This is a genomic window from Sphingomonas sp. BL-S-30, from assembly GCF_055521475.1.
The window spans coordinates 1,755,398-1,811,475 of the sequence record NZ_CM145481.1 but is presented as its reverse complement, the minus strand read 5'-3'; the positions used below and the strand labels follow the sequence as shown (position 1 = coordinate 1,811,475).

Here is a 56,078-nt window from a genome sequence, read left to right as displayed (position 1 = left end):
GGCAAGTCGATGATTGCGGAGTTCGAGGGCTCCAATCCGCCACCCGCCGCGCGGCCCTATGCGCTCGGCCTCGCCCACAAGCATGTGCCGGAGATGCAGAAGCATGCGCGCATGGAGCACCCGCCGATCTTCATGCCCTCAGTGGCCAACACCTATCGTGGCATGATCGTCGAGGTGCCCCTGCCCCTCCACATGTTCGTAAGGCGCCCCACGCTCGTCGCCCTCGAGACGACCTTGCGCGAGGCCTATAAGGATTCGCCGATCGTGCGGGTCGTCGATGCTGACGTGGATACCGTCGCGATCGAGGACGATGCCGGTACCGACCGGCTGACCCTGCGCGTCTGCGGCAATGCCGAGACCGGTCAGACCCGCCTGATCGCGACACTCGACAATCTCGGCAAGGGCGCCGCCGGCGCGGCGGTCCAGAACCTCAATATCATGGCGGGATTCGATCCCGTGGCCGGATTGACGCTTTAATCGTCAAGGGCGACTGCGTATTGGCCTTGGCCCGGCGCACCCACGTCTGTTAGTCGCACGGGCGACATCGCCATCCAGGAGACATTATGCGCGATCCGGTAGGCAAGCTGCTGCTGTTCGGCGCGACGGGAGACCTCGCGCAACGCATGTTGCTGCCGTCGCTGTACGGGCTGCATGCCGACGGGCTGCTGCCCGAAGGCCTGACGATCACCGGCACGGCCCGGTCGGAGCATGACGATGCGAGCTATCGCAAATTCGCCAAGCACGCGCTCGACGAATTCCTGCCCGAGGACCGCAAGGACGAGAAGGCCATCAAGACCTTCCTCGAACGCCTCGGCTATCAGGCACTCGATGCGACCGACCTCGCGCATTATAATCTGCTGGCGAAGAAGGTCGGCGATGTCGCGGGCGGCCTCGCCATCTTCCTGTCGACGGCGCCTTCGCTGTTCGAACCGGTGATCCGCGGGCTCGAAGCGGCCGGACTCGCCGGCGACACCGTCCGCATCGGCCTGGAAAAGCCGCTGGGGTATGATCTGGCGTCGAGCCGAGAGATCAACGACACGGTCGCGAGCGCCTTTCCGGAGAACCGCACCTTCCGTATCGACCATTATCTCGGCAAGGAGACGGTCCAGAACATCCTGGCGCTGCGTTTCGGCAACAGCTTCTTCGAGCCGGTATGGAATGCCCAGGGGATCGACAACGTCCAGATCACGATCTCGGAAACGGTCGGGCTGGAGGATCGCGCCGGCTATTACGACACCGCCGGCGCGCTGCGCGACATGGTCGCCAACCATATGCTTCAGCTGCTCGCGCTGATCGCGATGGAGCCCCCTGCCCGCTTCGACGGCACCGCGATCCGCGACGAGAAGGCGAAGGTGTTCCGGTCGCTGCGCAAGATGAAGCCGGAGGATGTGCCCCATGTCACCGTCACCGGCCAGTACACCAAGGGCGCGGTCAACGGCGAGATCGTGAAGGGCTATATCGAGGAACTGGGCAAGCCCTCGACCACCGAGACCTTCGTCGCGATCAAGGCGCATGTCGACAATTGGCGCTGGCAGGGCGTGCCCTTCTATCTCCGCACCGGCAAGCGCATGCCGAACCGCCATTCGGAGATCGCGATCCAGTTCAAGGCAGTGCCGCATTCGATGTTCGCCAGCCGCGGCGGCCTGCTCCAGCCCAACATGCTGATCATCCGGCTTCAGCCCGAGGAATATGTCCAGCTGCTGGTGATGGCGAAGGAGCCGGGCCTCGACCGCGAGGGCATCCGCCTGCGCGAGGTGCCGCTGAACCTCAGCCTCGACGCCGAATTCGCCGGCACCCGCCGCCGCATCGCCTATGAAAGGCTGCTGCTCGATTTGATCGAGGGCGACCCGACCCTGTTCGTCCGCCGCGACGAGGTGGAGGCGCAATGGGAGTGGATCGACGCGATCCGCGCCGGCTGGGTGGCGAACGACGTGAAGCCGAAAGGCTATGGCGCCGGCACCTGGGGCCCTTCGGCGGCGATCGCGCTGACCGAACGCGACGGGGTGACCTGGCAGGACGATTGAGCGACCGGATATGGACCGAATAATCACCTGTCCGTTCGTGCTGAGTAGGAGCTGAGCTTGTCGAAGACCCGTATCGAAGCATAAGCGCTTGGGGCGCTGTCCTTCGATACGCTATTTCGACAAGCTCAATGGCTACTCGGGACGAACGGGATATTGAATCAAGGACGAGACATGAGCGAAGAAATCGAATGGTGGGATTATGACGACGCGGCCGAGATGGCCGCTGCCGTCGCGGGCGATATCGGCTTCGTGATCGAAAGCGCGATCGACGCGCGCGGCGGGTGCGTCATCGCGCTCGCCGGCGGCAAGACCCCGCTGCCGATCTACGAGAAGCTCGCCGCGACCAAGCTCGACTGGAAGCGCGTGACGATCATCCCGACCGACGAACGTATCGTGCCGCTGGGCGATCCGTTGTCCAACATCACCGCGATCGGCAAGACCTTCCTGCCCAAGGGCGCCCGGGTCATCCCGATCGTCAGCGAAGCCGCGAAGGATTATCGCGCCGCCGGCAAGGCCGCCGATGCCAGGCTCGCCGACCATCACTGGCCGCTCGATCTCTGCCTGCTCGGCGTGGGCGAGGACGGCCATACCGCCTCGATCTTCCCCGGCCCCGATTTCGAGGAAGCGATCAACGGCCCGCGCGAGCGCCGCGCGCTCGGCGTGATGCCCGATCCGATGCCCGCCGACGCCCCCGTCGCGCGCATCACGCTCAGCCGCGCCGCGATCGTCTCGGCCAAGGCGCTGATGATCGCCGTCACCGGCGACAAGAAGCGCAAGGTGATCGAGCAGGCGATCAAGCAGGGCCCCTCGTCCAGCTACCCGATCGGCCGCGTGCTCGCTGACGCCGAGCTGCCGGTCGACATCCATTGGAGCCCTGCATGACCCTTCATGCCGATGTGAGCGCGGTTACCGACCGGATCATCGCCCGGTCGAAGCCGACCCGCGACGCCTATCTGGCGCTGATCCGGCGCGAACGCGACAACCATATCCACCGCCCCGCGCTCGGCTGCGCCAACCTCGCGCACGGCTATGCCGGCACCGAGGAGGACCGCGACACGATGAAGGCCGGCGGCGGCATGAACATCGGCATCGTCACCGCTTACAATGACATGCTCTCGGCGCACGCGACCTATTATCGCTATCCGGAGCAGATGAAGGTCTGGGCACGCGAGGCCGGCGCCACGGCGCAGGTCGCAGGCGGCGTGCCCGCGATGTGCGACGGCGTGACCCAGGGCTATCCGGGCATGGAGCTGTCGCTGTTCAGCCGCGACACCATCGCATTGTCGACCGCGGTGGCGCTCAGCCACGGCATGTTCGAGGGCGCGGCGCTGCTCGGCATCTGCGACAAGATCGTGCCCGGCCTGTTGATGGGCGCGCTGCGCTTCGGGCATCTGCCGATGATCCTGATCCCCGGCGGCCCGATGCGCTCCGGCCTCGCCAACAAGGCGAAGGCCGCGGTGCGCGAGCAGTTCGCCGAGGGCAAGGCGACGCGCGAGGATCTGCTCGAGGCGGAGATATCCGCCTATCACTCGAAGGGCACCTGCACCTTCTACGGCACGGCCAATTCGAACCAGATGATGATGGAGGTAATGGGCCTCCACATGCCCGGCGCCGCCTTCGCCAACCCGGGCACCAAGCTGCGCCAGGAACTGACCCGCGCCGCCGTCCATCGGCTCGCCGGGATCGGCTGGGACGGTGCCGATTATCGCCCGCTCGGCGAATGCGTCGATGAAAAGGCCATCGTCAATGCAGCCGTCGGGCTGCTCGCGACCGGCGGATCGACCAATCACCTGATCCACCTCCCCGCCATCGCGGCGGCGGCGGGCATCGTGATCGACTGGGAGGATTTCGACCGCCTCTCCCGCGCGGTGCCGCTGATCGCCCGCGTCTATCCCAATGGCTCGGCCGATGTGAACGGCTTCGAGGATGCGGGCGGCATGCCCTATGTCATCCGCGAGCTGCTTGACGGGGGAATGCTTCACCGGGACTTGATGACCGTCGCCGGGGATGACATGACAACGTACGCCAAACGCCCGGCCATCGAGGATGAGGCGCTGGTTTGGGGGGACGCCGGTGCCAGTGGTGACGAAACGATTCTCCGCCCGGTCACTGCGCCGTTCGCGCCCGAGGGCGGCTTTCGTATCCTCACCGGCAATCTCGGCCGGGCCTGTATCAAGGTGAGCGCCGTCGACCGCGATCGCTGGACGATAGAGGCGCCGTGCCGCGTCTTTGCCGACCAGTCCGAGGTCCAGACTGCGTTCAAGGCGGGCGAGCTCGACCGCGATGTCGTCGTGGTGGTGCGCTTCCAGGGCCCGCGCGCGAACGGCATGCCCGAGCTGCACAAGCTTACCCCGCCGCTCGGCGTGCTTCAGAATCGCGGCTTCCGCGTCGCGCTCGTTACCGACGGGCGCATGTCCGGGGCGAGCGGCAAGGTGCCGTGCGCGATCCATTGCTCGCCCGAGGCGCTCGGCCAGGGCCCGCTCGCGAAGCTGCGCGACGGCGACGTCATCCGCATGTCGGCCGACACCGGCGAACTCGCCGCACTGGTCGATCCGGCGGAATGGACCGCACGGGCCTTTATCGAGGCGCCACCGGCAGCCGAAGGCATGGGCCGCGAATTGTTCGGCCTGTTCCGCGGCCGGGCGAACGAAGCCGAAAAGGGCGCATCGGCCATATTGGCCGCAATGGGGTGGTAAGCATGGAAGTTGTGGCGGTGGATATCGGCGGAACGCATGTGCGCTTCGCCATCGCCGAGGTTGCGGACGGCCGAGTCGTCACCTTGGGCGAGCCCGAGACGTTGAAGACCGCCGAATATGCCAGCCTGCAGACCGCGTGGCAGGCATTCGGCGCTTCGCTCGACCGGCCCCTGCCCCGGTCCGCCGCGATCGCGGTCGCATCGCCGATCGGCGGCGAGATCATCAAGCTGACCAACAATCCCTGGATCATCCGGCCAGCGCTGGTGCAGGAGCGGCTTGAGGTCGACACCTTCTCCCTGATCAATGATTTCGGTGCGATCGGCCATGCGGTGGCGCAGGTCGGCCCGGACTATTTCCAGCATCTCTGCGGGCCCGATACCGCGCTGCCCGATCACGGCTCGATCACCGTCTGCGGGCCGGGGACCGGCCTGGGCGTCGCGCAGGTCCTGCGGGTGCGAAACGGCTATCATGTGATCGAGACCGAGGGCGGGCATATGGACTTCGCGCCGCTCGACAATCTGGAAGACGCCCTGCTGAAGCGCCTGCGCAAGGCCTATAATCGCGTGTCGGTCGAACGGATCGTCGCCGGCCCCGGCATCGTCGCGATCTACGAAACGCTGGGCGAGATCGAAGGCCGCGCGCTGCAGCGGCTCGACGACAAGCAGATCTGGAGCCTCGCGCTCGACGATGGCGACAGCCTGGCCCTCGCCGCGCTCGACCGCTTCTGCCTCAGCCTGGGCGCGGTCGCCGGCGATCTGGCACTGGCGCACGGCCCGAAGGGCGTGGTGATCGCGGGCGGACTCGGGCTCAGGCTCAAGGATCGGCTGCTTCAATCGGGCTTCGAGCAACGATTCACCGCAAAGGGCCGTTTCCAGTCGCTGATGAAGTCGATACCGGTAAAGCTCATCACCCATCCCCAGCCCGGCCTGTTCGGCGCCGCGGCCGCCTTTGCCCAGGAGCATGCCCGATGAGCGGTATCGAGACGATCATGCGGACGAGCCCCGTCATCCCGGTGCTCGTGATCGAGGACGCCGCCACGGCGCGCCCGCTCGCCGAGGCGCTGGTCGCCGGCGGCCTCAAGGTGCTTGAGGTGACGATGCGCACCGCCGCCGCGATCGACGCGATTCGCGAGATGAAGCAGGTGCCGGGCGCGATCGTCGGCGCCGGCACGGTGGTCACGACCGAGCAGTTCGAGCAGGTGATGGACGCGGGCGCCGAGTTCATCGTCTCGCCCGGCCTGACCGAGCGGCTCGCCCAGCCGATCATCGCCAGCGGCGTGCCCTATCTGCCGGGCATCGCGACCGCGGGCGACATCATGCGCGGGCTCGATCTGGGGCTGGAGCATTTCAAATTCTTTCCGGCCGAAACCTCGGGCGGGATCAAGGCGCTCAAGGCCCTCGCCGCGCCCTTCTACCAGTGCACATTCTGCCCCACCGGCGGCATTACCGAGGCGAGCGCACCCGACTGGCTCGCGTTCGGCCCCGTGCTGTGCGTCGGCGGCAGCTGGGTGACCGGCGGCACCATGGCCGAGGTCGAAGCCAAGGCACGCGCCGCAGCGGCGCTGGCGCGATAGGAGCGCCTATCTCCCTGTTCCGGTTGTCGCGTTCCCTGTTCTTCCCTGTTCCGCGTATTATTTTTGTTTTTCGTCGTTTTTGCCCGCGATTCAGCTCGAAAATAGGGATTTTATCTTTATATAACAATATCTTATTGGTATTTTCCCTGTTATCGCGGAACAGGGAGAGAGCGCGCCGGGAACAGGGGTGACGAGGTCGTTGCCGAAACTGAGAAAGAGCCGATCCGGATCGTACGCGCACGCACTGGACCGCTCAGCACGGTAGCAGGGCTTTTCTATGATTGAATCGACGACAGCGCAGCGCGCCGGCGCCGGCATCACATCTCGCCGCGCGCGCGCCTGATCGCATACCATTTCTGGACGTTCGCATTGTGCTGCTGGAGCGTATCGGCGAACACATGGCCGCCCGTCCCGTCGGCCACGAAATAGAGCGCGTTGGACTGTTCCGGATCAAGCACCGCGTCGATCGACGCGCGGCCGGGATTGCAGATCGGGCCCGCGGGAAGGCCCGCCATCGCATAGGTGTTGTAGCCGTTATTGGCCTGAAGCTCCGAGCGGAGGATTCGCCGGCCGAGCGGCCGCCCCTTCGTGACCGGATAGATCACGGTCGGGTCCGCCTGGAGCGGCATGCCGCGCTTCAGCCGGTTGGAATAGACCGCAGCGACCAGGCGCCGCTCGCTGGGTTTGCCGGTTTCCTTCTCGACGATCGAGGCGAGGATCAGCGCCTGCCGCGGCGTGCTCACCGCGATACCCGGCTTGCGTTTCTCCCAGGCGCCAGCGAGGTAGCGAGTCATCGCCGTCTGCATGCGGCCGAGCATGAAGGCCTTGGTGTAGCCGCGCTCGAAGCTGTAGCTGTCCGGCAGCACGCTGCCTTCCTCCGGCACGGCGACCACACCCTGCAGCCCGGACGTCTTGTCCAGCGCGTCCTTGACCATCACTGACGGCCATCCCTCCGGCACCGTCACGAAGCGCTGCAGCGTCTTCCCGCCCTGGAGCACCTTCAGGATGTCCGACTGGCTGAGACGCGGCGGAAGGCGATATTCGCCTGCCTTGATCGGATCGTCCGAGCCGAGGAAGCGCGCGAACAGGCGGAATTGCCGGGCGGACCGAATCGCCCCCGCCTTTTCCAGCTGAGTCGAAGCGGTCGCCAGGCTGGTGCCGGATGCGATCTGCACCGTGGTGGTCCGCGCCAGCGGCCCCGGCCCGGCCCATCGCTGCAGCCCGATGAACCCCGCGATGACCGCCGCGAGGACGATCAGCAGGCCGAGACAGCCGAGCCTGCGCACGACTCCCTAGACGGCCCGCATGACGAGGCTGGCATTGGTGCCGCCAAAGCCGAAGCTGTTGTTGAGCACTGCCTTGATCGACCGTTTCTTGGCGACATGCGGCACCAGGTCGACGCCGGCGCAATTCTCGCTGGGATTGTCGAGATTGAGCGTCGGCGGCGCGATCTGATCGCGCAGCGCGAGGATGCAGAAGATGCTCTCCACCGCGCCGGCACCGCCGAGCAGATGCCCGATCGCCGACTTGGTCGAGCTCATCGACAAGGTGCCGATATTGTTGCCGAACAAGCGGCGCACCGCGTTCAGCTCCAGCTCGTCGCCGAGCGGCGTCGAGGTGCCGTGCGCGTTGATGTAATCGATGTCCGACAGCGCGAGACCCGATTTGCGCATCGCCATTTCCATCGAGCGGAACGCGCCCGACCCTTCCGGATGCGGCGCGGTGACGTGATAGGCGTCGCCCGACAGGCCATAGCCGATCACCTCGGCATAGATTTTCGCGCCGCGCGCCTTGGCCCGCTCATATTCCTCGAGCACGACCACGCCGGCGCCTTCGCCCATCACGAACCCGTCGCGATCCACGTCATAGGGGCGGCTACCCTTTTCGGGCGAGTCGTTGAAGTTGGTCGACAGCGCGCGCGCCTGGGCGAAGCCCGCGATGCCGAGCGGGCAGATCGCGCCCTCGGCGCCGCCCGCGAGCATTACGTCCGCATCGTCCATCGCGATCATCCGTGCGGCGTCGCCGATCGAATGCGCACCGGTCGAGCAGGCGGTGACGACGGCGTGATTGGGGCCCATCAGGCCATATTTGATCTGCACCTGACCCGTGATCAGGTTGATCAGGCGGCCGTGCACGAAATGCGGCGACACGCGGCGCGGGCCCTTTTCATGGAGCACGATCGATTCGCTGGCGATGCCCGGCAGGCCGCCGATTCCAGCACCGATCGAGCAGCCCGCGCGGAAGCGCTCTTCCTCGGTCATGTCGGTCAGGCCGGCGTCCTCGAGCGCCTGGCCGGCCGCATCGATGCCGTAGATGATGAAGGGATCGACCTGGCGCTGCACCTTGTGATCGACACGCTTGCCGGGGTCGAAGCCATATTCATGCTCCGGCGGCTTCACTTCGCAGGCGATGCGGCAGGCATAGTCGGTCGCGTCGAAACGCGTGATCGTGCCCGCGCCCGATTTGGAGGCGATGATGTTCGCCCATGCGGTTTCCACATCGGCACCCAGCGGTGTCACGAGCCCGAGCCCGGTTACGACAACACGGCGCATGGCCATCTCCGTTCTTCATTCGTCAAATTGGGTTCGTCAAATAGGAACGGCCCCCCGCCCCTGTTGGTTGCCCTGGGACGGGGAGCCGTTCATGCATTCCTGCCCGAAAAGGGCCAGGCGGGGCGCCGGAGCGCCTTCCGCCAGATCAGTCCCATCAGATCAATCTTTGTGCTCGTCGATGAAGGTGATCGCGTCCTTGACGGTCGTGATCTTCTCCGCGGCGTCATCGGGAATTTCGACTTCGAATTCTTCCTCGAAAGCCATCACCAGCTCAACGATATCGAGGCTGTCCGCGCCCAGATCGTCGATGAAGCTGGCGTCTTCGGTGACCTTGTCGGCTTCGACGCCGAGATGCTCGACGACGATCTTCTTAACCCGGTCTGCGGTCTCGCTCATTGTTATCGTCCCTCTATCGCTGGGGGTTTCATTTCCTGAACGCACGTAGAACGCGCTTGGTGCCCTTGCAAGGGGGAGCAGCCCCGGGAAAGAGCACCGACCGCGATCAGATCATCGCCATGCCGCCATTTACGTGCAGTGTCTGACCGGTAACATAGCCGGCCTCGCGGCTGGCGAGATAGACCACCGCCGCGCCGATATCCGCGCCTTCGCCCATATGGCCGGCCGGGATTCGGCCGTTCAACGCATCCTTCTGCGCATCCGGGAGGATGTCGGTCATGGCCGTGCGGATAAAACCCGGCGCCACGCAATTGACCGTGATGCCGCGGCTGGCGAGTTCCTGCGCCAGGGCCTTGGACATGCCGACCAGCCCCGCCTTCGACGCGGCATAATTGGCCTGGCCGGGGTTGCCGGTCGTGCCGACCACCGAGGTGACCGAGATGATCCGGCCGAACCGCGCCTTCATCATCGGCCGCGCGGCGGCGCGCGCGATGCGGAACGCGGCCTCCAGGTTGACGCGGATCACCTGATCCCATTCGTCGTCCTTCATGCGCATGACGAGATTGTCGCGGGTGACGCCGGCATTGTTGACGACGATATCGAGCTTGCCCAGCGCCTCGACCGCGCTGGGCACCAGCGCATCGACCGCGGCGCCGTCGGAAAGGTCGCATGGCAGCGCGACATGGTCGCCGCCGAGGCTGTCTCTGAACGATTCGAGCTTCGCCGCATTGGACCCGGAGACCGCGAGCCGCGCCCCCTGCCCCGCCAGCGCCTGCGCGATCGCCGAGCCGATCCCTCCGGAAGCGCCAGTCACCAGCGCGGTCATGCCTGTCAGGTCGAACATTCTAATTCTCCATGTTCTCCCTCTCCCTTGAGGGGAGAGGGTTGCGCAGACTTAGGTCGGCTTCTTCAGCCGGCCTTAGTCGAAGCTGGGAGAGGGTGATGCGCTCGCCCTTCCGCGAGCGCGCTTGTGGCCCCACCCTCTCCAACTACGACTAGGCAGCAAGCTGCCAAGTCTTCGTATCCTCTCCCCTCAAGGGAGAGGGGTTATTACAGCGTCTTCGCCAGCGCTTCGATATCGTCCATCGAGATCACGCTCGAGGCATCCACATCGGCCGCGATGCGCTTGACCATCGGCGCCAGGACTTTGCCGCCGAATTCGATGAAACGCTCCACGCCCGTATCGGCCATCGCCAGCACCGATTCCCGCCAGCGCACCATGCCCGTGACCTGCTCGACCAGCAGCCGGCGGATCGAGTCGACATCGCCGACCGCCGTCGCGGTGACGTTGGCGAAGACCGGCACCAGCGGCGAATCGATCCGCGCCTCGGCCAACGCCTTTTCCATCGCATCGGCGGCGGGCTGCATCAACGGGCAGTGGAACGGCGCCGACACCGGCAGCACTATCGCGCGCTTGGCGCCATATTCCTTCGCGATCGCGACGGCCCGCTCGATCGCGCCGCGATGGCCCGAAATCACCACCTGCGACGGATCATTGTCGTTCGCGACCGTGCATACCTCGCCCTCGGCCGCCGCATTGGCGATGATCCGCGCCTTTTCGAGATCGGCACCGAGCAATGCCGCCATCGCACCCACACCGACCGGCACCGCCGCCTGCATCGCCAGCCCACGATGCTTGAGCAACAGCGCGGTGGTCGGCAGGTCGAGCGCGCCCGCCGCGCACAAGGCGCTATATTCGCCGAGGGAATGGCCCGCGACATAATCGGCCTTGTCGGCCAGACGGATGCCGCCTTCCTTCTCCAGCACGCGCAAGGTGGCGATGGCATTGGCCATGATCGCCGGCTGGGCATTCTCGGTAAGCTGCAGCTCGTCCTCGGGACCTTCGCTCATCAGCTTGAAGAGATGCTGGCCCAGCGCCTCGTCGACTTCCTCGAAAACCGCGCGGGCGACGGCGCTGGCTTCGCCAAGGGCGCGGCCCATGCCGACCGCCTGGCTGCCCTGCCCGGGAAAGATGAATGCACGCATGGCCGGCTCCTGTGAGATCAGGCGGGTGGGACTAGAAAGCTGAACGGACTTAGGCAAGCCGCGACACTTCGCGACCATTTCGGCCGCTTTCCGGCACGGGCCTGCGACAACCGACTCCTAGATAGGTGTTCGACGCCAAGCGAGGCGCCTGACAACACCGAGGAGTGAGTATCATGAAGAAGTTCATCCTGAGCGCGATCGCCGTCTCGATGGTCGCAAGCCCGCTGGCCGCCACCGCGGCGTCGGCCGGCCAGTATCAGCCCCAGCGCCAGACCGAGCAGCGCCACGAGACGATAGTCCGTCATCAACCGGGCAGGACCGTGGTCGTCCAGCGCGACGTCCGCGACAACCGGTCCGACTATCGCAACGGCCACCAGAACAGCTATCGCAGCAACTGGCGCAAGGGTGAGCGCTTCGACTATCGCCAGGCACGCAATTACCGCGTGATCAACGATTATCGCGGCCGTCACCTGAAGGCCCCGCCCCGCGGCTACCGCTATGTCCAGTCGGGCAATGACGCGCTGCTGGTCGGCATCTCGAGCGGCGTGATCGCGGCCATCCTGGCCGGCGCGCTTCGCTAACACCCAAAGACCGGGCGGAAGGCTTGCCTTTCGCCCGGTTTCCGCTATGGAGCCGCCATCGGGGTGGGAAGCGCACGCTTTCCGCCCCGGTTGCTTTGAGACGACAGCCGGAGGGGCGCTACGCATGGGGCGTACGTCAGCGATCGGCCAAGAGAAGGTAAGAACCATGGCTCTATACGAGCATGTGTTCCTTGCGCGCCAGGATCTGGCACAGGCGCAGGTGGACACGCTGGCGGAGAACGCCACCAAGATCATCGAGGACAACAAGGGCAAGGTCGTGAAGACCGAGTCCTGGGGCCTGCGCAGCCTCGCGTACAAGATCGCGAAGAACCGCAAGGCGCATTACGTGATGCTCGAAATCGACGCGCCGGCCGGCGTGGTCGCCGAGCTGGAGCGCCAGACCCAGATCAACGAAGACATCATCCGCTACATGACCGTCAAGGTCGACGCTCTCGAAGAGGGTCCGACCGTGATGATGCGCAAGAGCGATCGTGACCGTGAGCGTCGTGGTGACCGCGAGGGCCGCGGCGACCGTCCGGACCGTGGTGACCGGCCCGAGCGCCCGCGTCGCGACTTCGACGGCGAATAAGGAGCATATAGACAATGGCACGCCCATTTTTCCGCCGCCGCAAGAGCTGCCCGTTCTCCGCCAAGGATGCCCCCCGGATCGACTATAAGGACGTCCGGTTGCTGCAGGGCTTCGTGTCCGAGCGTGGCAAGATCGTCCCGAGCCGCATCACCTCGGTGAGCGGCAAGAAGCAGCGCGAGCTCGCCCAGGCGATCAAGCGCGCCCGTCATCTGGGCCTGCTGCCCTACATCGTTAAGTAAGGAGCCGGACTCATGGATGTGATCCTGCTGGAACGAGTTGAGAAGCTCGGCAACATCGGCGACGTGGTGAAGGTGAAGGACGGTTTCGCCCGTAACTTCCTGCTGCCGAACAAGAAGGCGCTTCGCTCGAACGAAGCCAACCGCAAGGTCTTCGAGAAGAACCGCGAGAAGATCGTGGCCGACAACGCCGCACGTCGCGGCGAAGCCGAGACCGAAGCGAAGACGATCGACGGCATCACGCTGACGCTGATCCGCCAGTCGTCCAACACCGGCCAGCTTTATGGCTCGGTCGCGGTGCGCGATCTGCTCGAACTGCTCGAGAGCGAAGGCCATAAGGTGCCGAAGTCGGCGATCGTGCTGAACAAGCCGATCAAGGCCATCGGCGTCTATGACGTCAAGGTCTCGCTGCACGCCGAAGTCGCCGTGACCATCAAGGTCAATGTCGCACGCTCGCCTGAAGAGGCCGAGATGCAGGCGAAGGGTGTCGACGTGATGACCGCGATGTTCGAAAAGGACGAAGCCGGCTTTGTCGAGGATTACGATCCGAACGCAGAGCCGGGCGCGACCGCCGAGGTCCAGTCCGAGCCGGCAGCCGAAGCGGAAGAGTCGGCCCAGGGCTGAACACCTGCCAAGGTTAGCATAGAAAAAGGGCCGTCCGGAGAAATCCGGGCGGCCCTTTTGCGTTGTCCCGCCCTGAAGCGGGGTATCGGGTTATTTGGGCGTTACGGCGCTGCGACGCACGCACCCACCACCGCGACCAGCGGGATCAGGGCGAGAAAGATCGGAACGACGGATTTCATGGCCTGTTTCGTTTCGTGTTCGTGGAACTTGAAAGGAAAAATGCGCACGGGCGCCAAAGGTTTCAACAGGATGAACGGGAATATTTTTACGACGAAGCGGAACTTTCCAGCGGCGAACTGAATCGTCGAATGCTTCATTCGCCGGGCGAGATTCCGTAACGCATTGAGATCCGTCACGATGATGCGATGGATGCGGGGCGCGTGCGGAATGGGAATTGGTCGGACCGTCGCGTCGCTTGGCCTGGGGTGGCTCGCCCTTGTCGCGGCTGACCGGCCCCCGTCGCTCGAGGCGGCGGTGCTCGACGAAATAAACTATGTCCGCGCCAATCCGCAGCGATATGCCGACGAACTGCGCGACTATCGCGCGCTGTTCGACGGCCGCGTGGTGCGCTTGCCGGGCGATCCGGTCGGCGAGGTGACGCGCGAGGGGATATATGCAGTGGACGAGGCCATCGCCTTTCTCGACCGGCAGAAGCCATTGCCGCCGCTCGAACGTGGCGAGCTGCTCGAGCGCGCCGCGCGCGACTTCGCCGAGGAACAGGGCGAGACCGGCCGCAACGGGCATCGCTCAGCCAATGGCGCCATGCCGGGCGACCGGGTGAAGCGCCGTGGCGGCGACATCTTCGTCAGCGAGACCATTTCCTACGGCTATGACGAGGACCACGCCGTGGTCCGCCAGCTCGTCATCGACGACGGCGTGCCCGGCCGCGGCCACCGCGCCCTGATCTTCGCGACGGGCAACCGCTTCGCGGGCGTCGGCTGCGGGACGCATCCGACGGCGCGCTACCTGTGCGTGATCGATTATAGTGCCACCGCCAATGGCGGGCCACAGCTGCCGACCTTCGTCGCCTCCGGCCACTGATTCCCGCGCTGCGACGCGCCCGTCCTACAGTAGTCCAGCCTTCGCCAGCCCCGCATCGACCGCCCGCTGGCTCGCCTCGCCCGGCCATGTCATCGGCAGGCGCAGCGCCTGCGGGAAGCCCGGGCGCACGCGGCTCAGCGCATATTTGACTGGTCCCGGCGACGCGTCGGTGAACAGCGATACGTGCAGCTGGAACAGGCGATCCTGGTAATCGAGCGCCTTGGCATACTCGCCGGCCTGGCACGCCGCCTGGAATTCGGCGCACAGCTTCGGCGCGACATTCGCCGTCACCGAGATGCAGCCCCTGCCCCCGGTCGCGTTGAACGCCAGCGCCATGTCGTCGTTGCCCGAGATCTGGCAGAAATCGGGGCCGCAGGCATCGCGCTGCGCGGAGACGCGCTGGATGATGCCCGTCGCGTCCTTGACGCCGACCACGCTGGGAAAGGCCTTTGCGATACGCCCCATCGTCTCGACCGCGATGTCGGTAACGGTGCGGCCCGGCACATTGTACAATATGATCGGCAGGTTGCAGCTGTTGGCCACGGCCTCGAAATGCCGGAAGATGCCCTCCTGGTTGGGGCGGTTGTAATAAGGCGGGACCATCAGCGCGGCATCGGCGCCGGCGTCCTTCGCGGCCTTGATGTTCTGGATCGCGACGCGCGTGTCGTTGGAGCCCGCGCCGGCGATCACCGGCACCCGCCCCGCCGCCTGCTCGACGCAGACCCGCACGGCGTGGAAATGCTCCTCGGCCGACAGAGTCGCGGCCTCGCCGGTGGTGCCGCAGGGCACGAGCGCGGCCGACCCTTGCTCGATCTGCCAGTCGATGAAATCGCGATACGCACTCTCGGCGAAGGCGCCGTCTTCCTCGAACGGCGTGACGAGCGCCGGGATCGATCCCGAAAACATGGTTGATCTGCTCCTGGGCGGCGGTGATTCCGTCGCATTTTCGTAATTTGTTCAGCGACAAATAAGGTCCGCTGCCATATCCTGTCCACATGATACCGTCATTGATCAAGTCGGGATTGCTGTTCGCCGGTGTTTCGGGCCTGGCGATGACCTCCGGGGCAGCGCAGGATCAACTCGGCTGGGGCCGCGCCCAGCAGGTGCTGGAGGGATCGGCCGCCGCCAATAGCGCGCTCTCCGCCACGATCACTGAATGGAAATCGCTGCAGGACAGTTCGAGCTATCCGTTCGACACCTATGCGCGCTTCCTGCTCGCCCATCCCGGCTGGCCCGGCGAGATGGCGATGCGGCGCAGCGCGGAGAATGCGCTGTCCGCCGGCACATGGTCGCCGGGCACCGCCGTTACCTATTTCCGCCGCTATGCGCCGCTCACCGGCGCGGGCCGGACTCGCTTCGCCGAGGCGCTGGCTGCGACCGGGGCGCGCCAAGAAGCGACCCTTGCCGCCAAAAAGGCCTGGGTATCCGGATCGCTCTCCGCGCTGGACGAGGCCAAGCTGATCGGCGGCTTTTCCGGCGCCCTGACCCCGGCCGATCATGACGCCCGCATGGACATGCTGCTCTGGCAGGGTTCGATCCCGTCGGCGCAGCGCCAGCTGGCGCTGGTCAGCCCGTCGAAGCGCCCGCTGTTCGAAGCCCGGCTCGCCCTTCGCACCAACGCGGCCAATGCCGCGGATCTCGCCGCCGATGTCAGCGGCATGGGCGCGGGCGACCCCGGCTATCTGGCCGACCGCGCCGCCTGGTTCCGCAACAACAACGCCTCGCCCAGCGCGCGCAGCCTGCTCGCCCGACGCCCGGCGCTCACTGCGCGCCCGGGGAGCCCGGAAAAATGGTTCGAGGCGCTGCTGACCAACGCGCGTGGCGCCGCGGCCGATGCGCAATATTCCACGGCGTTCGACATCGCGCGCCAGCTCGACGACGCCTATCCGGCCGGCACCGACATCAGCGAACAGCCTTATGGCGAGCGCGACGACTATACGAGCCTCGCCTGGCTCGCCGGCCAGACCGCGATGAGCCAGCTCGGGCGGCCCGCCGACGCGATCGGCATGTTCACCCGCTATGCCGGTGCCTCGAAGACCCCGACCACTCAGTCGAAGGGTTTCTACTGGGCCGGGCGGGCAGCAGAAGCGGCCGGCCGCCGCCAGGAAGCCAATGGCTATTATGCACGCGCGGCGGGTTTTCGCGACCTGTTCTACGGCCAGCTGGCGACCGAGCGGCTCGGCCTGGCGCTGACGCCGCCGGGCAGTCCGTTGATGAAGCCGGTGGATCCGCAGCTCCGCGCGGCCTTTTACGGCCGCGAGACGGTGCGCGCGGCGCAATATCTCGGCTCGGTGGGCTCGTGGCAGGATCAGACCGCCTTTGTCCGCCAGATCGCGATCGACGCCAAGACCGACAGCGATCATGTCCTGGCGAGCGAGCTGTCGCGGACCCTGGGCCGCCCCGATCTCGGCGTGATGGTGGGCCGCAGCGCCCTGCAGAACGGCCTCAGCGAATATAGCACGCTGGGCTTCCCCAATGTGCGCGTACCGGCCTCCAGCCAGGACAGCTGGACGATCATCCACGCCATCGCGCGGCAGGAAAGCCAGTTCGATCGCGCGGCGGTCAGCCATGCCGGCGCGCGCGGGCTGATGCAGCTCATGCCCGGCACCGCGCGCGAGACGGCGGGCAAGCTGGGCATGTCCTATGATCCGGGCTCGCTGACCAGCGACACCGACTACAACATCATGCTCGGCTCGAGCTATTTCGAGCGGATCTACCGGCTCTATGGCAGCTATCCGCTGGCGGTGGCGGCGTACAATGCCGGCCCGGGCAATGTGAACAAATGGCTGAGAGCGAACGGCGATCCGCGCACGCCCGGCGTCGACATGATCGACTGGATCGAGGCCATCCCGATCTACGAGACCAAGAATTACGTCCAGCGCGTGCTGGAAAATGCGGTCGTCTATGATCTGATGAATCCGTCGCGCTCGCGCAGCAGCGGGACGAAACGGATCAGCTGGTATCTCGGGAAAAGCACGCCGGGCTGAGCAGGTCCGTCGCCCCGGGCTTGTTCTGGGGTCCATCGTGCCGCACACCTATCGTTCCGCGCCTGCGGAACAGTGGATGCCGGAACAAGTCCGGCATGACGGAAGATCATGGACCGCCCCAACTACATCACCCCCGCCGGCTACAAGACGCTGAGCGCGGAATATACCGCATTGCTGAGCGACGAACGCCCCAGGCTGGTCGAGGTGATCTCCTGGGCGGCCGGCAATGGCGACCGCTCCGAGAACGGCGATTACATCTATGGCCGCAAACGCCTGCGCGAGATCGACCGGCGGCTCGGGTGGCTGGCCAGGCGGATGAAGGCAGCGGTGGTGATCGATCCCGCCGCCCAGCCCGACCACGCGCGCGTCTGGTTCGGCGCCACCGTCACCATTGCCGATGAGGACGATGTCGAACGCGTGCTCACCCTGGTGGGCGATGACGAGACCGACGCGGCGATTGGCCGGATCGGCTGGAATGCCCCCCTCGCCCGCGCCCTGCGCGGATCGGCGGTCGGCGATCTGCGCCGGGTAGCCCTGCCCGCGGGCGAGCGGGAATATGAGGTGATCGCCATCTCCTACCCGGCAACCTAGCGTTTCCGGCGGGCCGATTGACGGCACTCGCCCATCATGAAACGATCGGGCAACGAAACGACCCGAGAGGAACCGTCATGCCGATCCCCGCGACCTGGTCTTCCCAGCTTCTCAGCCTCCTGCGCATCGTTGCCGGCCTTGGCTTTCTCCAGCACGGCGTCTCGAAATTCTTCGGCATTCCGCCCTTCCCCATGCCGCTCAATCCGTTGCTGACCACGGCCGGCGTGCTCGAACTGGTCGGCGGCACGCTGATCGTGATCGGGCTCTTCACCCGCCCCGTCGCGTTCGTCCTGTCCGGCATGTGTGCGGTCGCCTATTTCATGGCGCATCTCCCGCAGGGCTTCTTCCCGGCCGCCAATGGCGGTGAACCGGCGATGCTCTATTGCTTCATCTTCCTCTACCTCGCAGCTGCCGGTGGCGGCGTGTGGAGCGCTGACGCGGCCCGCACCAGGGCGTGATCACCCCCTGGGGGGTGCGGGGCAAGCCCCGTTCCCGGCGAGCGCCTGTTCGAGCAGCGGCCTGACCTTGGCCGGCGGCAGATGCGCCATCTCGATCAACGGCATCGTCGTGCCGATCTTCTGCGCGAGCAGATAGCCGAGATAATAGCCGAAGCGTGGCGGGAACGGCCCCTTGCTCGGCCGGTTGAAGAAGAAGGGCGCGAAGTCCGCCTGCTCGGTGGCGTCGAACTTGGCGCGGGCCAGGCACATCGCCTCCCCGAGCCGGGGATTGACGGCGGCGGGCAGCGGTTCGGGGATGGTGAGCAGCAGCTGGCGCTCGCTCGCCCCCGGGTTCATCCGCGACGCGACATAGACCGCCATGCCTTCCTGCCATAACGAGCACCACAGCGCGTCGCAGTCGGGAAACCAGGTGGCGTGATAGAGATGGAACAGCTCGTGATCGAGGAACGGCGCGATCGTCGTCTCGTCATGGATCTTCGCAATGACGTCGGCGCCGAACACCATCACGTTCCGCCCGTTGATGGTCCGCGATCCGCCATCCATCTGGCCGAGCGAATGGACCAGATAGACCGGCATGTTGAGCTTGTAGTCGGGAAAGGTCTTGCGGAAGCGGGTCTGGCCGGTCGTGAACGCCTGGGCGAAGGCATCGGACGCGGCCGTGTATTTCACGCGGATGGTGGGAAATCCGGCCAACGCCGCCGCGACGCTGGCGTCATATTGCGCCTCGGTCCGCCCATTGGGTTGGTAGAAGCCCGGGAACAGGGTGTTGAAGCGGGTGCGGAACAACCGGACGCGTTCCGCTTCCGGCATCGCCGCCGTCTCGTCGACAAACGCCGTGAAGGCCGCGGTGTGGGAGGTGAAGTCCGCGGACGCCGCTACCGGCGCCGCTTTCTCTTGCGGCATCGCGGGTGTCGCGCTCGCCTGCACCGCCAGCGCAGCCGCCATCATCGTCGCAAGGATCACGCTATTCCAGCCCCGCGCAATCGCCGCCGAGGCGCGTGGCAAAACCCGGCGCCCGGGTACCGAGTTCGGCTCCGTCGGCCTTGGCGATGAGATAGGTGACGCGCCGGTCTGGGCCGGTGCCCGCATCGACCGTCCACGCCGCGACCTTGCCGCCCGGCGTCTCGACGGTCTCGCTGCCCGTCACACGCAGCGTGAACGTCCCGAAGCCCTTGTCATATTGATAGAAGGGCAGCGTGTACGCACCACCGTCCCCGAGCGGCAGCGCACCGAAGGTCACGCCCCAGAGATTGCCCTCCCAGACCGGTTCCGGCGCGGCCAGATCGACGGGCACCGCGACATCCTTGTCCATCCGCGATCCGGTGATCCGGCCATCGGCATAGCGCAGCCGGACATGCTCCTTGCCGAGCTTGCGGCTGTCGAAGGCGATCGGCCGCAGATCCTTGCGCGCCAGCACGAAGTGATCGCGCAGATCGAAGGCGCCGTTGGCGACTCGCTGATGGACGACGATGTCCCATGCCGGCTGCCCCGCCACCTCGGTCTGGCGAATGCTCTGCCATGTCGCGCCGATCACCGACGCGCCCGCCGGCGTCTCGCGCACGATCGCGTAACAGGCAGTGCCGGCCTTCAGCCTGTCGCCGTCAGGGAGCGCGGCGACTGCCAGCAACATCGCTACTATCATTCCTGCGTTTCCTTTGCGATCAGGCCGTATTGTTCGCGCAATACACCACGCGCAGCCGTTCGCAAAGACGGCGGCAGCGCTCTCAGAAGCCAGCGCTAACCATCTCGAAAATCAGTCATCTCACGCCGGAATCTGCTGGAATCGCGGCGAATGAGGGCGTGCCGGGCTATTGGCCGGATCGGGCGCTGTTAGGGTTTGCGCTGGCCGGGCGGGGGTCGCACGGTCGTGTAAAGCGAGAAACGACAAATGAGCGCGACACAGAGAATGATCGTGAGTGGGAAGGTGCAGGGCGTTGGTTATCGCAACTGGACGATCTGGACGGCGAATGCACTGGGCGTGACCGGCTGGGTGCGCAACGTCCAGGACGGCCGGGTCGAGATCATGGCATCGGGCGAGGACACGGCGCTGAATGCTCTGGTCGAGGCGTGCCGCCAGGGACCGCAACTCGCCCGCGTCGACGATGTCGAGGTTCAGGCGGTTGGGGAAATCCATCTCAAGGGCTTCAACAAGCGCCTCGGCATCCAGGCATAGCGGAGCGGGTCAGCCCTCGGCGATATCCTCGTTCCACAGCGCCGGATGCTCGGCGATGAAACTTGCCATCAGGTCGATGCAGCGGGGATCGTCCACCACCTCCACGCGCACGCCGCGCTCGCGCAGGAAATCCTCATTGCCGCCGAAATTCCGGTTCTCGGCGATCACGACATGGGGAATGCCGAACTGCACGATCGTGCCAGCGCACATCATGCACGGGCTGAGCGAGGTATAGAGGATGGTGTCGCGATAATGCGGCCGGCGGCCGGCATTGCGCAGGCAGTCCATCTCGCCATGCGCGATCGGGTCGCCCTGCTGGACTCGCCGGTTATAGCCTTCGCCGATGATCCGCCCGTCGCTGACCAGCACCGATCCGATCGGCAGCCCGCCTTCTGACAGGCCCTGTGCCGCAAGATCGAAGCAGCGGGTGACGAAGGGGGCATGGAGATCGCTCATCGGCGCAGGCTATCGCTCTCAACGCGTCCGGTCGAGAGCGATGAACGGGCTATCTTGGAACTACGAGGATCGCCGCGACATCGTCCAGATGCGCCAGCTGGTCGCCATTGTACCGTTGGTCGCTACTAACGTCCGCAATTGCCCATGAAGGCGCAGGCAGGCCCCTCAGCGCGGCATCGGCCAACTCGATCTCGGCCAGCTCCAGCCCCTCCAGAACGCCCTCGAACAGGTCGATACCGAAGGTCCCGTGCGGTGTTATGACGGGATAGCGCCGCTTGCTCAGGATCCTGGCAGGCAGCGAGACGAACACGTCATATTCGGCCTCGCTCAGATAGGCCGTCACGATCGGCCGCGCGAGAGGGTCGGCAGCCTCGTATTTCTTGGTCAGCTTGTGCACGACCTGTCCGGTCGCGCTGTCGGACATCCGGCGCAATCGCAGCCGCGTATCCGTGACATAACGATCCTCGATCCGGACGAACGGCAAGCCGGCCAGTTCAGGCCGGCTTGCGCGATCGACGAGGAAGCGGCGCTCCCGCTCGATATGCGCGTATTTCGGCGAGCGAGCTTCGTCGCCGCCGCCGCGCATTACCGGGTCAGCTTCTTGTACGCCAGACGCGTCGGCCGGTCGGCCGCGTCGCCCAGGCGGCGGCGCTTGTCCGCCTCATAGCTCTCGAAATTGCCCTCGAACCATTCGACATGGCTGTCGCCCTCGAAAGCGAGAATGTGGGTCGCGAGGCGATCGAGGAAGAAGCGGTCATGGCTGATCACCACAGCGCAGCCGGCGAAGCTCTCCAGCGCCTCTTCGAGCGCGCGCAGCGTCTCGACGTCGAGATCGTTGGTCGGTTCGTCGAGCAGCAGGACGTTGCCGCCCTCCTTCAGCATCTTGGCGAGATGGACGCGGTTGCGCTCACCGCCGGATAGCTGGCCGACCTTTTTCTGCTGGTCCTGGCCCTTGAAGTTGAACGCGCCGACATAAGCCCGCGTGCCGAGCTCCTGCTTGCCGAAGCGGAACACCTCGAGCTTGTCCGAAATCTCTTCCCAGACATTCTTGTTGGGATCGAGATCGTCGCGGCTCTGGTCGACATAGCCGAGCTTGACCGTCTGGCCGACCTCGATGGTGCCGCCATCGGGCTGCTCTTGCCCAGTGATCAGCTTGAACAGCGTCGACTTGCCCGCGCCGTTCGGCCCGATCACGCCGACGATGCCGCCCGGCGGCAGCACGAAATCGAGATTCTCGAACAGCAATTTGTCGCCATAAGCCTTGGTCAGGCCCTTGGCTTCGATCACCTTGCCGCCGAGCCGTTCCGGCAGCTGGATCAGGATCTGCGCCTTGCCGACCGAGCGGTTCTCCTGCTTCTCCATCAGCTCGTCGAACGCGCGGATACGTGCCTTGGACTTGGTCTGGCGGGCCTTGGGGGTCTGGCGCATCCAGGCGAGCTCGTCGGCGATCGCCTTGGCCTTGCCCTGCTCCTCGCGCTCTTCCTGCTCGAGCCGCTTCACCTTCTTTTCGAGATAGCCCGAATAGTTGGATTCGTAGGTGTAGTAGCGGCCGCGATCGAGCTCGAGCACCCAGTTGACTACGTTATCGAGGAAATAGCGGTCATGGGTCACCAGGATGACGTTGCCGGTATATTCCTTGAGGTAATTCTCCAGCCACTGGACGCTTTCCGCGTCGAGATGGTTGGTCGGCTCGTCGAGCAGCAGGATATCCGGCTTTTCGAGCAGCAGCTTGCACAAGGCGACACGGCGCTTCTCGCCGCCCGACAAATTGGTGACCGGGCTGTCGCCAGGCGGGCAACGCAGGGCCTCCATGGCCTGCTCCAGCTGGCTGTCGAGCGCCCAGCCATCGGCTGCGTCGATCTTTTCCTGCAGCTCGCCCATCTCGGCCATCAGCGCATCGAAATCGGTGTCGTCCTTGGGGTCGCCCATCTCGGCGCTGATCGCGTTGAAGCGCTCGACCATCGTCGCGACGGGCCCGGCGCCCAGCTTGACGTTCTCCAGCACCGTCTTGGTCGGGTCGAGTTGCGGCTCCTGCGGCAGATAACCGACCTTGATGCCTTCAGCGGCCCAGGCCTCGCCCGTGTAGTCGGAATCGATGCCACCCATGATCTTCATGAGCGTCGACTTGCCCGACCCGTTGGGGCCGATGATCGCGATCTTCGCGTCACCAAGGAACTGGAGGTGGATATTGTTGAGCACCGGCTTGGCGGCACCCGGGAAGGTCTTGGTCAGACCCTTCATCACATAGCTGTACTGCACGGCCATCGCCGATTGGCTCCGTCTTCTGAATGCGGGGAATTCGCTGGCGCATGTAGTGATTGCGAGGGCGATTGGCAAACCGGATCACCATCAAAAATCCGCTGGCGCGCCGCTTGTGGAAACACCGGCCTTGCTTCTAAGCGACGAAGCAACGGCCCTGCGGCTTTTCAGGGCGAACGGAGGACCCGATCGTGCGTAATCTCTCCCTTTTTGCAGCCCTTGCCGCCTCCGCCCTCGCTTTCCCGGCCATGGCGCAACAGGTCCCGCTCGATCCGGCCATCGGGAAACTGCGCGACGCAGCGCTGAAGGACGATGTCGCCTGGGACATCGTCGAGGGCCTGACCACCGAGATCGGGCCGCGCCCGGATGGATCGCCGCAACAGGCCAGGGCACGCGATTGGGGCGCGGCCAAGCTCAGGAGCCTCGGCTTCAAGAACGTCCGTATCGAGACCTATCAGCTCGATACCTGGGTGCGCGGGCTGGAGAGCGCCGAGGTGGTTTCGCCCTTCCCGCAGCCGCTGCGCCTCACCGCGCTCGGCAATTCGGGCGCCACGCCGCCCGAGGGCCTGACCCTGCCGATCATGTTCTTCCCCAGCATCGACGATCTGCGCGCAGCGCCGGACGGCAGCCTGAAAGGCAAGATCGCCTTCGTCTCCAACACCATGCAGCGCACGATGGACGGCTCCAGCTATGGCAGCCAGGGTGCCGCGCGGCGCCAGGGGCCGAACATCGCCGCGAAAAAGGGAGCGAGCGCGATCGTCATCCGGTCGATCGGTACCGATCACGGCCGCGGGCCGCATGCCGGCGTCACCAATTTCGAAGCCGGCGTCGCGCCGATCCCCGCCGCTGCCCTGTCGGTGGCGGATGCGGCGAATCTCGAACGCATGGTCAAGCGCGGCAAGCCCGTCACGCTCCATCTGCTGCTCACGCCGAAGCGGGTCGGCATGCGCGAGTCCGGCAACGTCATCGCGGAAGTGCCGGGCACCGATCCGAATGCCGGAATCGTCCTGATCGGCGGCCATCTCGACAGCTGGGATCTCGGCACCGGCGCGATCGACGATGCCTCGGGCGTCGGCATCACCACGGCAGCGGCGAAGATGCTGCTGGATTCGGGCAACCGCCCGCGCCGCACGATCCGCGTCGTCTGGTTCGGCGACGAGGAAACCGGCGGCTTCGGCGGCGAGGCCTATGCCAAGGCGCATGCCGGCGAACGCCATGCGATCGCGACCGAATCCGATTTCGGCGCTGACCGGGTCTGGCGGTTCGAGACCAACCTGCCCGACAGCGCGAAACCGGTCGCTGACCGGCTGGCGGCGGCGCTAACCCCGATCGGCGTGATCCGCGGCCAGGGTGTCGCCAATGGCGGCACCGATGTCGAACCCGTGCTCGCGACGGGCGTCGCCGGGATCGACCTCAACCAGGATGGCCTGCGCTATTTCGACTATCATCACACGCCCGAGGACACGCTGGACGTGATCGATATCGAGCAACTACGCCAGAATGTCGCCGCATGGACCGCGATGCTTGCCGTGGTTGCGAACGCGCCAGAGGAGATTGGTGCGGTTCCGGTCAAGAAATGACGGAAAACCGTGATCGAAGCTTTCTGCCAGATGAATTGCGATTGACGCACCTGCAACGTCCGCTATGAAAAGCGGCTCGTGGTAGCAATCGGGCTGGCCGCGAAGTTTTGCTATGCTTGGGAGCATCCGCATGAAGAAGATCGCCTTTGTTCTCGCCGCCGCCGGCCTGATGTCGCTCGCCGCCTGCACGAAGCCCACTCCTGCCGAGAACAACGCGGAAGCAGTGGCCGACAACCTGGACGCAGCTGCCGACAATCTTGACGCGATCGCCGACAACACGTCGAACGCTGTTGCTGCCGACGTTCTCGAGAACGCCGCCGACAACCTGCACGACGCTGCTGACAACGTCACGGCGAACGTAAAGTAATCGGCTCGGCCGGGCTTCGGCCCGGTCAGTTGTTTCGAGAGGGCGTCCCTTCGGGGGCGCCCTTTTCGTTTGCGGCCTCTCGGCGGCGCCAATCCGGCGCATTCGCCGCTTTGCGGCGCCGTTCGGCAATGGGGAAAAGCACGCCGAGACGTCCGGCAGCGAGACCATGCGAGACCCTGAGTCAGGATTGAATCATGGCCTGGGCAGGACTCCAGCACCTCGCGGCGGGGAGATATGGGACACCAGCATGTCCCATATCTCCTGTCCCCTCCGCGATGACGGCTATGGAATAATATCTTGTTATATCAAATGATTATGGAGCATCTTTGAATTCTGTCGCGCCCTGTACGACTGCCCCCTCACTCGCCTTGCACGGCCTAAAGGGTTGATGACACCTTCCAGAGATCGATCCCGCCCTCTCCCGCATATTGATCGATCTCGCGCAGCTCGGCCTCGTCGAATCCAAGCCGATTGACCGCATCGAGCGAATCATCGAGCTGTTGCACCGTGCGCGCGCCGACCAGCGCCGAGGTGACGCGCGGATCGCGCAGCACCCAGGCGATCGCCATCTGCGCGAGAGTCTGGCCGCGCCGTTCGGCGATCGCGTTCAGGGCGCGGATTCGCCCGAGATTGTCCTCCGACAGCATGCGCTGGCCGAGCGACCCGGCCTTGCTCGCACGCGCGTCCGCAGGAACGCCGCCGAGATATTTGTTGCTCAGCATGCCCTGGGCGAGCGGCGAGAAGGCGATACAGCCCGTGCCCAGCTCCTCAAGCGTGTCGAGCAGCCCGTCTTCGACCCAGCGGTTGAGCATCGAATAGCTCGGCTGATGGATCAGCAGCGGCACGCGCTCCTCGCGCAATATCGCCGCGGCCTTGCGCGTCAGCTCGGGCGAATAGGAGGAGATGCCGACATAGAGCGCCTTGCCCTGGCGATGGAGGTGGGCGAGCGCGCCCATCGTCTCCTCGAGCGGGGTTTTCGGGTCGACGCGGTGCGAATAGAAAATGTCGACATAATCGAGCCCCATGCGCTTGAGGCTCTGGTCGCAGCTCGCGATCAGATATTTGCGCGATCCGCCGACATCGCCATACGGCCCGGGCCACATGTCCCACCCGGCCTTGGAGGAAATGACGAGCTCGTCGCGATGCCCGGCGAAATCGGTGGCGAGCACCCGGCCGAAATTTTCCTCGGCCGATCCGTAAGGCGGGCCGTAATTGTTCGCGAGATCGAAATGGGTGACACCCCGGTCGAACGCGCGGCGCAGCATCGCCCTGCCCGTCTCGAACACGTCCTCGCCGCCGAAATTCTGCCACAGGCCAAGCGAGATCGCCGGCAGGTCGAGCCCGCTCCGGCCACACCGGCGATAGGGCATGCGTCCGTCATAGCGGGCGGGATCGGCGGTATAGGGCGTGGGATAGGGCACCATGAACTCCTGTGGGTCGAATCGGGGCATTCAGCGCCGGACGGGCGGCGCGGTCGCTATACCATCTCGCTCGCCGGTCGAACGCTGTTTGCGCGCCGGTTATGGCCGGTATGCGCAGTGGCGGGCAAGATAGGCGGCATGACCGGGCATGGTCTCGGCCGATTGCCTGAACAGGCCGGCCAGTCGGAGGAAATTCTGCTGCGCGCGCGGAATGTCGATCGCATCGGCCAGCGGATCCCATGACGCGGGGAGCACGCCCCGCCCGATCAGCACCGCGAGCCAATCCGCCGGACCAAAACCGTCCGCGTCGCGCGGCCGCAGCCGCCCCCGGCCACTGAACAGCTCGATCCGTCGCGTCAGGCTATCGGGCATCGCGCGCGCTTCGCCGCCAATCCGCAGGACCGGCTTTCCCTGTTCGAGCGCGACACGATGAAGCAACGCAAGATCGCGCTGCTCCTCGATCGACGCAGTCATGACTCGGTCGAACTCATCCGCTTCCGCCACGGCGGCGCCCAGGTCGGGAAACAGCGACAGGAGCGTGACGATGCCGTTGCCGGCGCTATCCAGCTCGCCGGCCTCGATCGGCTCGATCGACGCCGCGGCGGCACCCAGGGCAACGCAATTGGCGGCCCAGAACCGCTGCCTTCGTCCCCTGCGATGGATCGTGAAGCGCGGTTCGCCTTCGCCCCGGCCCAGGGTCGCAAGTGCCTCGTCATCCCCAATCTGGTCTGGAGCGTAACCAAGGCTGCGCCAGGTCCGGTGCTGCAAGGGCAACTGCCGCGACCAACCTGACCGGTGCGCGACTGCATTCGACAGCGGGGGCAGGTCCGGCAAAGCCGCCGCGTCGACCACAACGTCGCGGCTGCCGGGAAACCAGCTGCTCCAGTTCTCGAATCCAACATCCAGCGCTTCCATCAATGCCGCAGGCGTGCCGGTGCCATCGACGAAGAAATCGCCCTCGATCGAGCGCCCGTCCCGCAGCGTGACCCCGGCGATCAGCCCGCTCGCGCCGTCGCGACCGACCGAGCCGATCTCTCCGGCCGCGCACGCCACCCCCTGGGCCAGCGCCAGTGATTTGAGATGCGCGGCGTACAGCGCCGTATCGAGATGATAGCCATAATCCATCATCGCCCGCTTGTCGGCGGCGGGCCGCGCGAAACGTCCCATGGTCGCGGCGATCGCGGCGAGATTATAGTCGTCGAGATCAACCTGCTGACCCGCCGCCCGCGCGCGCAACCACAGCTGGTAAAAGGCGACCCCGCCGACATCGAGCCCGAAATCGCCAAAGGGGTGCAGATATCCGTCCGGTCGCGCGGCATCGGCGAAGCGCGTACCCAGCCGCATCGTCCCGCCGCACCGCGCCAGCATCTCATGTTCGTCGAGGCCGATCAGCGCGTGGAAATCCTTGAACGCCGGCAGCGTCGCCTGGACGGCGGCATCATCGACCGGGCAATCGATCACCGTCACGCGCATCATCGGCGTGAAGCGCGCCAGCGCGGCGGCCGTCATCCAGCCGACAACGCCGCCGCCGGCAATGACGATGCTGCGCAACCGCTGCGGCTCGCCCATCTCAGCGCGGCCGGTAATTGACGAAGATATTGGCAGTCAGCCGTCCGATACGCGGGTCGGCGACGAGCGGCTTCTCTTCGCGGATATGCCCGGAGTGAAGCAGGCAGCTGCGATAGATCGCCATCCGGTTGAACACCGCGTCGCAGCCGCCGATCCGGGCGTAGTGGCCGGTGTCGTCGCCGACATAATGCTGCGGCGGCGCTTCCTCGGCCAGCTCGCGCGCGCGCACCGCATCATAGGTCACGGCGCGTGCCTCATCGATCGTCTCATAGCCGGTCGCGCGGTGGCGGTAGAAGGAGGTGCCGCCATAATCCGGATCGCACAGATAATGCAGCAGCGCGAACTGCAGCGGATAAACCGTGTCGATATGCGGCGTGCGCTGCTGCACCGTCAACTGCTCGGGCGGGGTCGTCGTCAGCGAGAAGCTGCATTCGGCATTGGACAGCATGACATCGTCCAGGCCGAACGCCCGCTCGATCAACGGGCTGAGCGCGCGCACCACGCCTTCGACATAGTTGAGCGGTGCGGGCGCGCGGACGCCGGGATAGCCGCCTTCCGGGTTGCCCGCCGGGGTGAACGCCACCTCCCAGGTCGCATAGTCGATCAGCGCGGCCGGAGCGTTGAGCAGCCCGTCCACGATCAGCACCGGCTCCCGCACATTGCCCACGCGGTCGAGCCTCACCGTCGGGCGCGGGTTGACGCTCAGGTCATAGGTCGGGGCCGTCACGGGCGTCATCGCGATCTCATCCGCAAGGTCTATGGCGCTTGCCGAGCTCCGGCAAGCATCGGCCGGGGCCGAAAAAAGGGGCTCCAATCCCGTTGGATTGAAGCCCCAAGATTCTCCGCCGGTGGCGTTGCCTCCCGCAGCGGAGGCATTGCCGAAGGCGGGCCCCCTACCCTCCGAACTTGGCGCGGATCGAGAAGATGATGCGCCGGTCATTCATGAACCACGACCGTGGCCTGGTAATGAGATCGTTGTTGATCACCTGGGTGGTCCTGAGCGTCGAGTTGAGCAGGTTCACGCCCTGGAAGCCCATCTTGATGTTCGGTGTGACACTGTAGAACGCCGATGCATCGAGCTGGCCGGTCGATTCATTGAACACCGGCGCAAAAGGCACGATCACGTCGCGTACGGTCAGCAGATAGCGCGAGCGCCAGGAATAGGCGGCGCGGAGCTCCCACCCGCCCGCCTGATAGAAGGGCGCAATATTGAAGGTGTATTTCGACAGACCCTGCAATGGCAGCTTGCTGGTATCGACATTGGCGATGCGGCCCGCCGCGACGTCCGGATCGGTGCCGGAAAGCGTGCTCTGCCGCACACCCTTCGAATCGACATAGGTGAAGTTGGCCGCAAGGCCGAGGCCGCTGAGGAAGCCGGGCAGGAAGGTGTAGGTCTGCTGATACCCCACCTCCACGCCCTTCACGCGCCCGGTCTCGGTCGAGTTGAGCGGCGTCGTCACGATCGCCCCGAAGGTCGCCCCATTGTTGGTGAAGTTGAGCCGGTCCGTGCCGTTGGTCAGCACGCCGCGCAGGTCCTTCTTGAACAGCGAAACCGTCAACTGGCCCACGCTCGAGAAATACCATTCGGCGGTCAGGTCGTAATTGTTGGACCGAATCGGTTTCAGATATGGGTTGCCGACGTTGAACAGCGCCCTCGGCCCGCCATTGTTGACGATCGTCGCATCGGTCGTGTCGAGGAGGATGTTGTAGAAGGCGCGCGTCAGGCCGAAATCAGGCGGCGCGATCCCCTGGTTGAACGCGGCGCGGAACTGCAATCCGCCGCCCGCATCCAGCTTGACGTTCACGCTGGGCAGCCAATATTCGTACGAGAGCTTGGCGTTGATCGGTGTGAGTGCGCCGTTCTGGAACGCGTTGGCGGCAGCCAGTACAGCCGGCCCAAGCGCGCAGAACGGCGTTGGCGGCTGATTGTTCTGCGGCGGTGTGCAGGTGAAGCTCCGTTGTGGGAAGGAGTAGTAACCGCTCGCCTCGCGCGAGGTTCGCGAATAGCGCAGGCCGAGGTTACCGCTCAGGTTGAGGCCGCCATTACCGAGCCGGTTGCCGAAGCGGATCATGGCGTAGGCGGCATTGTTGCGTTCATGCACCGGATTGATTTCGCCCGGCAGGAACGGCGTTCCGGCGACCACGCCGCAGCGCTGGGCCAGCGGCACCCAGTTTTGCGGACAGCCATTGGCCAGCCGGTCACGCCATTCGTCACCGATCGCGAGACCGGCGGCGCCCGCCGCCTGATAGTTCCTGATCAGCTCGTCGGGGACGAACAGGCGGCCCGCGCCCGTTGGCAGGTTGACGGTGCCGCGGAAGAAATTCGAGAAGAGATAAGGCTCGCTCGGTCCCGGCGCGCCACCGGCGGTGTTCGGGTTGCCGTTGACTGGCTCGTCGAGCCACACCGGCCCGGTCCCGCCCCAGATCTCGCTGAGCACGCCCCAGTTATAGGACGAGAAGCGCGCGGTGTTTTCGCGATCGGAGAAGCGATAACCGGCACGGATCGAACTCAGCCAGCTGTCCTCGGGGAAGCTGTAATCGAGGTCGATGCGCGCGGCGTCCTCATTGCCGTCGCTTTCCTCGATATGGTCCATCGCGGAACGATAGAAGCTGTTGTACGGATCCAGATAGCTGCTGTGCTGCGGATTCATGTACAGCGAGCCGGCATTGCTGAGCGGCAGGAACTTCACCGTCGCCGGGTTGTCCCCATCCATATGGATTTCGGCATTCTGGAAGGTCGACGCCCAGATGCCGAAATCGGTGTTGGTCACGCGCGACTTGGTGTGCTGGTAATCCAGGTTGACGCCGAGCCGATCGGTTACCTTCCATTTGAAATTGGCGCCGTAATCGTCGGTCAGATAGCGCTGGTTCACCGAGCGGGTGATGTTGTTGCTCTGCAGGCCGTTGAGCGGCGTGCGGACATTGTCGGCCGCCCCCCATTGGTCGGCACGGTAGCCGTTCGGCGCGGTGATCGTGCCGTCCGTGAAGATGTTCTGGCTGTCGAAGCTGAAGCTGGTGCCCGGCAAAGGTTGTGAATCGCCATTGCTGGTGACGTTGTCCGTCGCGATCTCGACCGCATGCTCGGTCCAGGTCTCGCGCGAATCCGACCGCAGGAACTGGAAGGTCGCGGTCATCGATTCGTCATTGCTGCGCCACTGCGCCGCCGCCGAATAGCCGTAGCGGATGCGCTGGGTATCCGTGCTGCGGATCGCGGCGCCGCGCGGGATATAGACCACCGTGTCGCCCGGGCCCGCCGGCAGCTGACCGAAGGTGCCGTTGGCGTGGCGGGTGCGCGCGCCCCAGTTGGAAATCTGCAGGCCGTCCGAGCGCGAGAGGAGTTCAGATCGCACGAAGCTGCCCATCAGGCCGAACTCGCCGGCGCCGGTCTGCCATCGATCGCTGGCCAGCACGGAGACCGTCGGCGCCGAGCGGTGCGTGAAATCGCCGTAATTGACCTCGAGCGATCCCGCCAGCAACAGGCCCTTGGCATCGAACGGCACGCGCGTGCGGAGGTTGACGGTGCCGGCGATGCCGCCCTCGACCATGTCGGCCGATGGGCTCTTGAACACGTCGACGCCCGCGAGCAGTTCGGACGGAACGTCGGCATAGCTGAGGCCGCGCCCGTTATTGGCGGTGAAGGTGTCGCGTCCGTTCAGTTCGGAGCGGGTATAGGTCAGGCCGCGGACGACCACGCCGGACCCTTCGACTGAAAAGTGATCGGGATCGACGCCCGCCGCGAAGCGGCTGATCGCGACGCCCGGCACGCGCTGCAGCGCCTCGGTGACCGAGCGGTCGGGGAGCGCGCCGATATCCTCCGACGAGATCGAGTCGCTGACGATTTCCGCATTCTGCTTCAGCGCCTGTGCCGTCTTGAGGCTCTGGCGGATGCCGGTGACGACGATATCCGTCTCATCCTTCGACGGCGTGTCCGACGTTGTCTGTCCGGACGCGTCCTGAGCGCCAGAGGCGCGCTGAGCTGAATCCGTAACTTTGGGAGCCACTTCGGCTGCCCAGGCCGGCGTCGCCATCGAGAAAGCGCAAAGCGCTACCATCGACACGCCACTTCTCAGCGAACGGCCGATTCCGCCGCGATTCGCGATTCCATCAATGCGCGCAAGGTCACTCATCAGACCGTCCCCCTCCTGTGTTACCGCTACCAATTTTTGGTGCGATTTATTCTTGGCTATCTTCGTAGCTGCGGTCATGATGCCGTATCGGACATAAAAAGCAATAGGCGCCGCCGCAAAAAAGTCTCACGTGAGACATTTATGACAGATATGTGATCGGAAACGCTCATTGTCTGCGGTGAGGCACAGGGAGGGGCGATGATCGACGCACAGGCGGCAAGGGCCGACTCGGACAGGCGACTCCGTCGACTGGTCATCGTCGGCGGCGGAACCGCCGGCTGGATGACCGCGGCATCGCTTGGATGGGCCTTGTCGGCGCTTCCGATCGAGGTCGTGCTGGTCGAGTCGGAGGAGATCGGCACCGTCGGTGTCGGCGAGGCGACCGTCCCGCATATCCGCTTCTTCAACCAGCGCCTCGGCATCGACGAAGCCGATTTCATGCGGCGGACCAACGCCACCTTCAAGCTGGGCATCGAGTTCCGCGACTGGGCGCGGATCGGCGACAGCTATATCCACCCGTTCGGCGATTATGGCCGCGATATCGCCGGCCTGCCCTTCCACCAGCACTGGCTGCGGCTCACCCGCGCCGGGCGCACGGACAAGCCGCTAGAGGCTTTCTCCCTCCCCATCCTGGCAGCGCGCGCGGACCGGTTCGCCCCGCCCTCTCCCGATCCGTCGACGATCGAATCGACCTTCTCCTACGCCTATCAATTCGATGCCGGCCTCTATGCCGCCTATCTGCGCCGCTATGCCGAACAGCGTGGTGTGCGGCGGGTCGAAGGCAAGGTGATGTCGGTCGACCAGGACGGCGAAACCGGGTTCATTCGTTCGGTCACGCTGGAAAGCGGCGAAGAGCTGGCCGGCGACCTGTTCGTCGATTGCTCGGGCTTTCGCGGCTTGCTGATCGAGGGCGCGCTCAAGGCCGGCTATGAGAGCTGGACTCACTGGCTGCCCTGCGACGCGGCGCTCGCGGTGCCGTGCGAGCATGGCGGCCCGCTCACCCCTTATACCCGGGCGACGGCGCGCGATGCCGGCTGGCAATGGCGCATTCCACTCCAGCACCGCGTCGGCAACGGCCATGTCTTCAGCACCGCTTTCACTGATGTGGAATCGGCGCGCGATCTGCTGATGGCGAATCTGGAGGGCGCGGCGCTGGCCGAGCCCAAATTGCTGCGTTTCGCCACGGGCAAGCGCAAGATGCAGTGGCTCGGCAATGTCGTCGCGATCGGCCTGTCCTCTGGCTTCCTCGAACCGCTGGAATCGACCAGCATCCACCTGATCCAGCTCGCCATCACCAAGCTGATCGAGCTGCTGCCGCTCGACGGCTGGGATCCGCTCGACGCCGCCGAATTCAACCGCTCGATGGCGGTCGAATATGAGCGAGTCCGCGACTTCCTGATCCTGCATTATTGCGCGACCGAGCGGACCGACACCGACTTCTGGAACCATTGCCGGACGATGAGCCTGCCCGACTCGCTCCAGTACAAGATGGCCGCCTTCCGCGAGCGCGGCGTGGTCGTGAAATATCGCGAGGGCATGTTCCTCGAGCCGAGCTGGCTCGCCGTCTATTACGGCCAGCGGATCGAACCGGACCGGGTCAGCCCGCTGGTCGAGGCACTGCCGATCGACGAAGTCGCCGCCCGCGCGGAGGCGATGGCGGTCGCTTTCCGCAGCGCCGCCGAGGCGATGCCCGATCACGCTTCCTATCTCCGCCAGCTCTCTGGCCTTGCCGATCCGGTGCGCGCATGATCGGGGGCGAGATGCGCACCATCGCAATCCTCGGTGGCACCGTGGCAGGCTGGATGGCCGCCGCCACCCTCGCCCGCCGCCTGCCGCGCCGGCACTACCGCGTCCTCGTCGTCGAAACCGATCGCGACGGTGACGGCCTGGGCGATTTCGGCACGACATTGACAGCGTTGCCGTCGATCAGGCCCTTCCACGACTCCCTTGGCATAGACGAAAATCTCATCCTGCGCGCCACGCGCGGCAGCTTCGCCCTTGGCGGTGCCTTTGCCGGTTGGGCCGAACCGGACTCGGCCTATTTCCTGCCCTTCGGCGCCGTCGGCGCGCCGCTCGGCCCGGTCGCTTTCCACCAGTTGCTGACCCGGTTGCGGCAGCATGGGCGCACCGTCCGGGCGGCGGACTATTCGATCGCGGCGATCGCGGCGCAGGCCGGCCGCTTCGCCCGCCCCTCGACCGACCAGCGCGCCATCATCTCGCAGTACGCCTATGGCCTGCATCTCGACGCCTGGGGCTATCTCGCGGCCATGCGCGCGACCGCGGAGGCGCACGGCGCGCGCGCTGCTGCGGCGCCGTTCCGTCAGGCGCTGCTGGGGGCTTCGGGCGAGATCGCGTCGCTCGAACTCGCCAATGGCGACTCGCTCGCCGCCCTGCTGTTCGTCGATGCGACCGGCACCGACGCGCTGCTGAGCCGGGGAACCCTCGGCGTCGGTTTTCAGAGCTGGCGACACTGGCTCCCCTGCGACCGCGCAATGGCCGCGCGCCTCGCCGATCCATCCGACCCCCCACCGCTCGGCCATGTCGAGGCGCTGCCGACCGGCTGGCGCAGCACCACGCCACTTGCCGGCGAGACGGGACGCCTGCTCTGCTGGAGCGACGCCTTCGGCGATGCGGGCGGCGCGACGGCCCTTGGCGTCGAAGGGGGCGAACCGCCGCACATGGTCTCGTTCGAGAATGGCCGCAGCGCTGCGCCCTGGTATCACAACTGCGTCGCGATCGGCGCTGCCGCCTGTGTGCTCGAACCACTGCATCCGGTCGCGCTCCACCTCGTGCAGAGCGCGCTTGCCCGGCTTGTCACCTTGTTCCCCGATACGGCGGAAGCGCCGATCGAAGCGGCCGAATATAATCGCATGACGATCAACGAGACCGAAAGCGCCCGCGACTTCCTGATCGCGCAATATGCCACCAACGGACGCCTCGGCGATCCCTTCTGGAATGCGGTCCGCTCGGTCCGCCCGCCCGACCGCCTCGCCTACAAGCTCGCCCAGTTCGCCAGCGCCGGGCGCATGCCGATGTATGACGACGACATGTTCGAAGATGCCGACTGGATTGCCCTGCTCGACGCCCAGGGCCTCCACCCGCGCCGCCACGATGCACTGGCGGGCAGCGTGCCGATCGAGCGCATCGACCAGCATCTCGCCCGGCTGCGCGAGGCGATCATCGCAGGGGTGAAGACGATGCCGTCACACGGCGACTATCTCCGCCGCGCCTATGCCGCCCCGCCGCGCGGCGCTGCCGCATGACCGCGCCCACGCCCATCCGCAGCGTCGTCATCGTCGGGGGCGGCACCGCCGGCTGGATGGCCGCCGCCGCGCTGTCGCGCCTCGTCCGTACCGGCGTATCGGTCACGCTGGTCGAATCCGATGCGATCGCCACGGTCGGCGTCGGCGAGGCGACGATCCCGCCGATCCGCAACTTCAACGGCCTGCTCGGCATCGACGAGAACGACTTCCTGTCCAAGACCCAGGGCACGATCAAGCTCGGCATCGATTTCATCGACTGGACGCGCGAGGGCCATCGTTACACGCACCCGTTCGGCGAGTTCGGCTTCGACATCGAGGGCGTGAAGTTCCACCATTTCTGGCGAAAACTCTACGCCGCGGGCCAGGCAAGCTGGATCGAGGACTATAATCTCTGCGCCACCGCACAGAAACTCGGACGCTACACCACCCCCGTCGCCGATCCGGCCTCGGTGCTCTCGCGCCTGACCTATGCCTATCAGTTCGATGCGTCGCTCTATGCCGCCTATCTGCGCGCCTATGCCGAGGCGCGCGGCGTGGTGCGCACGGAGGGCAAGGTCGTCGAGGTCGCGTTGCGTGGCGAGGACGGTCATGTCGAGGCGATCCAGCTCGAGGGCGACCGCCGGATCGAAGGCGAGTTGTTCGTCGATTGCACCGGCTTTCGCGCCCTGCTGATCGAGGACGCGCTGCAGACGGGCTTCGAATCCTGGAAGCACTGGCTGCAATGCGACCGTGCAATTGCGGTGCCGACCGCGAACACGAGCCACGCGACCACCCCTTACACGCGCGCGACCGCGCGCCGCGCGGGCTGGCAATGGCGCATTCCGTTGCAGCACCGCGTCGGCAACGGCTTCGTCTATTGCAGCGACGATATCGGCGATGACGAAGCGACCGGAACGCTGCTCGCCCATCTCGACGGCCCGACGCTCCGCGATCCGATGCTGATCCGGTTCGAGGCCGGCCGGCGCAAGCTCGCCTGGAACCGCAACGTGGTCGCGCTGGGCCTGGCCTCGGGTTTCGTCGAGCCACTCGAATCGACCAGTATCCACATGATCCAGACCGGCGTCTCGAAGCTGATGGCGCTGTTCCCCGACCGGGGCTTCTCGCCGGTCGAGCGCGACGAATATAACCGCCAGAGCCAGCTCCAGATGGAGCAGGTCCGCGACTTCGTGATCCTGCACTATCACGCCAATGAGCGGACCGACGGCGATCTGTGGCGGCGCGTGCGCGAGATGGAGGTGCCGGAGACGCTTCGGCGCAAGATCGACCTGTTCAGGGGCCGTGGCCGGTTCTTCCGCTACGATGACGAGCTGTTCGCTGAATTCGAGCTGGGTCGCGGTATTGCTCGGTCAGAACGTCATGCCCGCCGGCTGGGATCCGCTTGCCGACGCGGTCGACCCGGCGCTCGTCCGCCAGCGGCTCGACCGCATCCGCGAGGTATTCCGCCGCGCCGCCGAGGCGATGCCGCGCCATGAGGACTGGATCGCGCGCAACTGCCCCGCTCCCACCGCCGTTCCGTCGAGAAAGACCGCATGACCGACAACCGCATCCGCAAGATCGTCATCGTGGGCGGCGGCACCGCCGGCTGGATGGCGGCGGCGACCTTCGCCAAGCTGCTGAGCACTGACTATACCGAGATCACGCTGATCGAATCCGACCAGATCGGCATCGTCGGCGTGGGCGAGGCGACGATCCCGCAAATGGCGATCTTCAATCGCATGCTCGGCATCGACGAGGACGAGTTCCTCCGCGAGACGCGCGGCACGTTCAAGCTCGGCATCGAATTCGTCGACTGGGGACGGATCGGGCACAGCTATTTCCACCCCTTCGGCAAGTTCGGCGTGGATATGGCGGGGGTATCGTTCCACGCGCACTGGCTGCGCGCGCATCATGCGGGCGATCCCCGGCCGATCGAGCAATATTCGCTTCAGGCGCTCGCCGGGGAGCAGGCGAAATTCATGCGCTCGATCGACAATGGCAAGAACTCGCCGCTGAGCGAGATCGCCTATGCCTATCATTTCGACACCGCGCTCTACGGCCCCTATCTGCGGCGCTATTCGGAAGCGCGCGGCGTCGTGCGGCAGGAGGGGAAGATCGTCGATGTCGCCCTGCGCGGCAGTGACGGCTTCATCGAGGCGGTCGTGCTGGAGGACGGCACGCGGATCGAGGGCGATCTGTTCATCGACTGCTCCGGTTTTCGCGGGCTGCTGATCGAGCAGGCGCTCGACGGCGGCTACGAGGACTGGTCTCACTGGCTGCCCTGCAACCGCGCCGTTGCAGTGCCCTGCGCGCATGGATCGCATTTCAGCCCCTATACGCGCTCGACCGCGCACAGCGCCGGCTGGCAATGGCGCATCCCGCTGCAGCACCGCATCGGCAACGGCCATGTCTTCTCGACCGATTATATGAGCGAGGACGAAGCCACCGCGATCCTGCTCGCCAATCTCGACGGGGAAGCGCTGGCCGAGCCGCGTGCCATCCCGTTTCAGAGCGGCCACCGGCAGAAGATGTGGATCAGGAACTGCGTCGCGCTTGGCCTCGCCTCGGGCTTCATGGAGCCGCTCGAATCGACCAGCATCTGGCTGGTGCAGAGCGGACTCGCCCGCCTGATGGGCATGTTCCCGGACCGCGGCTTCGCGCAGGGCACGATCGATCGTTACAACCGCATCCTGCTGAACGAATATCGCCAGATCCGCGACTTCATCATCCTTCATTATCACGCCACCGCGCGCGACGATTCGCCTTTCTGGGATTATTGCCGGACGATGGAGATTCCCGAACGCCTCAACGAGAAGATGCGCTGTTTTGAGGAATATGGCCGCACCTTCCGCGACGATGACGAACTGTTCAACGAGACGAGCTGGTTCGCGGTGATGAACGGCCAGGGCATGAAGGCCGCCACGCACGATCCGGTCGCCGACACGCTGAGTCCGGAAGTGCTGGAAGCGCGGCTGACCAACATCCGCGAGACCATCGCAGCCTCGGTCGGCTATATGCCGGGCCACCGCGCGTTCATCGACCGCCACTGCGCGGCGGTCTGAGATGCGAGCCGGGCTCCGTGCGGCGATCCTTGCAGCCCTGGCGCTTGCCGTCGCGGCCCCGTCGCGGTCGGCCGATACGCCGACGACGGCGATTCACCTCAACCAGCTCGGTTTCGACCCTGTCGCGCCCAAGCGCGCGATCGTCGCCGATCCGGCAACCGCGCCTTTGCCCTGGCGCCTGATCGACGCCGGCGGCGCCACCGTGGCTCAAGGCAGGAGCCAGGTCACCGGCGATGATGCCGCGTCGGGCGATCACGTCCATGAGGTCGATTTCAGCGGGGTCGGCATGCCCGGCACCTATCGCCTCAAGGTCGGCGACGTCGAAAGCCGCCCCTTCCGCATCGCGCGCGGCCTCTACGGCCCGCTCAAATATGCCGCGCTCAACTATTTCTACCAGACCCGCGCCGGCATCGCGATCGAGGCGCGCTATGCCGGCGGCCCCTCATGGGCGCGCCCCGCGGGCCATCCGAAGGAAATCGCCCCCTGTTTCTCGGGCAAGGACGAGAAGGGCAATGACTGGCCCGGCTGCGACTATAGCCTCGACGTGACTGGCGGCTGGTACGACGCCGGCGACCACGGCAAATATGTCGTCAACGGCGGTATCGCGCTGTGGACGCTGCAGAATGTCGCAGAGCGCGAAGCGGCGAAGAAGAGTCGTTCGGCCTTTGCGGATGGCAAGGCAAAGCTGCCCGAGGCCGGCAATGGGGTGAACGACCTGCTCGACGAGGCGCGCTGGCAGATGCGCTTCCTGCTCGCCATGCAGGTGCCCGACAGCAAGCATCTCCGCGTCCCCATCGGCCCGCAGGCGCCCGGCGCGGCGCTGGTCTTCACCGATATCGATGCCTCGGGCATGGCGCACCACAAGGTCGCCGACCGGGCCTGGACCGGGCTGCCGATGCGGCCGGCGGACGATCCGCAGCCGCGCCTGCTCTATCCACCCAGCACCGGCGCCACGCTCAACCTCGCCGCCACCGCCGCGCAATGCGCCCGGATCTGGCGGAGGATCGATCCGGCCTTCGCCGCCCGTTGCCTGAGCGCGAGCGAACGCGCCTTCAACGCGGCGCTGCGCAACCCGGAAGTCCATGCGCCCGACACCTTCACCGGCAGCGGCGGCTATGGCGATCGCACCCTGGCCGATGAATTCTACTGGGCAGCGGCCGAACTGTTCGTGACGACCGGAAAGCCCGCTTACCGCGAGGCAGTCACGCATATGGCGCAATTCTCTGCGCCCTTGACCGAACCCGGCTGGCCCAGCACGGCCGCGCTCGGCACGATCACGCTGGCCACCGTCCCCAATTCGCTGTCGGCGAAGGAGCTGGAATCGCAGCGCGGTCTGATCGTCGACGCGGCGCGGCGTTTCCTCGCCGAGGAAGAGCGGTCGGGCTATCGCATTCCCTATGCCACCACGGCCTACCCCTGGGGCTCCAATGCGACCATCCTCAACCGCGCGATCATCCTGGCGCTGGCTGCGGACTTCAGCGGCGAGGCGCCCTTGCGCGGCGCCGTAGTCGACGCGATCGACTATATGCTCGGCCGCAACCCGCTCGACCAGAGCTATGTCAGCGGCTTCGGCGTCAATCCGATGCGTCACCCGCACCATCGTTTCTGGGCGCCGTCGCTCGACCCGAAACTGCCGGGGCCGCCGCCCGGCGTGCTGTCGGGCGGCCCGAACTCGACCGCGATGGCGGACGATGTCGCGAAAACGATGAAGGGCAAATGCGCCCCGCAGCGCTGCTGGCGCGATGACGTCCATGCCTATGCGCTGAACGAAGTGGCGATCAACTGGAACGCGCCGTTGTTCTGGGTGACGGCTTATCTGGATGAGGAACGCTAGATGATCAGAAGGCCAGGCATCGGTTCCGTAACAAGGGCGTTGTTGCTTTTGCCCATCATCGCACTGACCGGGGCCGCGCCCGCACCCAAATGGCAACCGATCTTCGACGGCCGGACACTCGATGGCTGGACGCCGAAGATCACCGGCCGCGCCGTCGGGGAAGATCCGCGCCACATGTTCGTCGTGGAGCATGGCGCGATCCGCGTCTCCTATGCGGGATATCCGCGGTTCGAGGGCGAGTTCGGCCATCTTTTCTGGAAGACTCCGCTGCATGCCTATCGCCTGCGGTTCGACTATCGCCTGTTCGGCGAGCCCCTTCCGGGCGTGAAGATATGGCAGCAGACCAATAGCGGCCTGATGTTCCACGCCCAGGCACCCGAAACCATGCGGCGCGACCAGGCCTTCCCGGTCAGCCTGGAGATGCAGCTGCTCGCCGTGCCGCGCGCCGTGCGGGAACCGACCGCCAATGTGTGTACGCCGGGCACGACCGTCGAGATCGCGGGGAAGCTGGATCCGCGCCATTGCGTCCTGTCGTCCTCGCCGCTGATGCCCAGAGAGCAATGGACTCACGCCGAACTGGAGGTCCTGCCGAGTGGTCAGATCACGCACCGCATCAACGGGAAAATCGTCCTGCGCTACGCCAATCCCCAGCTCGACCCTGACGATGCGGACGCCAAACCGCTCATCGCCGCAGCGGGCGGGGCTTTGACGTTGCGTCGGGGCTATATCGCGCTGCAAAGCGAGGGGAACCAGGTCGAATTCAGGAAGATCGAGCTTCAGTCGCTCGACTGACGATGCCATCCTGGTCGATGACCGTGGTGCCGCCGCGATCTGGCATCTCATTCGAAGATGGCGATCGCTGATCGTCAGTCGATGAGATGCGACAACCAGTGCAGCGTGTTGAGCGCGAATTGCTGATCGTCGTCGGTCGTCAGACCGATATGCCTGGTGGCATGGGTCGGGCTCATCACCACCTGCGCCGAGAACATCGCGGCCTCGCCAGCGATTACCACCCTGCCCTTGCCGACCGTCATCGCCAGCGCCTGAACCCTGGCGCCAACGGCCTTGCCCGGTACAGTCTCGCCCTTCATCAGCCCGCCGGCTTCCACTGGCGTCCCCACTTCCAGGGCATCCTCGGGAAGGTCGAGCAGCCCGACTCCGCCCTCCGGGACACCGAGCGATTGTCCCGTGAAGCTGCGTACCTTCCGCACCTCTTCCTTGTCCGATCGGCCGTGAAGGATCGGATGATCGCCGAGATGCGCACCGGCATACTCGATCGCGAAGGTGACTTTGCCATCCTCCTGCGTGGCGACATAGCCCTGTCCCATATCCACGCCGAAGGCACCGGCGAGATCGGCCGCCGCGCCACCGAACGGCGCATGGTCGGCAAGTAGCAGGAGCGATCCGCCGGCCTCCACCCAGTCATGGGTCGCGGCGATCTCCTCGGGCGCAAAGGCCGACGTCCCGGGTGTCTCCGATCGGGCATTGGCGATCACCAGGACATTCACGCCGGCGAGGGTCTCGATGGAAAGCGGAGTCGTGAGGGCGGACACCTTGTAGCCGTCAGCCTCGAGCAGCTTGCCGAACGGCGCGTACCGTCCGTCCAGCGTATGGAAATTCCGGTGTGCGCCGTCGAGCGCGACATGCGGCCCCTGTTCGACATAGGCGGGACTCTCGAGCTTCGGCGCATAGTCAGGGTCCGCCACCTGCTGCGCCGTCGCGGGAGCCGCCAGGCAGAGAAAGAGGGCGCCAGCGGCAAGCACATGTCCAAGCATCGTCGTTGACTACCCCGGTTGCGCGGACGTGACGAGAGGCAAATCCCTATCCCCGCGCGGACAGCATCCCCAGCAGATAGGCGCGAATCCGCTCGTTACGCTCCTTGCCCGCCGCGCCCAGCACGCCGCGCACATGCTCGGGCAGATGGTCGCCGGCATGCTCGGCATCCTCGCCGAAGACGAGATGGTCGAACCACGCCTTCCACGCCCGCTTCTCGGCCGGCGGCAAGTCGCGCACGCTCATCAGCGCATGGACCATGGCGACGAAGGGCGTTGCCGACGTGTCATAGGCCCACCAGTAATTGACCAGGACGTTGATCCGGTCGAACGCGCGGACATGATGCCACCAGATCGCCGGGATGAAGAGCATGTCGCCCGGCCCGAGCTCGGCGACCTGGGCATGGCGTAGCGCCTCGGCGAAACGCGGATAGCGCTCCAGGTCCGGCTCGTCCGGATCGACCATGCTCGCCGGCGGCCCCGCCAGCGTGCGGTCGAGCGGCCCGACATAGAGGTTCGCCACCTGCTCGGGCGGAAACAGGGTGAAGCGCCGCCGCCCCGCCACGACGGCGGCAAGATTGGGCGAGGCATCGTAATGCGTCGCCACGCGCGTCGCGTTGCCGATCCATACCCGCGGCGTCGCCCCGGTCGCCGGCAGGCCCAGCCGGTTCGCCTCGCCCCAGCCGGGGAGATGATCGGGGGCCGCGGCGGCATTGGCATAGATGGCCGGCGGATCCGCCGTCCTCTCCTCGGCCAGCTGCAGCAGCTGCCCCATCAGCGCCGCCAGCGGCACCTGCTGGCGGGTGAAGTTGAAGCCCCGCATATCGTCGCGGTAGAAGAAGCGGCCGGCGATCTCGGGCGGTCCGAGCAGCACCTCGAGCGGCTTGCCGCCCGCGAACCCCGCCACATAGTCGGCCAGCGCCCGTTCCCCGCGCCTGCCCGCCGCGACCGCCGGCCAGTCGGCCACCTGTCCGCGCAGCACGACCGGCGCATAGCTCGGCGCGATCTCGCGGGCGAAGGTCTCGGCATCGACCGCCGGGCGCTCGGCGACGCGGGTATCGGTGACGGCTTTGACATCGAGGGACATGACTGTCTCTTAGCGCCAGGCGCGATCGCGCGCCACAACCTCACCGCACCAAGCTGTTACCGCTAACGCGTAACAGCTCAGGCCGGGCGTGCCGACCTGGAGGGCGGCCGGCGGCGCGGCGCGGCGTCCGACTGGCGCCGGACCAGCGTGAAATCGAGCACGACGTGCTGCTGCTTCTCGTCGTTCGCGCGCGGGCGGCGAATCGTCGAGACCAGCATCTCGACCGCCGCGCGCGACATGTCGGCGATCGGCTGGTGGATCGTGGTCAGCTCGGGCCAGATCGCGGTCGCCAGCGTCGTATCGTCGAAGCCGCACACCGTGAGATCGCCGGGCACATCGAGCCCGCGGCGATGCGCCACCGCGACGCAGGCAGCTGCCATATCGTCATTGCTGGCGAAGATCGCGGATGGCGGGTCCGCCACGTCGAGCAGCTTCTCCGCCGCATCCAGGCCCGAGCGATAGGTAAACAGACCTTGCACGATCAGCGCCTCGTCCATCGCGATATGCGCCTTGGCCAGCGCATCACGATAGCCGCGCAGCCGCTCGTCGCTGGCAGTCTGTTCGGGATTGCCGATGACGAACCCGATACGATGATGGCCGAGCGAGACGATATGCCCCGTCATCGCATAGGCGGCGGAATATTCGTCGACGCTGACCGCGTTCAGCTCCGCCGCGGGGCGGCCGCTGCCGACCAGCACTGCCGGAACGCCCTCGTCGGCGATGGTCTTGATCAGCTTCAGGGAGTCGCACAGGGGCGATGGCAGGATCAGCCCGTCGATCCCGCTGTCGATCAGATGCTTGGCCACCTCGATCTCGTGATCGCCCAGCTCGCATTTCTCGATGATCAGCTGCACGTCGCTGCGGCTTGCCTGGTCCAGGCTGCCGACGAGGAACTCGCTGAGATAGGCGGCGCTGGGATTGCTGTAGAGCAGGCCGATCCGCACGGGCGCCGCGCCGGCAAGACTCCGCGCGGCGGGGTTGGGCGAATAGCTGAGCGCGGCAATGGCGGCATTGACGGCGTCACGCGTGGTCGGGCGGACATTGGCTTCGCCATTGATGACGCGGGAGACGGTCATGGACGAAACCGACGCCATACGGGCAACGTCTCTGATCGTCGGCGCCGTTCTACGGCGGCGGGAGTTCTTCTCGTTCACGGTACTATCGGTCTCCTCCTGCCCGCTAATAGCCTATTATTTCGATTCCGCACCATATGTGCATGCAAGATCGCAGCCGCGTGACGGACAGGCATGCCGCCGCGCCGATCGCCACGCCCGCCGCTCCTATTGACAAGGTTGGTCAAACCGCCATCATGATACCGCTATCAGGGCCGTCAAGACCGTGAGGCGGGGCAGCGGAGAAGCAGGATGGGCGGAATATCGCGGCGCGAGGGGCTGATGATCGCCGCCGGGATGGTGCTGACCGCCTGTGCCGGCAGCGGCCCCACTTCGGCCAGCGGCGCCTTGCCGGGCCCCGGCCCGACGCCCGCGTCACCGCCCTCCCCCACACCCACGGCGTCGCCGGCTGTCTCGCTGAACGAGGCCGCCCGCGCGAAAGGCATGCGGTTCGGCTCGGCCTGTGCGTGGAGCGCGCCGGGTGCCGACCGCGGGTCGTTCGCCAACCCGTCCTATGCGGCGCTGCTGGAGGCCGATTGCGGTATCCTCGTCCCCGAGAACGAGATGAAATGGCAGTTCATCCGCCCGAGCGCGACCAGCTTCGACTTCACGCGGTTCGACGCGATGATGGCCTATGCGCAAAGCAAGGGGCTCGCCATGCGCGGCCACAATCTCCTTTGGCACCAGCCCAAATGGATGCCGGCCTGGGCGGAGAGCCATGACTATGGCCCCAACCCCGCGATCGAGGCCGATCGGCTGCTGACCGAGCATATCCGCACCGTCTGCGCCCGCTACGGCGCGAAGATCGCAAGTTACGACGTGGTCAACGAGGCGGTGAATCCGGCCGATGCCAGCCTGTACGAAACCGCGCTGTCCCGGGCGCTGGGCGGCGCGACGGCAACGCTCGACCTCGCCTTCCACACCGCCCGCGTCGCCGCGCCGCACGCGCAGCTCGTCTATAATGATTATATGAGCTGGGAGCCGGGCAATGCGACTCACCGCGCCGGCGTGCTTCGCCTGCTCGAAGGTTTCAAGACGCGCGGCACCCCGGTCGACGCGCTCGGCGTCCAGTCGCATCTCGTCACGCAAGGGCCCGACACCGCAGCCAGCGTTTCGGCACAGCAGGCCGAGTGGCGCCGTTTCCTCGATCAGGTCGTGGCGATGGGCTACAAGTTGCTGATCACCGAGTTCGACGTGCGCGACAATAGTCTGCCCGCCGACATCGCCGTACGAGATCGGGCGGTGGCTGATTACGGCCGCGCCTATCTCGATGTGATGGTCACCTATCCGCAGCTGTCCGACGTCCTCGTCTGGGGCATGTGCGACCGGTACAGCTGGATCGAGGGGTTCGAGCCGCGCGGCGACGGGGCGAAGCGCCGCCCCTGCCCCTATGACAGCGATTTCAAGCCAAAACCGATGCGCACCGCCTTCGCCGAAGCGTTCGCGGCCGCACCGGCGCGAACCTGACACGAGCCGCGAAAGGTGGCCATCAAAGGAGCGGAGGATATGCGACAGGTTTTGACGATCTTTCTTGCCGGCAGCGCAGCGATGCTCGCCCTGCCGGTGGTCGCGCAACAGGCGGCGGCCCCGGCGGCGAAGAGCGATGCATCCGACGACATCATGAAAAAGGCAGTCAACCAGCCCGGTACCAACTGGCAGGTCTATGGCCCGAACCAGAAGGCCAAGGCGCTGAACGATGGTGGAGTGCCCGGCGGACAGGTGATCCGCGTGACCGTGTCGGCCAAGGGCGCCAATGCCTGGGACGTCGGCTCCAGCTCGCCGATCCAGAAGCCGATCGCGGCGGGCGACACGATCCTGGTCGCAATGTACCTGCGCGCGCCCGAGCTGAAGGACGGTGAGACCGCCTCCATCCCCTATATCGGCGCGAATGGCGTGGCGGCTCCTTACGAGAATCTCGTCGGCAACGGCGTGACGATCAACAAGGACTGGAAGCTCTATTATGCCTCGGGCAAGGCAGCGAAGGCCTTTCCCGGCGGTACCATGCGCGCCACCGCTCATCTCGCGGCGGACAAGCAGGTGATCGATCTCGGGCCAGTGTTCGTGCTCGATTTCGGCCAGAATTACGATCCCGCCAAACTCCCCAAGAACTGAGGAAAAGAAACGATGAAGCGTGCCTGTGGAGCGGCCCTGATGGTCGCATTGTTGACGAGTGCAGGCACGCCGATCGCCGCCGCGCCGAAAAAGGCCAGGGTCGCGGCGCCCTCCCCCGACAGCCGCGCCGCCGCGCTGGTCAGGCGGATGACCCGCGCGGAGAAGCTGACCCTGGTGTTCGGTTATTTCGGCACCGATTTCCCGTCGAAGAAATTCCTCACGCCCAAGGAATCGCGCGCCGGATCGGCCGGCTATATTCCGGGCATCCCGCGCCTCGGCATTCCGCCGCAATGGCAGACCGATGCGGGTGTCGGTGTCGCGACCCAGGGCGGCGCGGCGGTGAAGCGCGAGCGGACCGCCCTGCCCTCGGGCCTCGCCACCGCGGCTAGCTGGAACACCGCGCTCGCCTTCGCCGGCGGCGCGATGATCGGCAAGGAAGCGCGCAATTCCGGGTTCAACGTGATGCTGGCGGGCGGCGTCAACCTGATGCGCGAGCCGCGCAACGGCCGGAACTTCGAATATGGCGGGGAGGATCCGCTGCTTGCCGGCACGATGGTCGGCGCGCAGATCGCCGGCATCCAGTCGAACCACATCATCTCGACCGTGAAGCATTATGCGATCAACGATCAGGAGACCGAGCGGTTCGGCGGCAATTCGGTGCTGGGCGAAGCGGCGATGCGCACCTCGGACCTGCTCGCCTTCCAGTTCGCGATCGAGCGGTCGAACCCAGGTTCGGTGATGTGCTCCTACAACCGGGTCAACGGCATTTATGCTTGCGAGAACGACTTCCTGCTGGATCAGGTGCTGCGCAAGGACTGGAAATGGCCGGGCTATGTCATGTCCGACTGGGGCGCGACGCACAGCACGACCAGCGCGGTGAAGGCCGGGCTCGACCAGGAATCTGGGCACCCGTTCGACGACGCCCCTTATTTCGGCGAGCCACTCGCCAAGGCCGTCGCGAGCGGCGCAGTAAGCGAGACGCAGCTCGATACGATGGTGACGCGTATTCTGCGCTCGATGATCGCGCACGGCCTGTTCGAGCATCCTGTCGCCGAAGCCCCGATCGACTATGCCGCGCATGCCGTGGTGACGCGGCAGGATGCCGAGGAAGGCACGGTCCTGCTCAAGAATGCCGGCGCCGTCCTGCCGCTCTCGCCTTCGACGAAGCGGATCGCGATCATCGGCGGCCATGCCGACAAGGGCGTGCTCGCGGGTGGCGGATCGTCTCTGGTCTATCCGCGCGGCGGCAACGCCGTGCCCGGCCTGAAGCCGACGAGCTGGCCCGGCCCGATCATGTATTACCCGTCCTCCCCGCTCGCCGCGATCGCGCAGCTGGCCCCGGGTGCGACGGTACGCTTCGCCGACGGCAGCGATCCCGCCGCAGCCGCGGCGCTGGCCCGCGACAGCGACGTGGCGATCGTCTTCGTCACGCAATGGGCCGGCGAATCCTTCGACGTGCCGCTGACCTTGTCCGACAATCAGGACGCGTTGGTGGAGGCGGTCGCCGGCGCGAACCAGAAAACGGTGGTGGTGATGGAAACGGGCGGCCCGGTCCTCACCCCCTGGATCGACCGCGTCGCGGGCGCCTTGGCCGCCTGGTATCCCGGCACCGAGGGCGGCGCTGCGATCGCCAACCTGTTGTTCGGCAAGGTCAATCCCTCGGGCCGCCTGCCCGCGACCTTCCCGCGCAGCCTCGATCAGCTGCCGCACCCCGCCGAGCCCCACAAGGGCGACGTCACGTACAGCGAGGGCGCGGCGATCGGCTATAAATGGTACGATGCGAAGGGCCTCGACCCGCAATTCGCCTTCGGCCACGGCCTTTCCTACACGAACTTCTCCTTTGCCGGGCTCAGTGCGGCGCCATCGGCCAACGGCATCAACGTGCGCTTCACCGTGCGCAACTCCGGCAAGGTGGCGGGCAAGGCCGTGCCCCAGATCTACGTCGCTGGTGCCGGCTGGGAAGCGCCGAAACGGCTTGGCGGCTTCACCAAGGTCGCGCTGGCGCCGGGCGCCTCGAAGCAAGTGACCTTGCAGGTCGATCCACGCCTGCTCGCGACATGGGACCAGGCCGGGCACCAATGGCGCATCGCGGCGGGAAGTTACGATGTTATACTTGGCGCTTCCTCCCGCGATATTGCACAAAAGACACGGATTCGGCTCCCGGCTCGGGTTTTTCCGGTGGGATGGTCGCCACAGTGAGGTGAGCGGCCAAGTATCGACAAAGGTGCGGGCGTCCCCGTCGAAGCAGCGTTCAAGCACGGCTTTGCGCGGCGGCGATTTATGCGACCCACCTGCGAAGGGCCCCGAATCGCGTCCAACAAATACTGCCTTAGTAAAAATTCGGCATCGGCATCGCAGTGATTTCCCGTGCCAGCCGCCCGAGAACCAGTGACATGGCCATTCGGGCCATCGAAAAAACTCGCAAGTAATGAATTTTGCGAGGGGTGTCCTGAGCACTATCGATTCCGCCGAAGCATGGGATCCTGAACCTCGATAAGGCGGACTATGCGACGTTTGAATCATCGACCTCGAGATCGGACCCTATCGCGTCGCCACCCCGTCGCCGAGGCTCTCGCGTTGCGCAGCCCATGTCAGCAAGGCGTCCAGTGCCGGGCACAGCGCCTGACCCCAATCGGTCAGCCCATATTCGACCTTGGGCGGCACTTGATGGTGTACGATACGCCTGACGATGCCATCCCGCTCCATCTGTCGGAGCTGCTGGATGAGCATCTTCTGCGACACGAGCGGGATCGCTCGCTCTAGTTCCGAGAAACGCAGGACGCGCCCACCGAAAAGGTGAAACAGGACGACCAGCTTCCACCGGCCCTCGAGCAGCTTGAGCGCATTCTCAACGCCTTCGGCCGCCGTTTCGCGGGAATATTGCTGCGACATACTTTTTGGTTAGTACCTTACTTTTTCGTGCGTTCTTGTCATTTGGCAGGGTACGGGCGATGTCGCCGGCCCACAAGTTCAGCCGGAGACCGATCATGAGTTTCGACCTTGGCCTGGAAGGCAAGCGCGCGCTGGTCAGCGGCGGAACCAAAGGCGTTGGCGCGGCGGTTGTGCAAAGCCTGCGCGACGCCGGTGTCGGCGTGATTGCCGCTGCGCGGAGCGTCCCCGAGAGCAACGACGATCTCGACTATATCGCCGCCGATCTCATGACGGCCGAAGGATGCGCCGCTCTCGCGGAAGAGGTGCTGTCGCGGTTCGGGGGCGTGGACATCATCGTCAATGTGCTCGGCGGATCGAGCGCCCCTGCAGGCGGCTTTGCCGCGCTCAGCGATGCCGAATGGCTGAAGGAACTCAACCACAATCTCCTGCCTGCCGTGCGGCTCGACCGGGCGCTGCTCCCATCGATGATCGCGCGGGGTTCGGGCGTGATCATTCATGTGACATCGATCCAGCATGAGCTGCCCCTGCCGGAATCGACCACCGCCTATGCGGCGGCCAAGGCCGCTCTTTCGACCTACAGCAAGAGCCTGTCGAAGGAAGTGACGCCCAAAGGCATCCGCGTGGTCCGTGTGTCGCCCGGCTGGGTCGAGACGGACGCCGCCGTCGCGCTGGCCGAACGGCTCGCGAAGGACGCCGGCACTGACTATGAGGGCGGCAAGAAGATCATCATGGACTCACTGGGTGGTATTCCGCTCGGACGCCCGGCCAAGCCATGCGAAGTCGCCGACCTCATCGCCTTCCTTGCGTCGCCGCGCGCCGGCGCGATCAGCGGCACCGAATATGTCATCGATGGCGGGACGGTGCCGACTGCGTGAAACGCGGCTGGCCGGCATCCGCGCCGAGCGGGATGGCCACGGCACGGCACCAAGGGCCGACGGCGCTCCCGCTCAGACTTGCAGCCTGCGCCCCTCCGCGGCACTCCGCCGAGCAAGGGCGATCAGGTTGAGCCCGATCAGCGCATCCGCCGGGTCGACCGGCGGCGGCGCGCCATCGAGGATCGCGTCGGCCACGCCCTCATAATAACGCCGCCAGTCGCCGCGCACCGAGGGCACCAGCTCGGGCTGGCCCTCGGCGACGGTCAGGGTGCCGAACGCTTCGGGCGCTTCCTCGCCATAACCGGCGTCATTGGCGGTCGCGCCGGCGCGCAGCATCGCTTCCTGCGGATCGAGGCCGAACTTCACGAAGCTGCCCTTGCTCCCGTGCAGCGCGAAGCGCGGCCGCGGCGCGACGATCAGAGTCGAAGCGGACAGGATCACCCGGCGTTCGCCATAGTGCAGCGTCAGCTCGAAATAATCGTCGACCACCACGTCAGCGCGTTGCGCGGCGATGTCGGCGGTGATCGCCTCCGGCGTGCCGAACAATTGCAGCGCCTGGTCGATCAGGTGCGGCCCCAGATCGGCGAGCATGCCCCCGCCCTGCTCCACCGTCGCTTCGCGCCAGCCGGGCTTGATCGCCGGACGGAACCGGTCCCAGCGCAGCTCGGCCAGCATCACTTCGCCCAGCGCACCACCACCGAGCACATCGAGTACCGTCAGGAAATCCGCGTCCCATCGCCGGTTGTGGAACACCGACAGCACCAGCCCGCGCGCGGCCGCCAGCTCGATCAGCGCGACGCCATCGGCCGGGTCGACCGCGAAGGGCTTGTCGATCACGACATGCTTGCCCGCCTCGAGTCCCGCCCTGGCCAGCGGCGCGTGCAGTTCATTGGGCGTGGCGATCACGATCAGGTCGATCGACGGATCGGCGATCAGCGCTTCCGCGGTCGGCACCACCGCGACACCGGGAAAAGCATCGGCGACCTCGTCCACGCGCGAGGTGACGATGGCCGCGAGCTTCAGCCGCTCGACCGCGTCGATCAACGGCGCATGGAAACTCTTGCCGGCCAGCCCGAACCCGATCACCCCCACCTTGATCATCATGTCTCCTCTCGATCAGCCATGCTGCGTCGACAGGATTTTCGGGTCGCTGGCAAGAGAGTGGAGATAGGCGTGACGCTCGGGCGTGCCCGACCGGAGCTTCGACAGATGGTCGCGCTGCTCCTCGGTCAGGCGGAAACGGACATAGCCCAGCGAGGTCAGGCATTTTTCGAGCGTCGATTTCTGCAGCGCGGCGATCTCGCGGAAACGCTGTTCCGGCCGCGCGCCCTGCACTGCCATGGTGATCGCTTCGACCCCCGACATCGGCTGCAACGCATTCTCGTTGATGTTCGAGGCGAGATTCTCGATCTGGCTCGACGCCCGCACCAGCGCCTTGGCAGCCGGCGTGTCCGAAACATCCAGATAATAGGCCTGGCGACCACACAGCACGGCGTCCTCGCGATACTGATCGAGCGAAACGCCGGCCTTGCCCCAGCTCTCCCGCGGTGCGCGCGCTGCGTCGGCGGCGGACGATAGCAGGATGGCGCCAAGGGCAACCGGCAACAGGGCACGACGCATTTCCGCTCTCCCGAACAGGCCCGCAAATTGTATCACCTGGCCATCCTCCCCGCAAATCGGCCGCGACCGCCCCGCGATCTTGCCAGCACGGGCCAGATCGTTATCGCTACCATCAGCGATCGAGCCACAACGGCGCCCGACGCGCGGGGAGGAATCGCGATGCGGATTGGCAGGATGATGAAGATCCGCTGGTGGATCATCGGGCTGGTGATGATCGGTACCATCCTGAACTATCTGACCCGCAGCATCATGGGCGTCGCCGCGCCGACCGCGATGACCGAGCTGCATATCAGCACCGAGCAATATAGCTGGATCACCGGTGGCTTTCAGCTCGGCATCATGCTGCAGCCGATCGCCGGCTATATTCTCGACATGATCGGGCTGAAGACCGGCCTCGCGCTGTTCGCCGCGGCCTGGGGCGTGATCACCATGGCGCACGGCCTGGCGACCGGCTGGGTCAGCCTCGCCGGCCTGCGCGCGCTGCTCGGCTTTGCCGAGGGCACCGCCCATCCTGGCGCGCTGAAGGTCATCTCCGAATGGTTTCCGGCCCGCGAGCGCGGCTTTGCCGGCGGCGTCTACAATATCGGCGCCTCGCTCGGCTCGGTGCTCGCCCCGCTTCTGGTGGCGGGCGCGGTCTATGTGTGGGACTGGCGCGGCGCCTTCATCGTCGCGGGCATCTTCGCGCTGATCTGGGCCGCCTGCTGGCGGCGCCTCTATCATTCACCCGAAACCCATCCGACCGTCTCGCCCGAGGAAAGGGCCGAGATCCTCGAAGGCCAGGAAACCTATCTCCGCGCCACCGAGGACAAGCCGCCGCTCAGCCGCCTCCTGCGCCGTCGCAACCTGTGGGGCATCGCGCTGCCCCGGTTCCTCGCCGATCCGGTCTGGGGCACGCTGACCCTGTGGATGCCGCTCTATCTCACCACCGTCCGCCATTTCGATCTCGGCCAGATCGCGATGTTCGCCGGCCTGCCCTTCATCGCCGCCGATCTCGGCTGCCTGTTCGGGCCCGCCGTGGTGCTATGGCTGCAACGGCGCGGCGTGAGCCTGATCAACGCGCGGCGCGGCGCCTATACGCTGGGTGCGGTGCTGATGACCGGCATGATGTTCGTCGGCCAGGTCGAAAGCGCCGCCGCGGCGGTCGCTTTGCTCTGCCTCGGCGGCTTTGCGCACCAGACTCTGTCCGTCACCTGCATTACCATGGCGTCCGACCTGTTCCCACGGAACGAAGTCGGCACCGCGGCGGGCATTGCCGGCACCATGGCCAATCTCGGCGTGCTGATCTTCTCGCTCGCGATGGGCCATTTCGTCGAGACGATCGGCTATGGCCCGTTCTTCGTCGCGCTCGGCATCCTCGACCTGTTCGCCGCCGCCGTGATGTGGATTCTCGTCCGCGCCCCCGAACCCCAGAAGGACCCCGAGCCCGCATGATCCGCAATCCCATCCTCCGCGGCTTCAACCCCGACCCGTCGATCGTCCGCGTCGGCGAGGATTATTATATCGCGACCTCGACCTTCGAATGGTTTCCCGGCGTGCAGATCCATCATTCGCGCGACCTGGCCAACTGGACGCTGGTCGCCCGCCCGCTGGTGCGGGCGAGCCAGCTCGACATGCGCGGCGATCCGGACAGTTGCGGCGTCTGGGCGCCGTGCCTGACGCATGACGGCGACCGGTTTCATCTGATCTACACCGACGTGAAGCGCTATGGCCGCACCACCACCGGCGGCGCTTCGGGCGCGTCGCTGCGCGATTTCCACAATTACCTGGTGACGAGCGAGACCATCGAGGACGACTGGTCCGACCCCGTCTATCTCAACAGCAGCGGCTTCGACCCCTCGCTGTTCCACGACGATGACGGCCGCAAATATCTCGTCAACATGCTGTGGGACCATCGGCCCGGCCGCAACCGCTTCGCCGGCATCGTGCTGCAGGAATATGCGCCCGAGGCCAGCGCCCTGATCGGCGAACCGCGCCTGATCTTCGCAGGCACCCCGCTGGGCCTCACCGAGGCGCCGCATCTCTACAAGCGCGACGGCTTCTATTATCTCATCACCGCCGAAGGCGGCACTGCCTGGAACCACGCCGTGACCATGGCGCGCTCGCGCTCGCTGACCGGCCCCTATGAACTCCACCCCGACACCTATATCCTCAGCGCGCGCGACCGCCCCGATGCGCCGCTGCAGCGCGCAGGCCATGCCGATCTGGTCGAGACCCCCGAGGGCGAGCCCTGGATGGTCTATCTCTGCGGTCGCCCCCTCCCCAATCGCGGCCGCTGCGTGATGGGCCGCGAGACCGCAATCCAGCCGATGCGCTGGGCGGACGATGGCTGGCTCTATACGGCGAGCGGCGACAGCATCCCGGTACTCGACATCCCCATGCCGACGCTCGATGCGCCGACGCTGGGACCCCCTGTACGATCGGACTTCGACGACGACGTGCTGCCGATCGACTTCCAATGGCTCCGCTCGCCCGAGCCGGAAAAGCTGTTCAGCCTCACTGCCCGCCCCGGCCATCTCCGCCTGTTCGGCCGGGAGTCACTGGGCAGCCTGTTCGAACAGGCGCTGGTCGCGCGCCGGCAACAGGCCTTTTGCTATTCGGCGGAGACGATCGTCGAGTTCGCCCCGCAAAGCTATCAGCAGGCGGCCGGCCTGGTCTGCTATTATAACGGCTCGAAATATCATTATCTGTTCGTCACCGCTGGTGACGATGGCGGCCGCCAGATCCAGGTCATGTCGGCCCTGCCCGACTCGCCCCAGGGCGACGCTTTTTCGCAAATCCACCCCGTCGCGGCGGAAGGCCGGATCCACCTCCGCGCCGAGGTCGATTACGAACGCCTCCGCTTCGCCTTCCGTATCGAGGGCGACGCCGACTGGACCTGGCTGCGCGAGCAGTTCGACGCCAGCATCCTGTCAGACGAAGCGAGCGCGCCGGGCCTGCCCAACTTCACCGGCGCGTTCGTGGGGGTTGCCTGTCAGGACACATCCGGCCGGCGGCTGGCGGCGGATATCGACTGGTTCGACTATCGCGAGCGCGCCTATCTCGCGGACTGTACAAAGACCTGATCAGGAGACAGCGCCGTCACAGCCGCCATGTGGTGAGCCGTTTCTGACAGCAGCGGCAGATCCGTTACTGCTCCTTCTTGAACAGGTCCTGGAAGATCAGCGGCCCCCAGATGCGGCCGCGTGCGTGGACCAGCGCGCCACCTTCATTGAGCTTGCCCAGCGCGACGGGGGCGAAGCCGAGTTGCCTGGCCAGGGCCGCCACCGGCGCGACCGCATCCTCATCGTCGCTCGACAGAAAGACGACCCGGTGCCCGCCTTTGACGACCGGATCGGTGGCCAGGGTGGCCGCGATCAGGTGATTGAACCCTTTCACGAGCCTGGCGCCAGGGAACGCCTTCGCAACGAAGGCAGAGGACGGGAGACCGTCCAGTTCTTCAGGGGGAACGCCGTACGTGTTCGTCGCGTCGATGATGGTCTTGCCTTCCCAGCTCGGCAGGGCCTTCGCAACCTCGCCATGCTCCCCGAACGGGACCGCCAGGATGATCGTATCGGCCTCGAGCGCATCCTGCAGCGACCTGACGACGACCATGGGCCCGATCGCCCGAGCCTGCGGCGCCAGTGCCTCGGGCGGCCGGCGGCTCGCGACGGTTACCGCGATGTTCTTGCGGGCGAAGGCGTGGGCGAGCGCCTGGCCGATCTTGCCGAAGCCTATGATTGCATAACTCATGATAGTTCTCCGTTTCGTGTTGATAGTGATTTCTTGGGCCTCAACGGCGCCAGGCCAGCGCGTCAGAGTTGGGCAAGGCCGCCGTCGACGGCGAGTTCGCTGGCGGTCATGAAGCTGCTGTCCGACGACGCGAGAAAGGCAGCCGCCGCCCCGATTTCGGCTGGATCGGCCATGCGCTGGAGCGGCGTCATCGCGGCGAAGGCCTTCTGGCCCTCCTCGCCCAGCGCGTCCTTGGCGAGCTCGGTCGCCGTCGCCCCGGGCGACAGCACGTTTACCCGGATGCCGGTGCCCTTCAGGTCCTCCGCCCAGGTCCGCGCAAGATTGCGCACGGCCGCCTTGCTCGCGCTATAGGCGCTCATTCCCGGAGCGCCCGTGGTGCCGGCGCTCGATCCGGTCAGGATGATCGAACCGCCCGCGCTCATCAGCGGCAGCGCCTTCTGGACCGTGAAGATCGTCCC

Annotated in this window: 53 protein-coding genes and 1 pseudogene (2 of these 54 running past the window's edge); 30 read left to right on the top strand and 24 right to left on the bottom strand. The window is 65.9% G+C overall.

Going from position 1 to position 56,078, the window contains the following annotated elements:
• The 6 genes from argC to eda all read left to right on the top strand — a co-directional run.
• Window positions 1-477, top strand: the 3' portion of a protein-coding gene (gene argC, locus ACZ1I5_RS08340) for an N-acetyl-gamma-glutamyl-phosphate reductase (protein WP_465173227.1). 453 nt of this gene lie to the left of the window's left edge; 477 of the gene's 930 nt are visible here — the last part of the coding sequence; the start codon falls outside the window, past its left edge; the stop codon is at window positions 475-477.
• Window positions 478-563: 86 nt separating this feature from the next.
• Window positions 564-2,024, top strand: a complete 1,461-nt coding sequence (zwf, locus tag ACZ1I5_RS08335; RefSeq protein WP_465173226.1) for a glucose-6-phosphate dehydrogenase — start codon at window positions 564-566, stop codon at window positions 2,022-2,024.
• Between the two features lie 171 nt (window positions 2,025-2,195).
• The gene (gene pgl / locus ACZ1I5_RS08330; RefSeq protein WP_465173225.1) at window positions 2,196-2,906 is read left to right on the top strand and encodes a 6-phosphogluconolactonase; all 711 of its coding nucleotides are present in this window, start codon (window positions 2,196-2,198) and stop codon (window positions 2,904-2,906) included.
• Window positions 2,903-4,720: a phosphogluconate dehydratase gene (gene edd / locus ACZ1I5_RS08325; RefSeq protein ID WP_465173224.1), complete on the top strand. Its 1,818-nt coding sequence runs from the start codon at window positions 2,903-2,905 to the stop codon at window positions 4,718-4,720. Before pgl ends, edd begins: the two co-directional genes overlap by 4 nt.
• A gap of 2 nt (window positions 4,721-4,722) precedes the next feature.
• Window positions 4,723-5,691, top strand: a complete 969-nt coding sequence (gene glk, locus ACZ1I5_RS08320; RefSeq protein WP_465173223.1) for a glucokinase — start codon at window positions 4,723-4,725, stop codon at window positions 5,689-5,691.
• On the top strand, window positions 5,688-6,293 hold the full coding sequence (gene eda / locus ACZ1I5_RS08315) for a bifunctional 4-hydroxy-2-oxoglutarate aldolase/2-dehydro-3-deoxy-phosphogluconate aldolase (protein WP_465173222.1): 606 nt from the start codon (window positions 5,688-5,690) through the stop codon (window positions 6,291-6,293). Before glk ends, eda begins: the two co-directional genes overlap by 4 nt.
• Before the next feature lie 317 nt (window positions 6,294-6,610).
• Here eda and mltG read toward each other — a convergent pair whose 3' ends face one another.
• The 5 genes from mltG to fabD form a co-directional block, all read right to left on the bottom strand.
• The gene (mltG, locus tag ACZ1I5_RS08310) at window positions 6,611-7,579 is read right to left on the bottom strand and encodes an endolytic transglycosylase MltG (RefSeq protein WP_465173221.1); all 969 of its coding nucleotides are present in this window, start codon (window positions 7,577-7,579) and stop codon (window positions 6,611-6,613) included.
• A 6-nt stretch (window positions 7,580-7,585) separates the two neighbouring features.
• Window positions 7,586-8,845, bottom strand: coding sequence for a beta-ketoacyl-ACP synthase II (gene fabF, locus ACZ1I5_RS08305; RefSeq protein ID WP_465173220.1), 1,260 nt, complete (start codon window positions 8,843-8,845; stop codon window positions 7,586-7,588).
• Window positions 8,846-9,004: 159 nt separating this feature from the next.
• Window positions 9,005-9,241 carry an acyl carrier protein gene (locus tag ACZ1I5_RS08300; RefSeq protein ID WP_272627031.1) on the bottom strand — a complete coding sequence of 79 codons (237 nt, stop codon included), beginning with the start codon at window positions 9,239-9,241 and terminating at the stop codon, window positions 9,005-9,007.
• Window positions 9,242-9,347: 106 nt separating this feature from the next.
• A complete protein-coding gene (gene fabG / locus ACZ1I5_RS08295; protein ID WP_465173219.1) occupies window positions 9,348-10,085 on the bottom strand; it encodes a 3-oxoacyl-[acyl-carrier-protein] reductase in 738 nt (245 codons plus the stop codon).
• Between the two features lie 206 nt (window positions 10,086-10,291).
• Window positions 10,292-11,227, bottom strand: a complete 936-nt coding sequence (fabD, locus tag ACZ1I5_RS08290; protein ID WP_465173218.1) for an ACP S-malonyltransferase — start codon at window positions 11,225-11,227, stop codon at window positions 10,292-10,294.
• Between the two features lie 173 nt (window positions 11,228-11,400).
• Here fabD and ACZ1I5_RS08285 point away from each other — a divergent pair, with 173 nt between their 5' ends.
• From ACZ1I5_RS08285 to rplI, 4 genes are all read left to right on the top strand, one after another.
• Complete coding sequence (locus ACZ1I5_RS08285; protein WP_465173217.1) at window positions 11,401-11,808, top strand: RcnB family protein; 408 nt, start codon at window positions 11,401-11,403, stop codon at window positions 11,806-11,808.
• A gap of 166 nt (window positions 11,809-11,974) precedes the next feature.
• Window positions 11,975-12,397 (top strand): 30S ribosomal protein S6, encoded by a 423-nt coding sequence (gene rpsF / locus ACZ1I5_RS08280; RefSeq protein ID WP_465173926.1) that lies wholly within the window; start codon window positions 11,975-11,977, stop codon window positions 12,395-12,397.
• Between the two features lie 14 nt (window positions 12,398-12,411).
• Window positions 12,412-12,636: a 30S ribosomal protein S18 gene (gene rpsR, locus ACZ1I5_RS08275; protein WP_034158365.1), complete on the top strand. Its 225-nt coding sequence runs from the start codon at window positions 12,412-12,414 to the stop codon at window positions 12,634-12,636.
• A 12-nt stretch (window positions 12,637-12,648) separates the two neighbouring features.
• Window positions 12,649-13,257 (top strand): 50S ribosomal protein L9, encoded by a 609-nt coding sequence (gene rplI, locus ACZ1I5_RS08270; protein ID WP_465173216.1) that lies wholly within the window; start codon window positions 12,649-12,651, stop codon window positions 13,255-13,257.
• A 101-nt stretch (window positions 13,258-13,358) separates the two neighbouring features.
• Here rplI and ACZ1I5_RS08265 read toward each other — a convergent pair whose 3' ends face one another.
• Entirely contained in the window at window positions 13,359-13,613 is a 255-nt protein-coding gene (locus ACZ1I5_RS08265) for a hypothetical protein (protein WP_465173215.1), read from the bottom strand.
• A 31-nt stretch (window positions 13,614-13,644) separates the two neighbouring features.
• On the opposite strand from ACZ1I5_RS08265, the gene ACZ1I5_RS08260 reads away from it, so the two are divergent.
• Window positions 13,645-14,298, top strand: a complete 654-nt coding sequence (locus tag ACZ1I5_RS08260) for a CAP domain-containing protein (protein WP_465173214.1) — start codon at window positions 13,645-13,647, stop codon at window positions 14,296-14,298.
• A 24-nt stretch (window positions 14,299-14,322) separates the two neighbouring features.
• Here the strand turns inward: ACZ1I5_RS08260 and dapA are convergent, their stop codons facing one another.
• Entirely contained in the window at window positions 14,323-15,204 is an 882-nt protein-coding gene (gene dapA / locus ACZ1I5_RS08255; protein WP_465173213.1) for a 4-hydroxy-tetrahydrodipicolinate synthase, read from the bottom strand.
• 89 nt (window positions 15,205-15,293) lie between these two features.
• Here dapA and ACZ1I5_RS08250 point away from each other — a divergent pair, with 89 nt between their 5' ends.
• The 3 genes from ACZ1I5_RS08250 (at window position 15,294) to ACZ1I5_RS08240 (ending at window position 18,334) form a co-directional block, all read left to right on the top strand.
• Window positions 15,294-17,285 (top strand): lytic transglycosylase domain-containing protein, encoded by a 1,992-nt coding sequence (locus ACZ1I5_RS08250; RefSeq protein WP_465173212.1) that lies wholly within the window; start codon window positions 15,294-15,296, stop codon window positions 17,283-17,285.
• Window positions 17,286-17,393: 108 nt separating this feature from the next.
• Window positions 17,394-17,876, top strand: coding sequence for a GreA/GreB family elongation factor (locus tag ACZ1I5_RS08245; protein WP_465173211.1), 483 nt, complete (start codon window positions 17,394-17,396; stop codon window positions 17,874-17,876).
• Between the two features lie 77 nt (window positions 17,877-17,953).
• Entirely contained in the window at window positions 17,954-18,334 is a 381-nt protein-coding gene (locus ACZ1I5_RS08240; RefSeq protein WP_465173210.1) for a DoxX family protein, read from the top strand.
• Here ACZ1I5_RS08240 and ACZ1I5_RS08235 read toward each other — a convergent pair whose 3' ends face one another.
• Window positions 18,335-19,297 carry a hypothetical protein gene (locus ACZ1I5_RS08235; RefSeq protein WP_465173209.1) on the bottom strand — a complete coding sequence of 321 codons (963 nt, stop codon included), beginning with the start codon at window positions 19,295-19,297 and terminating at the stop codon, window positions 18,335-18,337.
• Window position 19,298: 1 nt separating this feature from the next.
• Entirely contained in the window at window positions 19,299-19,976 is a 678-nt protein-coding gene (locus tag ACZ1I5_RS08230) for a DUF3108 domain-containing protein (RefSeq protein WP_465173208.1), read from the bottom strand.
• Between the two features lie 264 nt (window positions 19,977-20,240).
• Here ACZ1I5_RS08230 and ACZ1I5_RS08225 point away from each other — a divergent pair, with 264 nt between their 5' ends.
• Window positions 20,241-20,507 (top strand): acylphosphatase, encoded by a 267-nt coding sequence (locus ACZ1I5_RS08225; RefSeq protein ID WP_465173207.1) that lies wholly within the window; start codon window positions 20,241-20,243, stop codon window positions 20,505-20,507.
• Window positions 20,508-20,516: 9 nt separating this feature from the next.
• Here the strand turns inward: ACZ1I5_RS08225 and ACZ1I5_RS08220 are convergent, their stop codons facing one another.
• From ACZ1I5_RS08220 to ettA, 3 genes are read right to left on the bottom strand one after another with little or no spacing between them, the layout of a single operon-like run.
• Window positions 20,517-20,963 carry a nucleoside deaminase gene (locus ACZ1I5_RS08220; protein ID WP_465173206.1) on the bottom strand — a complete coding sequence of 149 codons (447 nt, stop codon included), beginning with the start codon at window positions 20,961-20,963 and terminating at the stop codon, window positions 20,517-20,519.
• A 49-nt stretch (window positions 20,964-21,012) separates the two neighbouring features.
• The gene (locus ACZ1I5_RS08215) at window positions 21,013-21,549 is read right to left on the bottom strand and encodes a CYTH domain-containing protein (protein WP_465173205.1); all 537 of its coding nucleotides are present in this window, start codon (window positions 21,547-21,549) and stop codon (window positions 21,013-21,015) included.
• Complete coding sequence (gene ettA, locus ACZ1I5_RS08210) at window positions 21,549-23,228, bottom strand: energy-dependent translational throttle protein EttA (RefSeq protein ID WP_465173204.1); 1,680 nt, start codon at window positions 23,226-23,228, stop codon at window positions 21,549-21,551. The genes ACZ1I5_RS08215 and ettA overlap by 1 nt, the downstream gene beginning before the upstream one ends.
• 242 nt (window positions 23,229-23,470) lie before the next feature.
• On the opposite strand from ettA, the gene ACZ1I5_RS08205 reads away from it, so the two are divergent.
• On the top strand, window positions 23,471-24,802 hold the full coding sequence (locus ACZ1I5_RS08205) for a M20/M25/M40 family metallo-hydrolase (protein WP_465173925.1): 1,332 nt from the start codon (window positions 23,471-23,473) through the stop codon (window positions 24,800-24,802).
• Window positions 24,803-24,932: 130 nt separating this feature from the next.
• On the top strand, window positions 24,933-25,169 hold the full coding sequence (locus ACZ1I5_RS08200) for a hypothetical protein (protein ID WP_465173203.1): 237 nt from the start codon (window positions 24,933-24,935) through the stop codon (window positions 25,167-25,169).
• Between the two features lie 377 nt (window positions 25,170-25,546).
• Here the strand turns inward: ACZ1I5_RS08200 and mgrA are convergent, their stop codons facing one another.
• From mgrA to ACZ1I5_RS08180, 4 genes are all read right to left on the bottom strand, one after another.
• Window positions 25,547-26,590, bottom strand: coding sequence for an L-glyceraldehyde 3-phosphate reductase (gene mgrA / locus ACZ1I5_RS08195; RefSeq protein ID WP_465173924.1), 1,044 nt, complete (start codon window positions 26,588-26,590; stop codon window positions 25,547-25,549).
• A gap of 99 nt (window positions 26,591-26,689) precedes the next feature.
• Window positions 26,690-28,159 carry a tryptophan halogenase family protein gene (locus ACZ1I5_RS08190; RefSeq protein ID WP_465173202.1) on the bottom strand — a complete coding sequence of 490 codons (1,470 nt, stop codon included), beginning with the start codon at window positions 28,157-28,159 and terminating at the stop codon, window positions 26,690-26,692.
• Window position 28,160: 1 nt separating this feature from the next.
• Window positions 28,161-28,895 carry a DUF6445 family protein gene (locus tag ACZ1I5_RS08185; protein WP_465173201.1) on the bottom strand — a complete coding sequence of 245 codons (735 nt, stop codon included), beginning with the start codon at window positions 28,893-28,895 and terminating at the stop codon, window positions 28,161-28,163.
• A 157-nt stretch (window positions 28,896-29,052) separates the two neighbouring features.
• On the bottom strand, window positions 29,053-32,211 hold the full coding sequence (locus tag ACZ1I5_RS08180; RefSeq protein WP_465173200.1) for a TonB-dependent receptor: 3,159 nt from the start codon (window positions 32,209-32,211) through the stop codon (window positions 29,053-29,055).
• Between the two features lie 273 nt (window positions 32,212-32,484).
• On the opposite strand from ACZ1I5_RS08180, the gene ACZ1I5_RS08175 reads away from it, so the two are divergent.
• From ACZ1I5_RS08175 to ACZ1I5_RS08150, 6 genes and pseudogenes are all read left to right on the top strand, one after another.
• A complete protein-coding gene (locus tag ACZ1I5_RS08175; RefSeq protein WP_465173199.1) occupies window positions 32,485-34,035 on the top strand; it encodes a tryptophan halogenase family protein in 1,551 nt (516 codons plus the stop codon).
• Window positions 34,036-34,046: 11 nt separating this feature from the next.
• Window positions 34,047-35,549: a tryptophan halogenase family protein gene (locus tag ACZ1I5_RS08170; RefSeq protein ID WP_465173198.1), complete on the top strand. Its 1,503-nt coding sequence runs from the start codon at window positions 34,047-34,049 to the stop codon at window positions 35,547-35,549.
• Window positions 35,546-37,082 (top strand): annotated as a pseudogene (locus tag ACZ1I5_RS08165) (tryptophan halogenase family protein). The gene ACZ1I5_RS08170 and the pseudogene ACZ1I5_RS08165 overlap by 4 nt, the downstream one beginning before the upstream one ends.
• On the top strand, window positions 37,079-38,587 hold the full coding sequence (locus ACZ1I5_RS08160) for a tryptophan halogenase family protein (RefSeq protein WP_465173197.1): 1,509 nt from the start codon (window positions 37,079-37,081) through the stop codon (window positions 38,585-38,587). The pseudogene ACZ1I5_RS08165 and the gene ACZ1I5_RS08160 overlap by 4 nt, the downstream one beginning before the upstream one ends.
• A 1-nt stretch (window position 38,588) precedes the next feature.
• Window positions 38,589-40,421: a glycoside hydrolase family 9 protein gene (locus tag ACZ1I5_RS08155; protein ID WP_465173196.1), complete on the top strand. Its 1,833-nt coding sequence runs from the start codon at window positions 38,589-38,591 to the stop codon at window positions 40,419-40,421.
• A 48-nt stretch (window positions 40,422-40,469) separates the two neighbouring features.
• Window positions 40,470-41,213 (top strand): 3-keto-disaccharide hydrolase, encoded by a 744-nt coding sequence (locus tag ACZ1I5_RS08150; RefSeq protein WP_465173195.1) that lies wholly within the window; start codon window positions 40,470-40,472, stop codon window positions 41,211-41,213.
• A gap of 74 nt (window positions 41,214-41,287) precedes the next feature.
• Here the strand turns inward: ACZ1I5_RS08150 and ACZ1I5_RS08145 are convergent, their stop codons facing one another.
• The 3 genes from ACZ1I5_RS08145 to ACZ1I5_RS08135 form a co-directional block, all read right to left on the bottom strand.
• Window positions 41,288-42,127, bottom strand: coding sequence for a hypothetical protein (locus ACZ1I5_RS08145; protein WP_465173194.1), 840 nt, complete (start codon window positions 42,125-42,127; stop codon window positions 41,288-41,290).
• A gap of 115 nt (window positions 42,128-42,242) precedes the next feature.
• Window positions 42,243-43,280 carry a cupin-like domain-containing protein gene (locus ACZ1I5_RS08140; protein WP_465173193.1) on the bottom strand — a complete coding sequence of 346 codons (1,038 nt, stop codon included), beginning with the start codon at window positions 43,278-43,280 and terminating at the stop codon, window positions 42,243-42,245.
• Window positions 43,281-43,357: 77 nt separating this feature from the next.
• On the bottom strand, window positions 43,358-44,434 hold the full coding sequence (locus ACZ1I5_RS08135) for a LacI family DNA-binding transcriptional regulator (RefSeq protein WP_465173192.1): 1,077 nt from the start codon (window positions 44,432-44,434) through the stop codon (window positions 43,358-43,360).
• Between ACZ1I5_RS08135 and ACZ1I5_RS08130 the strand changes: the two genes are divergently transcribed.
• From ACZ1I5_RS08130 to ACZ1I5_RS08115, 4 genes are all read left to right on the top strand, one after another.
• Window positions 44,355-44,567 carry a hypothetical protein gene (locus ACZ1I5_RS08130; RefSeq protein ID WP_465174042.1) on the top strand — a complete coding sequence of 71 codons (213 nt, stop codon included), beginning with the start codon at window positions 44,355-44,357 and terminating at the stop codon, window positions 44,565-44,567. The genes ACZ1I5_RS08135 and ACZ1I5_RS08130 overlap by 80 nt on opposite strands.
• 77 nt (window positions 44,568-44,644) lie before the next feature.
• Window positions 44,645-45,859 carry an endo-1,4-beta-xylanase gene (locus ACZ1I5_RS08125; RefSeq protein ID WP_465173191.1) on the top strand — a complete coding sequence of 405 codons (1,215 nt, stop codon included), beginning with the start codon at window positions 44,645-44,647 and terminating at the stop codon, window positions 45,857-45,859.
• Between the two features lie 39 nt (window positions 45,860-45,898).
• On the top strand, window positions 45,899-46,504 hold the full coding sequence (locus ACZ1I5_RS08120) for a hypothetical protein (protein ID WP_465173190.1): 606 nt from the start codon (window positions 45,899-45,901) through the stop codon (window positions 46,502-46,504).
• 39 nt (window positions 46,505-46,543) lie between these two features.
• Window positions 46,544-48,703 carry a beta-glucosidase gene (locus ACZ1I5_RS08115; protein ID WP_465173189.1) on the top strand — a complete coding sequence of 720 codons (2,160 nt, stop codon included), beginning with the start codon at window positions 46,544-46,546 and terminating at the stop codon, window positions 48,701-48,703.
• A 342-nt stretch (window positions 48,704-49,045) separates the two neighbouring features.
• Here the strand turns inward: ACZ1I5_RS08115 and ACZ1I5_RS08110 are convergent, their stop codons facing one another.
• Window positions 49,046-49,396, bottom strand: a complete 351-nt coding sequence (locus tag ACZ1I5_RS08110; protein ID WP_465173188.1) for a winged helix-turn-helix transcriptional regulator — start codon at window positions 49,394-49,396, stop codon at window positions 49,046-49,048.
• A gap of 95 nt (window positions 49,397-49,491) precedes the next feature.
• Between ACZ1I5_RS08110 and ACZ1I5_RS08105 the strand changes: the two genes are divergently transcribed.
• Complete coding sequence (locus tag ACZ1I5_RS08105) at window positions 49,492-50,271, top strand: SDR family oxidoreductase (RefSeq protein ID WP_465173187.1); 780 nt, start codon at window positions 49,492-49,494, stop codon at window positions 50,269-50,271.
• Between the two features lie 72 nt (window positions 50,272-50,343).
• Here ACZ1I5_RS08105 and ACZ1I5_RS08100 read toward each other — a convergent pair whose 3' ends face one another.
• Window positions 50,344-51,375, bottom strand: coding sequence for an oxidoreductase (locus ACZ1I5_RS08100; protein ID WP_465173186.1), 1,032 nt, complete (start codon window positions 51,373-51,375; stop codon window positions 50,344-50,346).
• Between the two features lie 12 nt (window positions 51,376-51,387).
• The gene (locus ACZ1I5_RS08095) at window positions 51,388-51,891 is read right to left on the bottom strand and encodes a hypothetical protein (protein WP_465173185.1); all 504 of its coding nucleotides are present in this window, start codon (window positions 51,889-51,891) and stop codon (window positions 51,388-51,390) included.
• A 174-nt stretch (window positions 51,892-52,065) separates the two neighbouring features.
• Here ACZ1I5_RS08095 and ACZ1I5_RS08090 point away from each other — a divergent pair, with 174 nt between their 5' ends.
• Together ACZ1I5_RS08090 and ACZ1I5_RS08085 are read left to right on the top strand one after the other, a co-directional pair.
• The gene (locus tag ACZ1I5_RS08090; protein WP_465173184.1) at window positions 52,066-53,322 is read left to right on the top strand and encodes an MFS transporter; all 1,257 of its coding nucleotides are present in this window, start codon (window positions 52,066-52,068) and stop codon (window positions 53,320-53,322) included.
• Window positions 53,319-54,953, top strand: a complete 1,635-nt coding sequence (locus ACZ1I5_RS08085; RefSeq protein WP_465173183.1) for a glycoside hydrolase family 43 protein — start codon at window positions 53,319-53,321, stop codon at window positions 54,951-54,953. The genes ACZ1I5_RS08090 and ACZ1I5_RS08085 overlap by 4 nt, the downstream gene beginning before the upstream one ends.
• 64 nt (window positions 54,954-55,017) lie before the next feature.
• Here the strand turns inward: ACZ1I5_RS08085 and ACZ1I5_RS08080 are convergent, their stop codons facing one another.
• The gene (locus tag ACZ1I5_RS08080; RefSeq protein WP_465173182.1) at window positions 55,018-55,620 is read right to left on the bottom strand and encodes an NADPH-dependent F420 reductase; all 603 of its coding nucleotides are present in this window, start codon (window positions 55,618-55,620) and stop codon (window positions 55,018-55,020) included.
• A 62-nt stretch (window positions 55,621-55,682) separates the two neighbouring features.
• A protein-coding gene (locus ACZ1I5_RS08075) for an SDR family NAD(P)-dependent oxidoreductase (RefSeq protein ID WP_465173181.1) crosses the window boundary here: on the bottom strand, window positions 55,683-56,078 show its 3' portion. The gene runs 339 nt beyond the window's last position; the window shows 396 of its 735 coding nt (coding positions 340-735); the start codon falls outside the window, past its right edge; its stop codon occupies window positions 55,683-55,685.

Excerpts from the sequence above, each read along its gene's own strand:
- ACZ1I5_RS08200 (WP_465173203.1), top strand. The coding sequence starts at position 24,933 with ATGAAGAAGATCGCCTTTGTTCTCGCCGCCGCCGGCCTGATGTCGCTC.
- ACZ1I5_RS08095 (WP_465173185.1), bottom strand. The coding sequence starts at position 51,891 with ATGCGTCGTGCCCTGTTGCCGGTTGCCCTTGGCGCCATCCTGCTATCG.
- rpsR (WP_034158365.1), top strand. The coding sequence starts at position 12,412 with ATGGCACGCCCATTTTTCCGCCGCCGCAAGAGCTGCCCGTTCTCCGCC.
- ACZ1I5_RS08225 (WP_465173207.1), top strand. The coding sequence starts at position 20,241 with ATGATCGTGAGTGGGAAGGTGCAGGGCGTTGGTTATCGCAACTGGACG.
- ACZ1I5_RS08285 (WP_465173217.1), top strand. The coding sequence starts at position 11,401 with ATGAAGAAGTTCATCCTGAGCGCGATCGCCGTCTCGATGGTCGCAAGC.
- ACZ1I5_RS08205 (WP_465173925.1), top strand. The coding sequence starts at position 23,471 with ATGGCGCAACAGGTCCCGCTCGATCCGGCCATCGGGAAACTGCGCGAC.
- ACZ1I5_RS08160 (WP_465173197.1), top strand. The coding sequence starts at position 37,079 with ATGACCGACAACCGCATCCGCAAGATCGTCATCGTGGGCGGCGGCACC.
- zwf (WP_465173226.1), top strand. The coding sequence starts at position 564 with ATGCGCGATCCGGTAGGCAAGCTGCTGCTGTTCGGCGCGACGGGAGAC.
- ACZ1I5_RS08185 (WP_465173201.1), bottom strand. The coding sequence starts at position 28,895 with ATGACGCCCGTGACGGCCCCGACCTATGACCTGAGCGTCAACCCGCGC.
- pgl (WP_465173225.1), top strand. The coding sequence starts at position 2,196 with ATGAGCGAAGAAATCGAATGGTGGGATTATGACGACGCGGCCGAGATG.
- ACZ1I5_RS08130 (WP_465174042.1), top strand. The coding sequence starts at position 44,355 with ATGGACGAAACCGACGCCATACGGGCAACGTCTCTGATCGTCGGCGCC.
- ACZ1I5_RS08220 (WP_465173206.1), bottom strand. The coding sequence starts at position 20,963 with ATGAGCGATCTCCATGCCCCCTTCGTCACCCGCTGCTTCGATCTTGCG.
- ACZ1I5_RS08080 (WP_465173182.1), bottom strand. The coding sequence starts at position 55,620 with ATGAGTTATGCAATCATAGGCTTCGGCAAGATCGGCCAGGCGCTCGCC.
- ACZ1I5_RS08105 (WP_465173187.1), top strand. The coding sequence starts at position 49,492 with ATGAGTTTCGACCTTGGCCTGGAAGGCAAGCGCGCGCTGGTCAGCGGC.
- fabF (WP_465173220.1), bottom strand. The coding sequence starts at position 8,845 with ATGCGCCGTGTTGTCGTAACCGGGCTCGGGCTCGTGACACCGCTGGGT.
- ACZ1I5_RS08120 (WP_465173190.1), top strand. The coding sequence starts at position 45,899 with ATGCGACAGGTTTTGACGATCTTTCTTGCCGGCAGCGCAGCGATGCTC.
- ACZ1I5_RS08260 (WP_465173214.1), top strand. The coding sequence starts at position 13,645 with ATGGGAATTGGTCGGACCGTCGCGTCGCTTGGCCTGGGGTGGCTCGCC.
- ettA (WP_465173204.1), bottom strand. The coding sequence starts at position 23,228 with ATGGCCGTGCAGTACAGCTATGTGATGAAGGGTCTGACCAAGACCTTC.
- ACZ1I5_RS08090 (WP_465173184.1), top strand. The coding sequence starts at position 52,066 with ATGATGAAGATCCGCTGGTGGATCATCGGGCTGGTGATGATCGGTACC.
- ACZ1I5_RS08190 (WP_465173202.1), bottom strand. The coding sequence starts at position 28,159 with ATGGGCGAGCCGCAGCGGTTGCGCAGCATCGTCATTGCCGGCGGCGGC.
- ACZ1I5_RS08140 (WP_465173193.1), bottom strand. The coding sequence starts at position 43,280 with ATGTCCCTCGATGTCAAAGCCGTCACCGATACCCGCGTCGCCGAGCGC.
- rplI (WP_465173216.1), top strand. The coding sequence starts at position 12,649 with ATGGATGTGATCCTGCTGGAACGAGTTGAGAAGCTCGGCAACATCGGC.
- ACZ1I5_RS08175 (WP_465173199.1), top strand. The coding sequence starts at position 32,485 with ATGATCGACGCACAGGCGGCAAGGGCCGACTCGGACAGGCGACTCCGT.
- edd (WP_465173224.1), top strand. The coding sequence starts at position 2,903 with ATGACCCTTCATGCCGATGTGAGCGCGGTTACCGACCGGATCATCGCC.
- rpsF (WP_465173926.1), top strand. The coding sequence starts at position 11,975 with ATGGCTCTATACGAGCATGTGTTCCTTGCGCGCCAGGATCTGGCACAG.
- fabG (WP_465173219.1), bottom strand. The coding sequence starts at position 10,085 with ATGTTCGACCTGACAGGCATGACCGCGCTGGTGACTGGCGCTTCCGGA.
- dapA (WP_465173213.1), bottom strand. The coding sequence starts at position 15,204 with ATGTTTTCGGGATCGATCCCGGCGCTCGTCACGCCGTTCGAGGAAGAC.
- ACZ1I5_RS08215 (WP_465173205.1), bottom strand. The coding sequence starts at position 21,549 with ATGCGCGGCGGCGGCGACGAAGCTCGCTCGCCGAAATACGCGCATATC.
- ACZ1I5_RS08170 (WP_465173198.1), top strand. The coding sequence starts at position 34,047 with ATGCGCACCATCGCAATCCTCGGTGGCACCGTGGCAGGCTGGATGGCC.
- ACZ1I5_RS08180 (WP_465173200.1), bottom strand. The coding sequence starts at position 32,211 with ATGGTAGCGCTTTGCGCTTTCTCGATGGCGACGCCGGCCTGGGCAGCC.
- ACZ1I5_RS08115 (WP_465173189.1), top strand. The coding sequence starts at position 46,544 with ATGGTCGCATTGTTGACGAGTGCAGGCACGCCGATCGCCGCCGCGCCG.
- ACZ1I5_RS08230 (WP_465173208.1), bottom strand. The coding sequence starts at position 19,976 with ATGATAGTAGCGATGTTGCTGGCAGTCGCCGCGCTCCCTGACGGCGAC.
- ACZ1I5_RS08245 (WP_465173211.1), top strand. The coding sequence starts at position 17,394 with ATGGACCGCCCCAACTACATCACCCCCGCCGGCTACAAGACGCTGAGC.
- ACZ1I5_RS08100 (WP_465173186.1), bottom strand. The coding sequence starts at position 51,375 with ATGATGATCAAGGTGGGGGTGATCGGGTTCGGGCTGGCCGGCAAGAGT.
- ACZ1I5_RS08155 (WP_465173196.1), top strand. The coding sequence starts at position 38,589 with ATGCGAGCCGGGCTCCGTGCGGCGATCCTTGCAGCCCTGGCGCTTGCC.
- ACZ1I5_RS08240 (WP_465173210.1), top strand. The coding sequence starts at position 17,954 with ATGCCGATCCCCGCGACCTGGTCTTCCCAGCTTCTCAGCCTCCTGCGC.
- ACZ1I5_RS08125 (WP_465173191.1), top strand. The coding sequence starts at position 44,645 with ATGGGCGGAATATCGCGGCGCGAGGGGCTGATGATCGCCGCCGGGATG.
- eda (WP_465173222.1), top strand. The coding sequence starts at position 5,688 with ATGAGCGGTATCGAGACGATCATGCGGACGAGCCCCGTCATCCCGGTG.
- ACZ1I5_RS08250 (WP_465173212.1), top strand. The coding sequence starts at position 15,294 with ATGATACCGTCATTGATCAAGTCGGGATTGCTGTTCGCCGGTGTTTCG.
- glk (WP_465173223.1), top strand. The coding sequence starts at position 4,723 with ATGGAAGTTGTGGCGGTGGATATCGGCGGAACGCATGTGCGCTTCGCC.
- ACZ1I5_RS08110 (WP_465173188.1), bottom strand. The coding sequence starts at position 49,396 with ATGTCGCAGCAATATTCCCGCGAAACGGCGGCCGAAGGCGTTGAGAAT.
- fabD (WP_465173218.1), bottom strand. The coding sequence starts at position 11,227 with ATGCGTGCATTCATCTTTCCCGGGCAGGGCAGCCAGGCGGTCGGCATG.
- ACZ1I5_RS08085 (WP_465173183.1), top strand. The coding sequence starts at position 53,319 with ATGATCCGCAATCCCATCCTCCGCGGCTTCAACCCCGACCCGTCGATC.
- ACZ1I5_RS08300 (WP_272627031.1), bottom strand. The coding sequence starts at position 9,241 with ATGAGCGAGACCGCAGACCGGGTTAAGAAGATCGTCGTCGAGCATCTC.